This is a genomic window from Pantoea ananatis LMG 2665 (assembly GCF_000710035.2).
Classification (GTDB): Bacteria; Pseudomonadota; Gammaproteobacteria; order Enterobacterales; family Enterobacteriaceae; genus Pantoea; species Pantoea ananatis.
The window spans coordinates 1-57,671 of record NZ_JMJJ01000009.1; the positions used below are offsets into that span (position 1 = coordinate 1).

Genomic DNA, 57,671 nt, shown 5'->3' on the forward strand with positions numbered 1-57,671 from the left:
GAGGCGCATTATAGGGAGTTCTTTCTGAGTGACAAGCATTAATTATAAAAAAATGACTGAGCGGTTTATTTTTAAACGAACGAGGTAAAAAGCACCACTTCCTGCCTAAACAACGCACGGAAATCACCACGTAGTCTTTGAAAGAGGCGTATTGTGCATTTCTGCCAATGCTATTCTTCTTCATTATCTTTGCTGAAAACATTACGAAGGACGCTCAATGATTAAATCCGCGCGCAGTATGGCTGGTCTGCCATGGATTGCCGCTATGGCATTCTTTATGCAGTCACTGGATGCCACGATATTGAACACAGCCCTGCCCGCGATCGCCACCAGTCTTGACCGTTCCCCGCTTGCCATGCAGTCCGCCGTCATCAGCTACACCTTAACCGTTGCCATGCTTATCCCCGTCAGCGGCTGGCTTGCAGATCGTTACGGCACACGCAAAATCTTCATGATTGCCGTTTCGCTCTTTACCCTTGGCTCGTTAGCCTGCGCCTTGTCGCCTTCTTTATCTGTTCTGGTTACCTCCCGTGTCATTCAGGGCGTTGGTGGTGCCATGATGATGCCGGTAGCGCGCCTGGCACTCTTGCGCGCCTATCCGCGCAGTGAACTCTTACCCATCCTTAACTTTGTGACGATGCCGGGGTTAGTGGGGCCGATCCTGGGGCCGCTGTTGGGCGGTGTAATGGTGACGTATGCCACCTGGCACTGGATATTCCTGATTAACATCCCTATTGGCATACTGGGCATATTCTATGCGCGTAAATATATGCCTGACTTTACTACGCCTAAACGCCGCTTCGACTTTCTGGGCTTTTTACTCTTCGGCATCGGGTTGGTGATGATCTCCACCGGGATAGAGCTGTTTGGTGAGCGTATCGTCTCGCCCTGGATTGCGGCCGGGGTATTGTGTGGCGGTGTTGTGTTATTGCTTCTTTATATTGCGCACGCCCGACGTCACCCCTCTCCCCTTATTAATCTGCCAATGTTTAAGACCCGCACCTTCTCGGTAGGTATCATTGGCAACATCGCCTCGCGGCTTGGTACAGGCTGTGTGCCGTTTTTGATGCCGCTGATGCTTCAGGTGGGTTTCGGTTACTCGGCTATTCTGGCGGGATGCATGATGGCGCCCACGGCCGTAGGATCTATTCTGGCAAAACAAAGCGTGACGCAGCTGCTGCGCTGGTTTGGTTATCGCCGCTTGCTGGTCAGCATTACGGTGATTATCGGGTTCATGATTGCCAGCTTTTCACTGCAGTCACCTTCTGAAAGCATCGCATTATTATTGATACCGCTCTTTCTGCTGGGTATGGCGATGTCCACCCAGTTTACGGCGATGAATACTATTACGCTGGCTGATTTAGATGACGACAACGCCAGTGGCGGCAATAGCGTGCTAGCCGTGACACAACAACTGGCGATCAGTTTCGGTGTAGCGGTCAGCGCTGCTGTACTGCGTTTTTATCAGGAGTTTGATAGCACGACGGTAGAACAGTTCCATTCCACCTTCCTGACGATGGGCATCGTAACCGTGCTGTCGGCGCTAACATTTATGATGTTGCGCAATGGTGATGGACGTAACCTGATCAGCAATCGCGATAAAAAGAAAAAGGCTTAAACCGAGCCTCGCGGTACCAGCTCCGGCGTCAGTACCAGCGTTTGCTGGCTGACGTCGGGATTGCTCAGGCGGTGAATCAGCGTATCTATCGCCAGTTCGCCCAGTTCATCTTTAGGTTGATGAATAGTACTCAGCGGCGGTGACATATAGCGAGCCAGTTCAATATCGTCATATCCCATCACCGCCATATCCTGTGGAATCTGCAGTCCGGCCTGATGCAATGCGTGATAAACGCCAACCGCCATCGCGTCGTTGCTGGTAAAAACAGCATGCGGCGGCGTTTCCAGCGCCAGCAATTCAAACATTGCGTTGTAGCCGCCTGAAAACTCAAAGTCGCCACTGACAACATATTCTGGCGGAACATGCAGACCGCTTTTCTGCATCGCCTGGTAATAACCTTCCAGTCGCATGCGTGCAGGTGTTTTATCAAGCGGCCCAGAAATACAGGCAATACGCGAGTAGCCACTGTCAATTAGGTGCTGCGTGGCCAGCTCTCCCCCTAACAACGCGTTATCCTGAATAATATCGCCATGGCCTTCAAAAGGTGCCCAGTCCATCATCACCGTTGGGATAGAAGGATAACGATTAAGGATTTCGGCCGAAGGCAGATGACTCTCGGTACACATGATAAGCAAGCCATCAACGCGCTTTTGCAGCAGCGTTTCCAGGCTACGATTCATGCGCGCTTCGTCGCCAGCGGTATTACAAAGAATCAGACTGTATCCCCGCTCATAGCAACTGTCTTCCACCCCGCGCACGACTTCTGCATAAAAAGGGTTGCTACTGGCAGTCAGCAGCATGCCGATGGTATTGGTTTGGTTAAGCTTGAGGCTACGCGCTAATGCCGACGGCGCGTAGTTGAGTTCGCGGATCGCCTGTTCAATTTTTTCACGCACGCCGTCACTGACAAAACGGTTCTTGTTGATGACGTGTGAAACCGTTGAAGTTGAGACACCCGCCAGTCGGGCGACATCTTTCATCGTAGCCAAGCGCTTAACCCTGCTGCTGTAAAAAGTCGTCGATTTCCGCACGCCACGGTACAGAAGGCTGCGCACCTGAACGGGTTACCGCAATTGCCGCGGCGGCATGGGCAAAACGAACGGCATCATGCATGGCCTTACCTTCAAGGCGCGCAGTGATAAACGCACCGTTAAAGGTATCGCCAGCAGCAATGGTGTCGACCGCGTTGACCTCAAAGCCGGCAATACGTTGTCCCTTCCCATTTTCACTGAGCCAGACGCCACGGCGTCCCAGGGTAATCAAAACGGTAGCAATACCTTTTTCATGCAATGCGGCGGCGGCACGTGCTGCATCATCATCATTATTTACCGCAATACCGGTCAGAATTTCAGCTTCAGTTTCATTCGGCGTAATGATGTCGATAAGCGCTAACAAATCATCAGACAGTTTCGTTGCCGGAGCAGGATTTAAAATCACGCGGGTCTGATGCTGTCTGGCCAACGTCGCCGCAGCCAAAACGCTGTCCAGGGGCGATTCCAACTGCATCAGTAAGGCATCCGCCTGGGCAATGACCTGCTGGTGACGTTCAACATACTGCGGCGTCAATGCCGCGTTGGCGCCGGAATAGATGCCAATGTTATTTTCGCCTTCGCCATTCACGAAAATCATCGCCACACCCGTAGATTCACCCTCGACGGCTTCTACTGGATGCGTATCAATATTGTCCTGCGCGAGCTGCTGGCAAATACGTTCGCCAATGTCATCAGCGCCAACACAGGCTATAAAAGCGATATTCGCACCCGCACGACCCGCGGCAACCGCCTGATTCGCGCCTTTACCGCCAAACGCAATCTGGTATTTCTGCCCGATCACCGTTTCGCCAGGGCGGGGAAAATGAGCCAGATTAAGGATGTGGTCAGCATTAATGCTACCGAGAACGGCCAGTTTTGCGTTTTTGCTCATTGGAGGAGTCCGAAATAAGTGCGCCACCGACGGGTGGCGCAATGCCCTGCTTTTCTTTGATTTATTTGGTAACCAGTTTCAGATCGACCGGATTGACCGCCTGCACTTTTTCACCTTTCAGCACTTTATCAGCAGTCTGAACGCCGATCATGCCAATTTTCTCTGGCATCTGAGCCACGGTTGCGGCCAGCTTGCCACCTTCAACGGCTTTCACGCCATCAGGTGTGCCATCGAAACCGACGACCATCACATCGGTTTTGCCTGCAGTTTGCAGTGCACGCAGCGCGCCCAGTGCCATTTCGTCATTCTGTGCAAACACCGCCTGAACATCCGGGTGCGCCTGCAGCAGGTTCTGCATAACGTTCAAACCCTTGGTACGATCAAAGTCTGCCGGCTGGCTGGCCAGGATCTGGAATTTATGTGCGTCAGCAGCCTGTTTAAAACCTTCGCCACGTTCACGCGCAGCAGAGGTCCCTGCGATGCCTTCTAACTCGATCACTTTCGCGTTATCACCCAGTTTACGTGCGATGTAGTCACCCGCCATCTTGCCGCCAAAGCGGTTGTCAGATGCAACGTGACTGACTACCGTACCCTGTGCAGCTACGCGGTCCAGGGTGATCACCGGGATCTTCGCCTGGTTAGCCATTTTGATGGCGTTGCCGACAGCGTCAGAATCGGTCGGGTTAATCAACAGCACTTTCGTCCCGCGCACGGTTAAGTCCTGAACGTTAGCCAGTTCTTTTGCCGGGTTGTTCTGTGAATCCAGCACGACCAGGTTGTAGCCCAGTTTATCGGCTTCTTTCTGTGCGCCGTCTTTCAGTGAAACGAAGAACGGGTTGTTCAGCGTAGAGATAACTAAGGCAATGGTATCTTTAGCCATTGCGCTGGCGCTGAGCGTTGCACCAAGGATCACAGCTAATGCAGTTAACTTTTTCATCATTTTATCCTGTATTAAGGTCTGAGTTATTTGCTGCTTTTATTGTCCACCAGCACCGCCAGCAGAATGACTACCGCTTTTACGATCATCTGGTAATACGACGATACACCCATCAGATTTAAACCATTGTTCAAAAAGCCAAGGATTAATGCGCCAATTAAGGTGCCAACAATCCGGCCCTTACCTCCGGCCAGGCTGGTACCGCCTAATACAACGGCGGCAATCGCATCCAGTTCATAGCCTGTTCCGGCTGTCGGCTGCGCGGACGAAAGACGGGCGACTTCGATAGAACCCGCCAGCGCCGCCAGCATGCCAGACAGTGAATAAACAATGACTTTGACCCGATTGACGTTGATACCGGAGAGACGTGTTGCGGCTTCATTCCCCCCCAGTGCATAGATGTAGCGGCCCAACCGCGTGTGGTGCAGCATGTACCAGGCCGCCACGAACACCAGCACCATCAGCCATACGGGTGTAGGAATCCCCAACGGACGACCAATACCAAACCAGCCGAACAGATCGGCATTGTCATTAAAGCCGGTATTCACAGGGCTGCCGTTGGTATAAACCATGGTGACACCGCGCAGTAACAGCATCATCACCAGCGTGGCGATAAAAGCCTGCACCTTACCGCGCGCGACAATGGTACCGGTCACCGCGCCAATGGCTGCGCCCAGCGCCAGCGAGGCCGCAACCGCAACAAAGGCATTCACCTCCATTCCCACCAGCGATGCCGCCACCGCACCTGTGAGCGCCAGTAGCGATCCCACAGAGAGATCGATACCTGACGTCAGAATAACCAGCGTCATGCCCACCGCCATAATGGCGTTGACCGATGTCTGCTGCAAAATGTTGAACAGGTTTGCCACGGTAAAGAAATTAGGGCTCTGGCTGGCGACCACGGCAATCAACACAATCAGCGCAATCAGCGACTTTTGCTCAAGCAGCCAGGCTTTGCTGAACCAGCGACGGTTAGACGGAACGGTTTGGGTGGTCATACAACTAAATCCTCACTGTGTTGCTTACCAACGGCTGCGGCCATCAGGCTTTCCTGGGTAGCGTCTTCACGGGTAAATTCGCCGCTTAAACGGCCTTCATGCATCACGACAATACGGTCACTCATGCCCAGAACTTCTGGCATTTCCGACGACACCAAAATAATGCTCAGCCCTTCTGCCTTAAACTGGTTAATGAGCTGATAGATCTCTTTTTTTGCCCCCACGTCAACACCGCGCGTCGGTTCATCGAGAATCAACACGTTGGGGCGCGTCATTAATCCGCGGGCAATCGCGACTTTCTGTTGATTACCGCCGGATAGCAGGCCAATCGGCTGCTCCATTGACGGGGTTTTAACGTTAAACAGACGGATAAAATCGCTGACGGCGAGCTGCTCTTCAGCGTGCCTGAGCCTGCCGCCCAGGTGACTGAAGTAGCGCAGTGCGGTCAAAGACATGTTCTCTTTGACTGACATGCCCAGCACCAGGCCATCGCGCTTACGGTCTTCCGAGATATACACGATGCCATTGGCAAGGCCATCCTGCGGTGAGCGGGTCACCACTTCACGTCCACTCAGCCAGATCTGCCCGGCGCTGCGGGGCGCAGCACCGTAGAGGATTTTCATCAGTTCGGTGCGCCCAGCGCCCATCAGGCCAGACACGCCAAGAATTTCACCTTTGCGCAGGGTAAACGAGACGTTATCGACGCCAGGCCCGCTGAGGTTTTCGACTTTAAGGCGCACGTCGCCGGGCGCCTCGTCCAGATGGGGATATTGATCTTCCAGCTTACGACCCACCATCATCTCAATGAGGCTTTCTTCACTCAGATCGCTGACGGCACGCTCAGCAATAAACTGACCATCACGGAACACCGTGACATCATCGCAAATCTCAAAAATCTCTTTCATGCGATGGGAGATATAGACGATGCCGCATCCCTGTGCTTTGAGCTCGTTGATAACGCGGAATAACGACAGGGTTTCGGTATCGGTCAGCGCGTCGGTCGGCTCATCCATAATGATGACTTTCGACTCAAAGCTCAGCACTTTAGCGATCTCGACCATTTGCTGATCGCCGATGGATAAATCGCCCACCAGTTTGTGGCTGTTAAAACGTAAATTCAGGCGCTTTAGCAGCGCGTCAGCTTCGGCATACATCCGTTTCCAGTTGATGCAGCCCAGGCCATTAACGAATTCGCGGCCAAGAAAAATGTTTTCCGCGACGGTTAACTGGGGGATCAGGTTAAGTTCCTGATGGATAATACCAATGCCCGCTTCCTGAGAAGCCTTGGGTCCGCTGAACGTCGTTTCTTCACCCAGCCACAACAGTGAACCGGCATCACGACTGTAAATGCCGGTAAGCACTTTCATCATGGTCGATTTGCCCGCGCCGTTTTCCCCCACCAGCGCCATGACGCGTCCCGGCCAGACTGACAACGATGCGCCATTCAGTGCTTTGACGCCCGGAAATGATTTTTCGATGCCTTTAAGCTGCAGTAACGGTTGCATAATGGCCTCAGAAGGTCACACCTGCGCTCAGGATGACATTCGCAAACGGAGAACACTCTCCGCTGCGAATGACCGCCTGACTACGCTGTGTTTGTTGTTTGAACTGTTCGTGACTGATGTAGTGGATACTAATGGTATTTCCCTGGTGCTGTTGCAATGCGTCGAGCACGGCGATCAGTTCGCTGTGGAGCTGCGGATTATGCTGCTTAATTTCTTCCGCGATAAAGGCGCTTTCCACCTGCATCTCATGCGTTACCGCTTCAACCACCTGCATAAATCCTGGCGTACCCGGTATCAGTGCCAGATCGATACGCTGCGTTTCTGCCGGAATCGGCAACCCCGCATCGGCGATCGTCAATGTATCCGTATGGCCCAGGCGGGCGATGACGTAAGAGAGTTCAGCGTTTAACAGGCGACCTTTTTTCATTTTTCCACTCCAGAGCGAAACGTTTCGCTTTCAGGAGTGTATAAAATGAAGGTTACAATTCAACCACTGAATAAGAAATTTGTGATCGCTATCGAAACGTTTCGCTGTTGCAGACCAGAATTTGAGTTAGGGGGCAGTCAGAAGGGAAAAATGGACCGCCTGGGCGGTCCATTGGGGCAGAATCAGGGCAACTTTTTGACCTGCTTGACGTCCAGCTCGATGCTGTTGAAATCTTTGTCCAGTTCCCCGGTCAGTTCAACACGGTCTTTGGGTGAAACAGTCAGCCCATTCCAGCGCTTATGATCGATTTCTACTTTCATCGTGCCGGTCTGATCACGGAACACGTAGTCTTCGTCACCAATCTGCTTTTCAAGCTGGCCACGAACGGTAATCCAGCTATCATCTTTCATCTCTTCAGCCTGTTTCACCGTTACAACACTGCTTTGATCGGTTTTGAAACCGCCCTGCTGCTGATGTGCGGCCGGCGCTGGCGCATTTGGATCAACAAATCCGCCTTGTTGTGCAGCAAAGACCGGCGCGGAAGCCAGCATGGTTACGGCTAATAGTGCAGCATACTTTTTCATTTTGTCACCTCTTGTCCATGAAGCAGTTAGGGTAGTGACTGTAGTAAAACATAGAGTTCTTAACAGGATCTTAAGGCAAAAATAAACGCAGTTTTTAGCCAAACTCACTGTACAACCCCCATTCGCCTTCGTATAAATCGCTTACTAAAAGGGAGAAGCGATGCGAATTTTACTGATTGAAGACGACCGCCTGATTGGAGACGGCATTAAAGCGGGACTCAGTAAGCTGGGATTCAGCGTTGACTGGTTTGTCTCTGGCGAGGCCGGTTTTCAGGCATTAACGGCGGCGCCGTGGGATGCGGTCGTACTCGATTTATCACTGCCTGAGCGTGACGGGCTGGACATATTGCGTCAATGGCGTCAGCAGGGGCACGATGTCCCGGTTCTTATCCTTACCGCCCGCGATGCGCTTGATCAACGCGTTGAAGGATTACAGATGGGGGCTGACGATTACCTGTGCAAACCCTTTGCCCTTACAGAAGTTGCCGCACGCTTACAGGCACTGATTCGCCGCCGCCACGGGCAATTCCAGCCCGAACTGCGTCATGGCGATGTAGTGTTGATTCCCGGTAATCTCAGCGTGGAAAGAAACGGCGAAAATATCGCGTTAAAAAGCCGTGAGCTGGCCCTGCTTGAGCTGTTTATGCGAAATCCGGATCGGGTACTGACGCGAAGCCAGCTCGAAGAAAAGCTCTATACCTGGGATACCGAAGTGTCGAGCAATGCGGTAGAAGTGCATATCCATCATCTGCGTAAAAAACTCGGTAACCGCTTTATCCGCACCATCCACGGCGTGGGCTATACGCTGGGGGAAAGCGAATGCGATCGATGAGTTTGTTTTTACGCCTTGGCATTGGCCTGGTGCTGATACTGGGCATTTGTTGGGGAACGGCCACGCTCAGCGCCTGGTATAAAACACGTGACACCGTTAACGAGCTGTTTGATACGCAACAGATGCTGCTTGCTAAGCGCCTGCTGACCCTGGACTTCACGACGCTGAACGGCACGTCGCTGCCAAAAACGAAAAAGTTGCTGGATCACAATCGTGGCGAACAGGACGATGACGCGCTGGCTTTCGCGGTATTTGACCGGGAGGGAAAACAGGTCCTCAACGACGGTGATAATGGCAAAGATCTGCCCTTTAATGCGGATCATCAAGGTTTCCAGGATGGCCAGCTTAACGGGGATGACGATCTCTGGCGTTTTGTCTGGCTGACTACGCCCGATCAACGTTACCGCGTCGTGGTGGGTCAGGAATGGGAATACCGTGACGATATGGCAAAAGATCTGGTCGATGCCAGCATGTTGCCCTGGCTGATCTCATTACCTTTTATGCTGCTGATGTTAACGGGCCTGGTGTGGTATGAACTTCGTCCGCTGAAGAAACTCAGCCACCAGCTTGCCGGGCGGGCACCTGACGATGATGCGCCCTTGCAGGCCGATCGCGTTCCCAAAGAGGTAAGACCGTTAATTGACGCCCTGAACGGCCTGTTCAGCCGCATTCATACCATGATGCAGCGGGAACGCCGTTTTACGTCGGATGCCGCACACGAATTACGCAGCCCGCTCGCCGCACTGCGGGTGCAAAGCGAGGTCATTCAACTGGCCGCCGATGACGAGGCGATGCGCACTCACGCGCTGCAACAGCTGGATGCGGGTATTACCCGCGCCACTCGTCTGGTTGATCAGCTGCTTACCCTTTCCCGCATTGAAGCCGAGGATGTTCGCAATACGTTCCAGCCCGTCATGTTAAAAAAGGTGGCACAGGACACGCTGGCTTCACAGCTGCCACTGGCAGATAAGGCTGACATTACGTTGCGCCTTAACGCTGAAGCCGATCCGGTTATTTCTGGACACGCGTTGCTGCTGTCACTGCTGATCAGAAATCTGTTGGATAACGCTATCCGCTATACACCGCCGGGCAGCCGCGTTGACATCGTGCTCAGCCCGAATACGTTGCGGGTGGAGGATAACGGAAACAGTTTATCGGCAGCGGAGTTGCAGCGTTTAGGCGAACGTTTCTGGCGTCCGCCGGGGCAGGAGAAAAGCGGCAGTGGGCTGGGTTTATCGATCGTACGCAATATTGCCCAGTTGCACGGTATGTCGCTGCACTTCAGTCAACATCCCGGCGGCGGATTGTGTGTCACGCTGCACTGGTGAAACGCTGTGCCTGACAGGCAGGCACAGCCGTTTAAATCTCGACCTGCGTTCCCAGCTCGATGACCCGATTCGGCGGGATCTCAAACTGATCGGGCGCACGCAGCGCATTGCGTTGTAACGTCATAAACAGCTTGCCGCGCAGACGCAAATACCAGGGGCGTTTTCCAATGATCAGCGACTCATGGGACATAAAGAAAGAGGTCTCCATCATGCGGCAGTTAAGTCCTTCCAGGCCACAGCGGTGGAAAATCTCTTCAACGTTCGGCGTTTCACGCCAGCCGTAACTGGCTACCACGCGCCAGAAGGTGGGCGACAACTGCTCAATGGTGACGCGCCTGACGTTGTGTACGTATGGCGCATCTTCGGTACGCAGCGTTAACAGCACGACGCGCTCATGCAGCACCTTGTTATGCTTAAGGTTATGCAACATGGCAAAAGGAATCACGTTCAGCGCGCGAGACATGTAAACCGCAGTGCCGGGTACGCGAACAGGCGGTGACTTTTCCAGAGAAGCAATCATTGCTTCCAGGGAATTGCCGTGCTCATGCATGCGGCGCAGCAACCGAAAGCGTTCACTCTTCCAGGTTGTCATCACAATAAACATCATCAGCGCCAGCGTCAGGGGCAGCCAGCCGCCGGAGAAAATTTTAATCAGGTTGGCCGAGAACAGCGACACATCAATGCACAGCATCGCCACTAAAATCAGCCCCACCAGATAACGATTCCAGTGCCAGTTCAGTATCGCAACGGTCGCACACAGAATGGATGTCAGCACCATGGTGCCCGTGACCGCAATCCCGTAAGCCGCAGCCAGGTTACTCGAATGCTCAAAGCCGATGATGACAATCACGACAGAGAAATAAAGCAGCCAGTTAATCACGGGGATGTAGATCTGCCCCGACTCTTTTTCCGATGTATGGACGATGCGCATTGGCGGCAAATAACCCAGACGTACCGCCTGTCGGGTTAATGAGAAGACCCCGGAAATCACCGCCTGTGAAGCAATAACGGTGGCTAAGGTCGCCAGAATCAGCATGGGGATTAGCGCCCAGTCAGGGGCCAACAGGAAGAACGGGTTTTTAATCGCTTCCGGCTGCTTCAGTAACAGCGCGCCCTGACCGAAGTAGTTGAGCACCAGCGAAGGCAGCACCACCACAAACCATGCCAGCCGGATAGGGAATTTACCAAAGTGCCCCATGTCCGCATACAGCGCTTCGACGCCTGTAATTGCGAGCACCACCGCGCCGAGCGCAAAGAAGGAGACAGACTTGTATTCGACAAAAAAGTGCAGCGCCCAGTAAGGATTGAGCGCCTGCAATACTTCGGGATTATTGAGAATGCTGCGCGCACCCAACACGGCCAGGACAATAAACCACAACAGCATGACGGGCGCGAAGAGTTTACCCACGATGCCGGTCCCGTGTTTTTGAATGACAAACAACAGTGTCAGGACGGCGATGGCCATGGGCACGATGTAGCTATCGAGACTTGGCGCCGCAATTTCCAGACCTTCAATCGCCGACAGGACAGAAACCGCCGGGGTGATCACCACCTCGCCGTAGAAAAAACTGCCGCCAATCAGCCCCATAATCACCAGAATTGCGGTGGCTCGCCCGCCCGTATGTCGCCCCGCCAGGGACATCAGCGTCAAGATGCCGCCTTCTCCGGCATTGTCTGCGCGCATGACGTAGCTGATATATTTCAGCGATACCACCAGCACCAGCAGCCAGAAAATCAGCGAAAGAAAGCCAAAGACCGCATCCCGCTCCACGCCAAAGCCAAACTGCCCCGAAAGACATTCGCGTAAGGTATAAAGCGGGCTGGTGCCGATATCCCCGTAGACGACACCAATGGCAGCCAGCGTTAATCCGCCTAGTGAGTGCTTATTATCCGAGCTCATAAAATTATCTTTTGTTGGAGTCTGAGAGGCGCACAAGCCATCAAAAAGCGCACAGTATGCACGTATTCACAAAAATTCCTACACCGCCGTCCGGGTAACCGATGGTCATTCACTGTTTTTTGGTGCTGCATTAACATTTAAAGTCGCGGTGTCGAACCTTCTGAAACAAAAAAGCTGACATCGATTAACGCTTTCGCGCATCATACCCTATAGAGTATTGCGTTCGCTAAAACGCGGCGGCTCGACGATCGTAAGGACATTGATGTGATTATGGCTCAACCCCATCTTTTGGCAGAAAGAATTTCTCGTCTCAGCAATGCGTTAGAAAAAGGTTTGTATGAGCGACATCATGCCATTCGCCTTTGCCTGCTCGCCGCACTCAGCGGCGAAAGCGTATTTTTGCTGGGTCCGCCAGGCATAGCAAAAAGCCTGATTGCCCGTCGCCTGAAATGCGCCTTCCAGCATGCCCGCGCTTTCGAATATCTGATGACCCGCTTTTCTACCCCGGAAGAAGTCTTTGGTCCGCTGTCTATCCAGGCTTTAAAAGATGAAGGACGCTATCAGCGGCTGACCAAAGGCTATCTCCCCGATGCCGAAATCGTTTTTCTGGATGAGATCTGGAAAGCCGGCCCGGCAATCCTTAACACGCTGCTTACCGCCATCAACGAACGCCGTTTCCGAAATGGCGATAGCGAAGAAAAAATTCCGATGCGCCTGCTGGTCACGGCCTCCAATGAGTTGCCGGAAGCCGATAGCGGGCTCGAAGCCCTGTATGACCGCATGTTAATTCGCCTGTGGCTGGATAACGTGCATGAAAAGCAGAACTTCCGCAGCATGCTGACCCATCATCAGGATGAAAATGACAACCCGGTCGCCGAATCGCTGCGCATCAGCGACGAAGAGTATGTGCGATGGCAGCAAGGCATCAGCCAGGTCACCCTGCCCGATAACGTGTTTGAACTGATCTATCAGTTACGCCAGCAGCTGGAAAAGCTACCCGAGGCGCCTTACATCTCCGATCGCCGCTGGAAAAAGGCCATACATCTGTTGCAGGCCAGCGCCTTTTACAGTGGGCGAAACACCATTGCGCCACTGGATCTGATCTTATTGAAAGACTGTTTGTGGCATGACGTTGCATCCATGCAGCTTCTGGATCGTGAAATCGATCAGCTCATGACTCAACATGCCTGGCAACAGCAGGCGATGTTGCTCAGGTTGCAGCAACTGAAAGCCCGACGTCTGGCCCTGCAACAGCAGCAAAGCGTGGCTGCCGCCATTACGCTTGAGAAGCACAGCGGCATGTTCAGCCGTAAACCGCATTACGACATGCCCGAAAGCTTTACCGACGCGCAGTTAACGCTGATGCTGCAAAAGCCGCTCATGCTGCATGATATGCAGGTCACGCATCTGGTTATTGAGCGTGAAGCACTGAACCACTGGTTACAGAAAGGCGGCGATATTCGCGGCAAATTAAACGGTATTGGATTTGCTCAAACGGTGGATATGCTGGTGGATGCGCAGCATTGCCTGGCGGTTCGCGATGTCAGCTTACAAACGGCAAGACTGACACTGCCCGGCAGCAGCAGCAGTGAGGCGTTGCCGGAAGAAATCAGTGAAGCGCTGGATGAACTCGACAACCAGCTGCGTCAACAACGCCACCTGTTCAGTCAGCAACAGCGTTGCCTGTTTATCAGTGATGACTGGCTGGCTCGCGTCGAAACCAGCCTGCAGGACGTTGCGGAACAACTTAAACAGGCGCGTAAATGATCTCACTGGAGACGCTGAGTACCCTGCTGTCAATCGGCGAGACCGAGCTGATTGAAGAGTTAATTCTGGTACTCCTCGCGTCTCCACAGCTGGCCCTGTTCTTTGAAAAATTTCCCGGCATGAAAAAGGCGCTGTTACGGGATGTTCCTCGCTGGAAGGCAGAAATTGATGCCGAACTCAAAGCCACGCCGGTCCCGGAAGCACTGGCGGAAGAGTTTCAGTTATTCCAGCGTATTCAGTTACTCAGCGATCGTGAATTCAGCCAGCAGCTTGATGAAACCCTTTCTCACCTTGAACGCCTGGCATCCCCCTTCCAGGAAGAAGCAAAACGACTGCTTCTTCATAACGATCCCGGCCATCTCAGCACTGCCCAGCATACGCTGTTCCTGCAACGCTGGCGGCTCAGCCTTACGCTGCAAACGTTAACGCTTAATGAGCAACTTCTTGAGCAGCAGCGCGAACGTCTGATGGCGGAGTTACAGCAACGTATGGCCCTGAGCGGGCAACTGGCACCTGTGCTGGCAGACGATGACGAAGCGGCAGCCGGACGGTTATGGGATATGGGCAAAGCGCCGCTTCAGCATGGCGATTACCAGTTGATGCTGCAATACGGCGAGTTCCTTGCACAGCAGCCCGAATTAATGAAGCTGGCCCAGCAACTGGGGCGGAGTCGTGAGGCAAAATCGGTTCCCTCCCAGGATGCGCCGATGGAAGCCTTTCATCATCTGGTGCGCGAACCGGATGCCGTACCGGAAGAAGTCAGCGGTATTCATCAAAGTGATGACGTATTACGCTTGCTGCCACCTGAACTGGCAGCATTGAGCGTCAGCGAGCTTGAACTTGAGTTTTACCGCAGGCTGGTAGAGAAGCGACTGCTTACTTACAAACTTCAGGGCGATGCCTGGCATGAAAAAATCACTCAACGTCCCGTCAGCCACCAGCAGCATGAAGAACAGCCTCGTGGCCCGTTTATCGTTTGTGTCGATACCTCAGGGTCAATGGGAGGGTTCAATGAACGTTGTGCAAAAGCCTTTTGTCTGGCCCTTCTCAAAGTGGCACTGGCCGATCGCCGTCGCTGTTACATCATGTTATTCGCTCATGACGTAATTGGTTACGAATTAACGGGCGATGACGGGCTGGAGCAGGCCATCCGTTTTCTCAGCCAACGTTTTCGTGGCGGAACCGACCTCGCAGCCTGTCTTTCCGCGGTGGTCAAACGGATGGAAGGCCCGTTGTGGCAGGATGCCGATGCCGTCATCGTGTCAGACTTTATTGCGCAGCGCCTGCCGGAAGAGGTGGTACGCAGCGTTAAACATCGCCAGCAGCAACAGCAGCAGCGCTTCCACGCCGTCGCCATGTCCACGCACGGTAAACCCGGCATAATGCGCATCTTCGATCATATCTGGCGTTTCGATACCGGCTTAAAAAGCCGCATTTTACGTCACTGGCGGCGCTAAGCGAGACAGCAGAAATTCCATTTTGCTTTATAGTAAATATCTGCAATTACTTATTCAGCAATCAGGAGTGTCCTGTGAACACCGTTCAACCCCATCGCGATTTACCTGCGCCAACCCGGACGCTGATGCTCTCTGGCCAAAATGTCGAACAAAAACGTGCCGAGCTGCTGGCTTACTTTAGTCAGACATGGGCGCTGTACGAAGATCTCTTTACCTGCCTCAACGATCAGCGCGCATGGTTTACGAAAGCGATTCCCCTGCGCCATCCGCTGATCTTCTACTTTGGCCACACCGCCACGTTCTACATTAACAAGTTAATGGCTGGACGTTACATCGATGACCGCATTGACGATCGCATCGAAGCCATGCTGGCTATTGGCGTGGACGAAATGAGCTGGGATGATCTCAACGACAACCACTACGACTGGCCTTCTGTAGAAGCCGTTCGCGACTATCGCGGTAGCGTAAAAGCCTTAGTGACACAATTTATTCAGGAGATGCCGCTTGAACTGCCCATCACATGGGACAGCCCGGCTTGGGTGATCCTGATGGGGATTGAGCATGAACGAATTCACCTGGAAACCTCCAGCGTGCTGATCCGTCAGCTGCCGGTCGAATGGGTGAAACCTCAACCGCAGTGGCCAGCCTGCGCGGAAGCGCGCCGCGATCGTCAGTTGGTGCCCACCAACGCACTGGTCTCCCTGCCCGGTGGCCACATCACGCTTGGTAAAACCGATGATACCTATGGCTGGGACAACGAGTACGGTACTCAGCAGGTTGAGCTAAAGCCTTTCAAGGCCAGCAAAATGCTGGTCAGTAACGCAGAGTTTTATGAATTTGTGCAGGCTGGTGGCTATCAGGAATCCCGCTGGTGGGATGAAGAAGGCCTGGGCTGGCGCCAGTTTGCTCAGGCAGAAATGCCCACCTTCTGGGTGGGTAACGCTGCGATGCCCGATCAGCTGAAACTCCGACTGATGTGTGAAGAAGTACCCATGCCGTGGGACTGGCCAGCTGAGGTCAATCAGTTGGAGGCCGCGGCCTTCTGTCGCTGGAAAGCGGAAGAAACCGGTAAGTCAGTCCAGCTACCCTGTGAGGCGGAATGGTATCAACTGCGCGAACAGGTCGAAGGCGATCAGCCAGACTGGCAGCAGGCGCCAGGCAATATTAATCTGGCTTACTGGGCCTCTTCCTGCCCGGTCGATCGGTTCCCGCAGGGGGAGTTCTACGACATCGTGGGCAACGTCTGGCAATGGACAACCACCCCAACCAATGGCTTTGAAGGCTTTAAAGTCCATCCGCTCTATGACGATTTCTCAACGCCCACTTTTGACGGTAAGCACTCACTTATAAAAGGTGGAAGCTGGATTTCCACCGGCAATGAGGCGATCAAATCATCGCGTTATGCCTTCCGCCGTCACTTTTTTCAGCATGCGGGTTTTCGCTATGTGATTTCTTCCCACCAGGAAACCATGGCCTTAAACCCCTATGAAACCGACAACATGGTTTCTCAGTACCTCGATTTCCAGTATGGGCCTCGCTATTTCGGCGTCGATAACTATGCAGAAGCCTTGGTCAAACTGGCGCTGTCGCACAGCCAGAATCGGGGAGAGGCGCTGGATATTGGTTGCGCCACGGGCCGGGCAAGCTTCGAACTGGCCCGCCACTTTGAGCATGTCACCGGCATGGATTATTCGGCCCGTTTTATTGATGTGGCGCTCCAGCTCACCACTGGCGAAGATTTCCGCTACGTGGTGCCTGAAGAAGGCGATCTGGTGGAATACCGTCAGGTACGACTTAAGGACTTTGCTATCACCAATGAGCAGGCGAAGCGCATTCAGTTTGTTCAGGGCGATGCCTGTAACATGAAACCTCAGCCAGCACGTTACGATCTGGTCCTGGCCTCGAACCTGATCGATCGCCTGCGTCAGCCGGCACGTTTTCTTCAGGACGTCACGCCCATGTTGCGTTCTGGTGGGATCTTAGTGCTGTCGTCACCTTACACGTGGCTTGAAGCCTTTACCCCGAAGGAAAACTGGCTGGGCGGCGTACGTGAAAATGGAGAAGCCCTGACCACCCTGCAGGCACTGCAACGGTTGCTGGCCGCCGACTTTGAGCAGATAGGTTCACCACAGGATATGCCATTCGTCATCCGTGAAACGGCGCGTAAATTCCAGCATACGCTCGCGCAGGTCACTCTGTGGCGTAAACGTTAAGGCAACCGGCAGCGGCTTATGCCGCTGCCGGTGTGTTGCCAGTTACGTTATTTTGCTGCACATTCTCCTCAGTTCATTGAAGAAAAAAACGATAACGAGGACGATCATGCCCGAACATCTGCAACTGGATAACCTTGACCGGGGGATCCTGAATGCACTACTGGAAAATGCACGCACCGCGTATGCCGAACTGGCAAAACAGTTCAACGTCAGCCCGGGTACCATTCATGTCCGTGTCGAAAAAATGAAGCAGGCAGGCATTATTCTGGGAACGCGGGTTGAGATCGATCCCCGCCAGCTGGGCTTTGATGTCTGTTGTTTTATCGGCATTATTCTCAAAAGCGCCCGTGATTACCCGGCGGCGCTGAGTAAACTGGACGCGCTGGATGAAGTCGTTGAAGCCTGGTATACCACCGGGCATTACAGTATTTTTATTAAAGTCATGTGTCGATCTATCGATGCTCTCCAGCAGGTATTAATTAACAAGATCCAGACAATTGATGAAATCCAGTCAACAGAAACCCTGATCTCCCTGCAGAACCCCATCATGCGAACCATCAAGCCCTGATCTTTCCACCCGCTTGTGCACAATTTTATCCTTTAACGATCGGCCGCCTGACAACGGCTGTATCGCCCTTGTCAAAACTAATAACCTTGTTTTCCACAGGTGGATCACCGCTTGATCACAGCGTACAATGCTCACCTTGATCTCAGGAGAGCACGATGGCCGACATTACGTTAATCAGTGGCAGCACCTTAGGCAGCGCCGAATATGTTGCTGAACATCTCGAAGAAAAACTGCAGGAAGCGGGCTTCTCAACGCAGATGCTACATGGTCCTGAGCTTCATGATGTGCCCCTGCAGGGGATCTGGCTGGTCGTGAGTTCTACCCACGGAGCCGGAGAGTTGCCTGATAATCTGCAACCTTTTTATGACGCCATTGAGGAAAGCCGTCCCGATCTGTCAGCCGTGCGTTTTGGCGCAGTCGGCATCGGCAACCATGAATACGATCTGTTTTGTGGTGCGATACGCAATCTTGACGCTCTGTTAATTACCTGTGGCGCACAGCGCATCGGCGAAAGACTGGAAATTGATATTCTGCAACATGAGATCCCCGAAGATCCGGCTGAAGAGTGGGTGATGACCTGGAAAGACGCGATCTGAGCCGGTCAGGGATCGGGAAATCACGACGATCCCCAGCAGAAGATACTGTTTTTCCCCAGATCTGGTCTTTTATTTTGTGGATAACTACCCTGTTTAGTTGCGTATAACCGGTAGTTATCCAAAGAACAACTGGAGTTTACTTTATGAGCTGTGGATAAAGTCCTCTTTTGATCCCAGCTTATACGGATCAGGATCACCGATCATTAACAGGTAACGATCCTCTCTACTCACTTGTTTATCCTGTGCTTTTCGCAGATATCCACAAGAGATGGCGATCCTAATAAGAGATCTAACAGAAAGATCATACAAAGAATTAAGATCTTTTCTTTTAATACCTGTCGATCCCGCTGCTTTCACCTCAGCCATAATTTCAGTAGAATCCACGGCCCAGAGAGAACGATCTCTGACTATTCATCAACGAGGTACCACTTCATGTTTTATCAAGATCCTTTTGACGTCATCGTTATTGGTGGTGGTCATGCGGGCACGGAAGCTGCCATGGCAGCAGCCCGAATGGGTCAGCAAACCCTGTTACTGACCCATAACATCGATACGCTGGGACAAATGTCCTGCAACCCGGCCATCGGTGGCATCGGTAAGGGACATTTGGTAAAGGAAGTGGATGCCTTAGGCGGTTTGATGGCCGGTGCAATCGATCGGGCGGGTATTCAGTTTAGGATACTAAACGCAAGTAAAGGTCCTGCCGTAAGGGCGACCCGTGCTCAGGCGGACCGCGTACTCTATCGTCAGGCGGTACGTACTGCGCTGGAGAACCAGCCAAACCTGATGATCTTCCAGCAGGCCGTTGACGATCTTATCGTCGAGAACGATCGCGTTGTCGGTGCGGTAACCCAAATGGGCCTGAAATTTCGTGCCAAAACGGTCGTGCTTACCGTGGGTACCTTCCTCGACGGAAAAATTCATATCGGGCTGGATAACTACAGCGGAGGTCGTGCAGGCGATCCGCCGTCGATCCCTCTGGCAAAACGCCTGCGTGCTTTGCCACTGCGCGTTGACCGCCTGAAAACCGGTACACCGCCACGCATTGATGCACGCAGCATCGATTTTAGCGTACTTGCCCCGCAGCATGGCGATAACCCGATGCCGGTGTTCTCTTTCATGGGCAATGCCGGACAGCACCCACAGCAGGTGCCGTGCTGGATGACCTATACCAATGAAAAAACACATGATGTGATCCGTAATAACCTCGATCGTAGCCCCATGTATGCGGGGATCATCGAAGGGATCGGGCCACGTTATTGTCCATCGATCGAAGACAAAGTCATGCGCTTCGCCGATCGCAACTCGCATCAGATCTTCCTTGAGCCTGAAGGACTGACCAGCAATGAGATCTACCCCAACGGTATCTCAACCAGCCTGCCATTCGACGTACAGATGCAGATCGTTCGTTCAATGCAGGGCATGGAAAATGCGAAGATCGTGCGCCCGGGTTATGCCATTGAGTATGACTTCTTTGATCCACGCGATTTAAAACTCACGCTGGAAAGCAAATTTATCGACGGCCTGTTTTTTGCCGGGCAGATTAACGGCACCACAGGCTACGAAGAAGCGGCAGCACAGGGATTGCTGGCGGGGCTTAACGCCGCGCGTCAGTCTGCTGACAAAGAGGGCTGGGCACCGCGTCGCGATCAGGCTTACCTCGGGGTACTGGTCGACGATCTTTGCACTCTCGGCACTAAAGAACCTTACCGCATGTTTACCTCACGTGCCGAATATCGCCTGATGCTGCGTGAAGACAATGCAGATTTACGTTTAACGGAAACCGGGCGTGAACTCGGCCTGGTGGATGATGCGCGCTGGGCGCGCTTCAACCAGAAGCTTGAAGCGATCGAGCAGGAACGCCAGCGACTGCGCGATATCTGGGTGCACCCTAAGTCCGAACATGTTGAGGCGGTGAATACCATCACCAGCTCTCCATTAACGAAGGAAGCCAGTGCTGAAGATCTGTTACGCCGCCCTGAAATGACCTATCTGAAGCTGATGGCACTTGATGCTTTTGGCCCGGCTTTGGCGGATGAACAGGCTGCTGAACAGGTTGAGATCCAGGTAAAATACGAAGGCTATATTGCGCGTCAGCAGGAAGAGATCGATCGTCAGTTGCGTAATGAGAATACGCTGCTGCCAGCCACGCTTGATTATCGTCAGGTCAGTGGCCTTTCTAATGAAGTTATCGCCAAGCTTAACGATCATAAACCGGTTTCAATCGGCCAGGCATCACGCATCTCAGGCGTCACGCCTGCGGCCATCTCAATTTTACTGATTTACCTGAAAAAACAAGGTCTGCTGCGCAAAAGCGCCTGATCTGAACCGGGGCGGGATTTTCCGCCCCCGCTGACTGGACTGATGCTGTGATCAACAAACTCACTTCGCTGCTGCAAGCGGCCAAAATTTCCCTTTCCGATCAACAAAAACAGCAACTGGTGGCCTATGTAGGGCTACTGGATAAATGGAATAAAGCTTATAACCTGACTTCGGTGCGCGATCCTCAGCAGATGCTGGTTCGCCATATCCTCGACAGCATCGTGGTGGCGCCACATCTTCAGGGTTCACGTTTTATTGATGTCGGCACCGGGCCCGGTTTACCTGGCATTCCGCTGGCCATTGTGATGCCGGAGGCACATTTCACTTTGCTGGACAGCTTGGGTAAACGCGTACGTTTTTTACGGCAGGTGCAGCATGAACTGGGACTTACAAATATCGAGCCGGTCCAGAGCAGGGTCGAAGCCTTTCCTTCCGAACCGCCATTTGATGGGGTGATCAGCCGCGCCTTTGCGTCGCTGGAGGATATGGTGAGCTGGTGTCATCACTTACCCGCGGAAAATGGCCGTTTTTATGCGCTTAAAGGCGTGCGGCCGGATGAGGAAATCGCCAGCCTGCCTGCGGGCTATGCGCTGGACAAGGTGATTTCACTTCAGGTTCCCCAACTGGAAGGCGAACGTCATCTGGTTATCGTTGCCAGGAACAGTACGCCATAGCGCATTCAGGCACCGTAAAGCGTATCAACGCGCGGTGCCATGTAACCAAAGATGCGATGGTCTTTGGGTCATCTACTCTGCTTTTCCGGCTCACGTTGTTAAATCCTGACGCGGAAATTATCTGAAAAACTTTTTCACATTTAACTTTTATTTCACAAAGTTTTATCAAAATAATCACGAGTTTTTGGCGTTTTATCGGTGCGCACCGCGATTAATCATATTTAAGGCCACCCGCCTTTCGGCAAGAGTAATAGGCTTTTTACGATTCTGAAGGAGACTTCGATGTCAATAGACCATTTTCATCGGGAACAAAAAAACGTTACGGTATATTGCTTTTTAACTGATTGATAATAAGGTTTTTTATCCCTTATTTTGCGTTCGGATAATTGGGTCTTAATAAAACATAACGCGGTGCGAATGCTTATTATGTGATCTAAAGCACGCTTTAAAACTGAGTTGCTGCGGAACTTTTTACGGCTTTATCCGAAACGGGCTGCTCAGTATCTTTTGAAAAATAGTCATTCGGAAAGAAATTTAGATAATTGTTCACCTTTTCGTTACTTAACGATTGAAATCACAGGTACGGCCCGTATAATTTGCACGGCTTTTGCTACTTGACTCAAATGCACAAAGGCAGTCTTATACGACACGCGACATACCCCTAAAGGGGCAGGAGAGTATCAGCGTCATGTCAGTGTCTCTTTACAGTGTGAAATACGCCCGAACGGTGCTGGTGATTCAGCTAGTGACCATCGTCATCGTCGGTGCACTCTTTGCCCTGAAAGATGTCACCTGGGGCGGCTCTGCTCTTGCTGGCGGAATGGCAGCCTGGCTGCCAAACGTGTTGTTCTTGTTTATAGCCTGGCGCCTGCAAGGGCAAACTCCGGCTTCGGGGCGCGTCGCGTGGAGCTTCGCTTTGGGGGAAATAGCCAAAGTGTTCGCGACCATTATTTTGCTCATTGTGGCGTTGGGTGTATTCGATGCGGTCTTCTGGCCGGTCGGGATCACCTGGTTATCGGTGCTGGTCGTTCAGATGTTGGCACCGGCGGTAATTAACAACAAAGGGTAAGAGGCATCATGGCTGCAGGAGAAATCTCTACTCCGCAAGAGTACATTGGTCACCACCTGACTCATCTTCAGTTGGACCTGCGTACCTTCGAGTTAGTGAATGCTCACGACGCTCCCGCGACGTTCTGGGTATTAAATATCGATTCCATGTTTTTCTCTCTGGTGCTGGGAGTTATCTTCCTGGTGTTGTTCCGTAGCGTGGCGAAAAGCGTCACCAGCGGTGTGCCAGGGAAAATGCAGGCGGCTATCGAACTGGTTGTCGGTTTCGTTGATAGCAACGTGCGCGACATGTATCACGGTAAGAGCAAACTTATCGCCCCGCTGGCTCTGACGATTTTTGTCTGGGTCTTCTTGATGAACTTCATGGATCTGCTGCCAATCGATTTGCTGCCCTATATTGGTGAGCACTGGTTGGGGTTACCGGCGCTGCGCGTGGTACCTTCTGCAGACGTGAACATCACGCTATCCATGGCGTTGGGCGTATTTATTTTGATTCTGTTCTACAGCATCAAAATGAAAGGCATTGGCGGCTTCACGAAAGAGCTGACGCTGCAGCCTTTTAATCACCCGATCTTTATCCCCATCAACCTTATTCTGGAAGGTGTTAGCCTGCTGTCCAAACCGGTTTCACTCGGTCTGCGACTGTTCGGTAACATGTATGCGGGTGAACTGATCTTTATCCTTATTGCCGGTCTGTTGCCGTGGTGGTCACAGTGGATTCTGAATGTGCCTTGGGCCATTTTCCACATCCTGATCATTTCGCTACAGGCTTTCATCTTCATGGTCCTCACGATTGTCTATCTGTCGATGGCATCTGAAGAACATTGATTTTTTTCTCAACAATACGCGTTTAACTGAAACAAACTGGAGACTGTCATGGAAAACCTGAATATGGATCTGCTGTACATGGCTGCCGCTGTGATGATGGGCCTGGCGGCAATCGGTGCTGCGATCGGTATCGGCATCCTCGGAGGAAAATTCCTGGAAGGCGCTGCTCGTCAGCCTGACCTGATTCCTCTGCTGCGTACGCAGTTCTTTGTTGTAATGGGTCTGGTGGATGCAATCCCAATGATCGCTGTTGGTCTGGGCCTCTACGTGATGTTTGCTGTCGCCTAAAGCCCCTGTGTTCACTCCGTACCTGGTGCGAGAGTGAACGGATTCTGCCGTTTATCGTTGATAGCGGCAGAAAAGTTAAATACTTAATTAGAGGCATTGTGCTGTGAACATTAATGCAACAATCCTCGGCCAGGCCATCGCGTTCATCCTGTTTGTCGCGTTCTGCATGAAGTACGTATGGCCACCGATTATGGCTGCCATCGAAAAGCGCCAGAAAGAAATTGCTGAAGGCCTTGCTTCTGCTGAACGCGCGAAGAAAGATTTGGATCTCGCGCAGGCTAATGCGACCGACCAGCTGAAAAAAGCGAAAGAGGAAGCTCAGGTCATTATCGAGCAGGCGAACAAGCGTCGCACGCAGATTCTGGACGAAGCCAAGACTGAAGCTGATAACGAACGTACTCGCATTGTTGCACAAGCGCAGGCTGAAATTGACGCCGAACGCAAGCGTGCACGTGAAGAACTGCGTAAGCAAGTCGCGTTGCTGGCAATGGCTGGCGCCGAGAAGATCATCGAACGTTCCGTGGATGAAGCTGCTAACAGCGACATCGTTGATAAACTGGTCGCTGAACTGTAAGGAGGGAGGGGCTGATGTCTGATCTGATTACTGTAGCTCGCCCCTACGCCAAAGCAGCTTTTGACTTTGCTGTTGAGCATCAAAGTATTGAACGCTGGCAAAAGATGCTGGCGTTTGCCGCAGAAGTGGCTGCCAATGAACAGATGGCCGACCTGCTTTCAGGTGCATTAGCACCCGAAGCGCTGGCTGCCTCGTTTAATGCAGTCTGTGGTGATCAACTGGATGAACCCGCACAGAACCTGATTAAGGTGATGGCGGAAAACGGACGTTTGACAGCGCTTCCGGCTGTACTGGCGCAATTCATTCAACTGCGAGACGCTTATGAAGCGACTGCCGAAGTGGATGTTATTTCTGCCAGCACGCTGAGTGACGACCAGCTGACTAAAATCAGCGCCGCGATGGAAAAACGTCTGTCACGCAAAGTTAAGCTGAATTGCAAAATTGATAAGTCTGTGATGGCAGGCGTGATCATCCGTTCGGGTGATCTGGTTATTGATGGCAGCGTACGCGGCCGTCTTGACCGTCTGGCTGACGTCTTGCAGTCTTAAGGGGACTGGAGCATATGCAACTGAATTCCACCGAAATCAGCGAACTGATCAAGCAGCGCATTGCTCAGTTCAATGTCGTGAGTGAAGCTCACAACGAAGGTACTATTGTTTCTGTAAGTGACGGTATCATCCGCGTACACGGCCTGGCCGATGTTATGCAGGGTGAGATGATTTCCCTGCCGGGAAACCGTTACGCTATCGCCCTGAACCTCGAGCGTGACTCTGTAGGTGCGGTGGTGATGGGTCCGTATGCTGACCTGGCCGAAGGCATGAAGGTCAAGTGTACTGGCCGTATTCTTGAAGTACCGGTTGGCCGTGGCCTGCTGGGCCGTGTGGTGAACACCCTGGGTGCACCTATCGACGGTAAAGGCGCGATCGACAACGACGGCTTCTCGCCAGTCGAAGTGATTGCACCAGGTGTTATCGACCGTCAGTCCGTAGACCAGCCTGTTCAGACCGGTTACAAATCTGTCGATGCGATGATTCCAATCGGCCGTGGCCAGCGTGAGCTGATCATCGGTGACCGTCAGACCGGTAAAACCGCAATGGCTATCGACGCCATCATCAACCAGCGCGATTCAGGCATCAAGTGTGTCTACGTTGCGATTGGTCAGAAAGCGTCAACCATTTCTAACGTGGTACGTAAACTGGAAGAGCACGGCGCGCTGGCTAACACCATCGTTGTTGTTGCCTCTGCGTCTGAGTCTGCTGCACTGCAGTATCTGGCTCCGTATGCAGGTTGCGCCATGGGCGAATACTTCCGTGACCGCGGTGAAGATGCGCTGATCGTTTACGATGACCTGTCTAAGCAGGCTGTTGCTTACCGTCAGATTTCTCTGCTGCTGCGCCGTCCACCAGGCCGTGAAGCATTCCCAGGCGACGTGTTCTATCTCCACTCTCGTCTGCTGGAGCGTGCATCACGCGTGAGCGCTGACTACGTTGAGCGCTTCACCAATGGTGAAGTGAAAGGCCAGACCGGTTCTTTGACCGCGCTGCCAATCATCGAAACTCAGGCGGGTGACGTTTCTGCGTTCGTTCCGACCAACGTAATCTCGATTACTGATGGTCAGATCTTCCTGGAATCTAACCTGTTCAACTCCGGTATCCGTCCTGCTGTTAACCCGGGTATCTCTGTATCCCGTGTGGGTGGTGCTGCTCAGACTAAGATCATCAAGAAACTGTCCGGTGGTATTCGTACCGCGCTGGCGCAGTATCGTGAACTGGCGGCCTTCTCCCAGTTTGCATCTGATCTGGACGATGCAACCCGTAAACAGCTGAGCCACGGTCAGAAAGTGACCGAGCTGCTGAAGCAGAAACAGTATGCGCCGATGTCGGTTGCGCAGCAGGGTCTGGTGCTTTTCGCAGCGGAACGCGGCTATCTGAACGACGTTGAGCTGGCAAAAATTGGTAGCTTTGAAGCTGCTCTGCTGGCGTTCGCAGATCGCGATCACGCCGAGCTGATGGCTGAAATCAACCAGTCTGGTAACTTCAATAACGATATCGAAGAGAAGCTGAAAGGCCTCCTCGAAACGTTTAAAGCAACCCAGTCCTGGTAATGTCTGGCGGCTTGTCTGAAAGGGCAAGCCGCAAGGCTTTGAGGAGAAGCTAATGGCCGGCGCAAAAGAAATACGTACCAAGATCGGAAGCGTAAAAAATACGCAGAAGATCACCAAAGCGATGGAAATGGTCGCCGCCTCCAAAATGCGTAAAACGCAGGAACGCATGGCGGCCAGCCGTCCGTATGCAGATACCATGCGCAAAGTGATTGGTCACCTTGCACTGGGGAATCTGGAATACAAGCACCCTTACCTGGATGAGCGCGACGTTAAGCGCGTCGGCTACCTGGTCGTTTCGACTGACCGCGGGCTTTGTGGTGGTTTGAACGTTAACCTGTTCAAAAAATTGCTGGCAGAGATGAAGGCCTGGTCCGACAAAGGCGTACAGAGCGATCTGGCCATTGTGGGATCGAAAGGCGTGTCATTCTTCGGCGCTGTTGGTGGCAATGTTGTGGCACAGGTCACTGGCATGGGCGATAAGCCTGCGCTGTCTGATCTTATCGGCCCGGTAAAAGTGATGTTGCAGGCCTACGATGAAGGCCGCATCGACAAGCTGTACATTGTTAACAACAAGTTCAACAACACCATGTCTCAGACTCCGACCATTACCCAACTGCTGCCGTTACCGCCAGCGGAAGGTGAAGAAGAGATGAAGGCGAAGACCTGGGATTACCTGTACGAGCCCGATCCGAAAGCGCTGCTGGATACGCTGCTGCGTCGCTATGTCGAATCGCAGGTTTATCAGGGTGTGGTGGAAAACCTGGCCAGTGAGCAGGCCGCACGTATGGTAGCAATGAAAGCTGCAACCGATAACGGCGGAAATCTGATCAAAGAGCTGCAGTTGGTTTACAACAAAGCTCGTCAGGCCAGCATCACCCAGGAACTTACCGAGATCGTCTCGGGAGCCTCCGCGGTTTAACCAGGTTTGGAATTAGGTAGAGGATTCAAGATGGCAGCTGGAAAGATTGTCCAGATTATCGGCGCCGTAGTTGACGTCGAATTCCCTCAGGATGCAGTACCGCAAGTGTACAGCGCTCTTGAGGTTAAGAATGGTGATGCTCGTCTGGTGCTGGAAGTTCAGCAGCAGCTGGGTGGTGGCGTGGTTCGTACTATCGCCATGGGTACTTCTGACGGCCTGAAGCGCGGTCTGGAAGTCACCGACCTGAAAAAACCGATCCAGGTACCGGTTGGTAAAGCAACCCTCGGCCGTATCATGAACGTGCTGGGCGAGCCTATCGACATGAAAGGCGACCTGACAGAAGAAGACGGCAGCGCAGTAGAGGTTTCCTCTATTCACCGCCCTGCGCCTTCTTATGAAGATCAGTCTAACTCGCAGGAACTGCTGGAAACCGGCATCAAGGTTATCGACCTGATGTGTCCGTTCGCTAAGGGCGGTAAAGTCGGTCTGTTCGGTGGTGCGGGTGTAGGTAAAACCGTAAACATGATGGAGCTGATCCGTAACATTGCGGCTGAGCACTCAGGTTACTCGGTATTTGCCGGCGTGGGTGAGCGTACTCGTGAGGGTAACGACTTCTACCACGAAATGACTGACTCCAACGTTATCGATAAAGTTGCGCTGGTGTATGGCCAGATGAACGAGCCGCCGGGTAACCGTCTGCGCGTGGCACTGACCGGTCTGACCATGGCGGAGAAATTCCGTGATGAAGGCCGCGACGTTCTGCTGTTCATCGACAACATCTACCGTTATACCCTGGCCGGTACGGAAGTATCCGCGCTGCTGGGTCGTATGCCATCTGCGGTAGGTTATCAGCCAACGCTGGCAGAAGAGATGGGTGTGTTGCAGGAGCGTATTACCTCCACCAAGACAGGTTCAATCACCTCCGTACAGGCCGTATACGTGCCAGCGGATGACTTGACTGACCCGTCACCAGCAACCACCTTTGCTCACTTAGACTCAACAGTTACCCTGAGCCGTCAGATCGCCTCGCTGGGTATCTACCCGGCCGTTGACCCGCTGGACTCCACCAGCCGTCAGCTGGATCCACTGGTTGTGGGTCAGGAGCACTACGACGTTGCACGTGGCGTACAGTCACTGCTGCAGCGTTATCAGGAACTGAAAGACATCATCGCCATCCTGGGTATGGACGAGCTGTCTGAAGAAGACAAACTGCTGGTGGCACGTGCGCGTAAGATTCAGCGCTTCCTGTCTCAGCCGTTCTTCGTAGCAGAAGTGTTCACCGGTTCTCCAGGTAAATACGTAACGCTGAAAGACACCATCCGTGGCTTTAAAGGCATCATGGAAGGTGAATTTGACCACCTGCCAGAGCAGGCCTTCTACATGGTTGGCGCCATCGAAGAAGCGGTCGAAAAAGCGAAGAAACTGTAATAACGGTTTCCCAGGAGGAAAATTATGGCTATGACTTATCACCTGGATGTTGTCAGCGCAGAGAGCCAACTGTTCTCTGGTCTGGTACAGAAAATTCAGGTGTCAGGTAGCGAAGGTGAACTGGGGATTTTCCCTGGCCATGCCCCGTTGCTGACTGCCATTAAGCCTGGAATGATCCGTATCGTGAAACAGCACGGCGAAGAGGAGTTTATTTACCTCTCTGGCGGCGTGCTGGAAGTGCAGCCTGGCAGCACCACCGTTCTGGCCGATACCGCGATTCGCGGTACCGATCTGGACGAAGCGCGTGCGCTGGAAGCAAAACGTAAAGCAGAAGAGCATATGAACAGCAGCCACGGCGACGTGGACTACGCTCAGGCCTCTGCGGAACTGGCAAAAGCCATTGCGAAACTGCGCGTGATCGAGCTGACCAAAAAAGCGATGTAATCCGGCTTTGTGCGTCACGAAATGCCAGCCCATTGGGTTGGCATTTTTTTTGCGTGGCGGTAAAGCAAAAGGATGCTGGCTAATTTCGGGCCGAGAAAAATGTAGTAATCTCAGCGCTAAATCGTTTAACTTTCTTCAGTCTACAATCAGTCAGGATAGATATGTCTAACAGTGCGATGAGTGTGGTGATTCTTGCGGCTGGCAAGGGCACCCGTATGTATTCCGATCTGCCGAAAGTGTTGCATACGCTGGCAGGAAAACCGATGGTTCAGCACGTCATTGATGCCGCAAAGGGCCTTGGCGCAAAGCATGTGCATTTGGTATACGGGCACGGTGGTGACCAACTCAAAGCAACGTTAAACGACAGCACAGTAAACTGGGTGCTACAGGCAGAGCAGCTGGGTACGGGCCACGCTATGCAGCAGGCGGCCCCTCACTTCTCCGATGACGAAGACATCATGATGCTCTATGGTGATGTCCCGCTGATTTCTGAAGCTACCTTACAGCGTCTGCGCGAAGCAAAACCCGCGGGCGGTATCGGTTTATTAACGGTCGTCCTGGATAATCCCACCGGTTACGGTCGCATCGTACGCGACAATGACACCATCGTAGGCATTGTTGAACAAAAAGATGCCACGCCTTCTCAACTGACCATTAACGAAATCAATACCGGTATCCTGATCGCCAATGGCGGCGATCTTAAGCGCTGGCTGTCCCAGTTGAATAACAATAATGCTCAGGGCGAATTCTACATTACCGATATTATTGCCCTGGCGCATGAAGAAGGTCGGGTGATTAATGCAGTGCATCCGGCCCGCAATAGCGAAACTGACGGTGTCAATAATCGCCTGCAACTGGCCACGCTTGAGCGGACTTACCAAAGCGAGCAGGCTGAAAAACTGCTGTTGGCAGGCGTCATGCTCCGCGATCCTGCGCGTTTCGATCTGCGTGGCACCCTGCAGCATGGCCGTGATGTTGAAATTGACACCAACGTTATCATTGAAGGCCAGGTGACGCTGGGCAACCGGGTCAAAATTGGTGCTGGCTGCGTCATCAAAAACAGCGTTATCGGGGATGACTGTGATATCAGCCCCTATTCGGTGATCGAGGATGCAAATCTGGCTGCAGACTGTACCGTAGGGCCATTTGCGCGTCTGCGCCCGGGAAGTGAGCTGGCTCAGGCCGCGCACGTAGGTAATTTTGTCGAGATGAAGAAAGCCCGACTGGGTAAAGGGTCCAAAGCGGGTCACCTCTCTTACCTGGGCGATGCCGAGATTGGTGCCAATGTGAATATTGGGGCGGGAACGATCACCTGTAATTACGATGGCGCGAATAAATTCAAAACGATCATTGGCGATAACGTCTTTGTAGGATCGGACACGCAGCTGGTCGCGCCGGTCAATGTGGCGGCAGGCGCGACTATCGCAGCGGGCACCACGGTAATGAAAGATGTCTCTGCAGCCGATCTGGTCTATAACCGTAAAGAACAGAACCATAAAGCCGGTTGGCAACGTCCGCAGAAGAAAAAATAATTTTACGGCCCGTGGTACACGGGCCGCTTGCAGTGCCAAAACTATAATCCCCACTCTCTACAAGGCTCGGGGAACCGGCAAAGCCGGACTATCAGGTCATATGACAACGCAATGGCGAACAGCCATGAAGTCAGGAAATAACTATGTGTGGAATTGTTGGCGCAGTAGCACAACGTGATATCGCTGAAATTTTGTTAGAAGGGTTACGCCGCCTGGAGTACCGCGGTTATGACTCAGCCGGTCTTGCCGTCGTCGATCAGCAGGGGCACGTAACGCGCCTGCGTCGTCTGGGAAAGGTTCAGATGCTGGCTGCCGCCGCAGAAGAACAGCCCCTAGTCGGCGGAACAGGTATTGCTCACACCCGCTGGGCAACTCATGGCGAGCCCTCAGAAGCCAACGCGCATCCGCACGTTTCTGAGCACATCGTTATCGTCCATAACGGCATTATTGAAAACCATGAGCCCCTGCGTGAAGCGCTGATGGCGAAGGGTTATCACTTCGCCTCAGAAACCGATACCGAAGTGGTGGCGCATCTGGTCCATCTGGAACAGAAACAGGGCGGCTCGCTGCGTGAAGTTGTACAGCGCGTGATCCCTCAGCTGCGCGGCGCCTATGGCATGGTGATTATGGACAGCCGCGATCCGTCGCTGCTGGTGGCGGCTCGTTCCGGAAGTCCGCTGGTCATTGGCCGTGGTGTGGGTGAAAACTTTATCGCTTCTGACCAACTGGCGCTGCTACCGGTCACTCGCCGCTTCATTTATCTGGAAGAGGGCGATATCGCTGAAATTAGCCGTCGTGATGTCACCATCATTGATGGCAACGGCAATAACGTCCGTCGTGAAGAGATCGAGTCCAGCGTGCAGTATGATGCGGGCGACAAAGGCCAATATCGTCACTACATGCAGAAAGAGATCTATGAGCAACCGAATGCGATTAAAAACACCTTAACAGGGCGTTTTAACCACGGTGAAGTGGATCTCAGTGAACTGGGGCCAAATGCAGAAGCCCTGCTCAGCAAGGTTGAGCATGTTCAGATCATTGCCTGCGGCACCTCATATAACTCCGGTATGGTTTCGCGTTACTGGTTCGAGGCGCTGGCAAACGTCCCTTGCGACGTCGAAATCGCGTCTGAATTCCGCTATCGCAAATCTGCTGTGCGTAAAAACAGCCTGCTGATTACCCTCTCTCAGTCGGGTGAAACCGCTGATACGCTGGCTGCGCTGCGCCTGTCCAAAGAGCTGGGTTATCTGGGTTCGCTGGCTATCTGTAACGTCGCGGGTTCGTCGCTGGTGCGCGAATCCGATCTGGCGCTGATGACCAAAGCGGGCACTGAGATTGGTGTGGCCTCCACAAAGGCCTTTACCACCCAACTCACCGTGCTGCTGATGCTGGTGGCAAAACTCGGCCGCCTCAACGGCATGTCCGCAGAAAAAGAGCATGAGATTGTTCATGGTCTGCAGGCGTTGCCAAGCCGCATTGAGCAAATGCTGGCGCAGGATAAGCTGATTGAAAACCTGGCTGAAGATTTCTCTGATAAGCACCATGCGCTGTTCCTGGGTCGTGGCGATCAATATCCGATCGCCATGGAAGGGGCGCTGAAGCTGAAGGAAATTTCGTATATTCATGCGGAAGCCTATGCTGCGGGTGAACTCAAGCACGGTCCGCTGGCGCTAATCGATGCTGACATGCCGGTCATCGTGGTGGCACCGAACAACGAGCTGTTAGAGAAGCTGAAATCGAATATCGAAGAGGTGCGCGCGCGCGGCGGTCTGCTGTACGTGTTTGCCGATCAGGATGCCGGTTTCAGTGACAGCGAGGGAATGAAGATCATTCCCTTGCCGCACGTTGAAGAGGCCATTGCGCCTATCTTCTATACCGTGCCGCTCCAGCTACTCTCCTATCATGTCGCCCTGATTAAAGGCACCGATGTGGATCAGCCGCGTAATCTGGCGAAATCGGTTACGGTCGAGTAAAGCCTCTCACGCGTGAATCCCACCAGGGATTCACGCGTTCCATTTATTTGATTTTGCTGCTGACTTGCTCAATTACGCGCTGCTGATCGCTGATTTTACGGTTAGCCTCATCGAGTGAGCGTTGCAGGTTATTGATCGTATCTTCATTTTTACTGAGCTTTTGTGTGAGCTGGTTGAGGGTATCAGTCTGGTTTTCTTGCGTTTTTAATAATTTCTCTACATTCTCCTTCGTTTTACTCACATCCTCAGCATTGACAGAAGCTTGTCTGACCGCGCCACCACTATCAATTGTAGCCAGAGTGCCTCTGTTATCTGTCATTGCAAAAGATTCATCCGAATGAATCTGCGGTACGTCGTACGCCTGGGCGCTGGCCAGCGTACAGAGGACGACGATATTGCCTACCAGAAGCTTCTTCATAAATTTCATCGAACATGTCCTTTTCAATAGTGGGCTTGTAAAAATTAGCAATAATTGTGTCTGTCATATAACTGTAATATTAACTACATTTTTCTGTCACTAAACTGTCCTATTTTCCCTCCTGCAGCAATCACTGACTCTTACTAAAAAGGCACTTAGCCTGACTTTTCTCCCCTGGAGGGAACATGACACTGATGCGTAGCACCGTAGCCCGAATCCTCGCCGCCTCTCTTGCCGTTAGTGCGGTTTCTGCCTTTGCAGCCACCGATCTGACTGGTGCTGGCGGTACATTCCCGGCGCCGGTTTATGCCAAGTGGGCAGCAGAGTATCAGCAAGCCACCGGTAGCAAAATTAACTATCAGGGCATTGGTTCATCTGGCGGTGTAAAACAAATTATCGCCAAAACCGTTGATTTCGGTGCGTCCGATGCGCCTATGAAAGACGAAGATCTGCAGAAGAATGGGCTGTTCCAGTTCCCTACCGTGATCGGTGGTGTGGTGCTGGCGGTTAACCTGCCAGGCGTAAAATCTGGCCAACTGACGCTGGACGGAAAAACCGTAGGTGATATCTATCTCGGCAATATCAAGAAGTGGAACGATCCAGCGATCGTTAAACTGAACCCGGGCGTGAAACTGCCAGACACCAACATCAACGTGGTGCGCCGCGCGGATGGTTCAGGTACCTCTTTCGTTTTCACCAGCTACCTGGCGAAAGTCAATGAAGAGTGGAACAGCAAAATTGGTAAAGGAAACACCGTTAACTGGCCAACCGGTCTGGGCGGTAAAGGTAACGACGGCGTTGCGGCGTTCGTTCAGCGTCTGCCAGGCTCCATTGGTTACGTTGAGTACGCGTATGCCAAACAGAATAACCTGACCTACACCAAGCTGATGGATGCAGACGGTAAGGCCGTTGCGCCAAGCGAAATCAGCTTCTCTAATGCCGCAAAAGGCGCAGACTGGAGCAAATCGTTTGCCCAGGATCTGACCTTCCAGAAAGGCAATGATGCATGGCCGATCACCTCAACCACCTTTATCCTGATTTACAAAGACCAGGCTAATGCGGCGAAAGGTGCAGAAGTACTGAAATTCTTCGACTGGGCTTATAAAGACGGCGGCAAAACGGCTAACGCCCTGGATTATGCCACCCTGCCTGAGAGCGTAGTTCAGCAGATCCGTGCCGCATGGAAAGCCAATATCAAAGACAGTTCAGGTAAAGCGCTTTACAAGTAAGTGAATGACCCTGGCCGGACATCAGTCTGGTCAGCCTTCAGGGGCGGCGTCTGCCGCCCTGATAACTTCTGAGGACTGAGACTTCTATGGCTGCAACGAAGTCGGCATTCAAAGCCCCAGGCAAGCAAGGTGACAGAGTTTTCGGTGCACTGGTAAAACTCTCTGCGCTGATCGTCTTGTTACTGATGGGCGGCATCATTGTCTCCCTGATCTTCTCTTCCTGGCCGAGCATACAGAAATTTGGTTTCGCGTTTTTGTGGACCAAAACCTGGGACGCCCCTAACGAACAATTTGGTGCGCTGGTACCGATTTACGGTACGCTCGTCACCTCAATCATTGCCCTGATTATTGCGGTACCGGTCAGTTTCGGTATTGCGCTTTTCCTTACTGAACTCGCACCAGGCTGGTTACGTCGTCCACTGGGGACCGCCATTGAGCTGTTAGCGGCGATCCCCAGCATTGTTTACGGCATGTGGGGCTTATTTGTTTTTGCGCCACTGTTCGCACAGTACTTCCAGACGCCGGTTGGCGATGTGATGTCGGGCATTCCTATCATTGGCGAGCTGTTTTCTGGCCCCGCATTTGGTATCGGTATCCTGGCCGCAGGCGTTATCCTGGCCATCATGATCATCCCCTACATTGCCTCGGTAATGCGCGACGTGTTCGAACAGACGCCGGTGATGATGAAAGAGTCGGCTTACGGCATTGGCTGTACGACCTGGGAAGTGATTTGGCGTATTGTTCTGCCCTTCACCAAAAATGGGGTGATCGGCGGTGTCATGCTCGGTCTGGGACGTGCACTGGGTGAAACCATGGCCGTGACCTTTATTATCGGTAATACCTACCAGTTAGACAGCGCCTCGCTGTTTATGCCCGGCAACAGTATCACCTCCGCGCTGGCGAACGAATTCGCTGAAGCAGAATCAGGCGTACACGTTGCGGCCCTGATGGAGCTGGGCCTGATTCTGTTTGTGATTACCTTTATCGTGCTGGCGATTTCAAAGTTAATGATTATGCGGCTGGCCAAAAGTGAAGGAGCGCGATCATGACAACAATGGAAGTACAGGCTCGCGCTGAGCTGGAAGCGTCACGTCGTAAGATGCAGTCGTGGCGCAGTACCAAAAACAAAATTGCGCTGACAATGTCGTTACTGACCATGGCTTTTGGCCTGTTCTGGTTAGTGTGGATTCTGTTTACTACGGTAAGCCGTGGCATTGATGGTTTGTCATGGTCGCTGTTTACGGAGTCCACTCCGCCGCCAAACACCGCGGGTGGTGGCTTAGCCAATGCCCTGGCGGGAAGCGGTTTACTGATTTTCTGGTCTACCTTCTTCGGTACGCCGTTGGGCATCATGGCCGGCGTTTATCTGGCAGAGTACGGACGCAAATCAGCACTGGCAGAAGTGATTCGTTTTATTAATGACATTCTGCTGTCAGCGCCATCGATTGTGGTTGGCCTGTTTGTCTACACCATCGTCGTGGCGCAGATGCACCACTTCTCCGGCTGGGCCGGCGTGATTGCGCTGGCGCTGCTGCAGGTTCCGATAGTGATTCGAACCACGGAAAACATGTTGCGACTGGTACCAGACAGCATGCGCGAAGCCGCCTATGCGTTGGGTACGCCGAAATGGAAGATGATCTCGGCGATTACGCTCAAGGCGTCGGTTTCCGGCATCATCACCGGTGTGCTGTTAGCGATTGCCCGTATCGCCGGTGAAACCGCGCCGCTGCTGTTTACTGCGCTGTCGAATCAGTTCTGGAGCACCGACATGATGCAGCCCGTGGCTAACCTTCCGGTCACCATATTTAAATTCGCCATGAGCCCGTTTGCCGAGTGGCAGAGCCTGGCCTGGGCTGGCGTATTGATTATTACCCTGTGCGTGCTGCTGCTGAATATCGTAGCAAGAGTGGTTTTCGCCAAGGGTAAACACGGTTAACTACCGACACTGCCCTGTGCGGTGTCGATTAAGAGAGAAAAACAATGAGTACTGCGACTGCGTCAGCCGGAAAAATCGAGGTTCGTAACCTGAATTTCTATTACGGCAAGTTTCACGCTCTGAAAAACATTAATCTGGATATTGCTAAAAACCAGGTTACGGCGTTTATTGGGCCATCAGGCTGTGGTAAGTCCACCCTGCTGCGCACTTTCAACAAAATGTATTCGCTCTATCCGGATCAGCGTGCCGAAGGTGATATTCTGCTGGATGGTGACAATATTCTGGCGTCGCATCAGGATATCGCGCTGTTGCGGGCGCGCGTTGGCATGGTGTTTCAGAAGCCAACGCCTTTCCCAATGTCAATTTATGACAACATCGCTTTCGGCGTGCGCCTGTTCGAGAAGCTGTCTCGTGCCGACATGGATGAGCGCGTGCAGTGGGCCCTGACCAAAGCGGCCCTGTGGAACGAAACCAAAGACAAGCTGCACCAGAGTGGCTACAGCCTGTCGGGTGGACAGCAGCAGCGTTTATGCATTGCCCGCGGCATCGCTATCCGTCCGGAAGTGCTGCTGCTGGATGAGCCATGCTCAGCCCTGGATCCGATTTCCACCGGCCGTATCGAAGAATTAATTACCGAACTGAAGCAGGATTATACGGTTGTGATCGTGACCCATAACATGCAGCAGGCTGCACGGTGTTCCGACCACACGGCATTTATGTATCTGGGCGAACTGATTGAGTTCAGCGACACCGACACGCTGTTCACCAAGCCGGCACAGAAACAAACAGAAGACTACATCACAGGTCGCTACGGCTGATTTGACAGGAGATCGCCATGGACAGTTTAAATCTGAATAAACACATCTCCGGTCAGTTCAACGCTGAACTGGAGCACATCCGCACTCAGGTGATGATTATGGGCGGGCTGGTCGAGCAACAGCTGACCGATGCGATTACCGCCATGCATAACCTGGACGGTGAGCTGGCCCAGCGCGTCATCGATGGCGACCAGAAGGTCAACATGATGGAAGTGGAGATTGATGAGGCTTGCGTGCGCATCATTGCCAAACGCCAGCCTACTGCGATTGACCTGCGTCTGGTTATGGCAATTATTAAGACCATTTCCGAGCTGGAACGTATCGGCGACGTGGCCGAGAAAATCAGCCGTACCGCACTGGAGAAGTTTGGTCAGCAACATCTGCCTCTGCTGGTCAGCCTGGAATCCCTGGGCCGCCACACCGTACAGATGCTGCATGACGTACTGGACGCGTTTGCACGTATGGATCTTAACGAAGCCGTTCAGATCTACCGCGAAGATAAAAAAGTGGATAAAGAGTACGAGGGGATTGTGCGTCAGCTGATGACTTACATGATGGAAGATCCCCGTACGATTCCCAGCGTGTTAACTGCACTGTTCTGCGCCCGCGCCATCGAGCGTATTGGTGACCGCTGCCAGAACATCTGCGAAATTATTTTCTACTTCGTCAAAGGTCAGGATTTCCGTCACGTCGGCGGAGACAAGCTTGATGAGCTCTTATCCGGCGACGACGGCAGTAATAAACCTTCTTGATTCTGCACAACCGTGTGCTATTCAGGCGCACGGTTGCGGCTATTCTGCATAGACCTCATCAGCATCGCTCTTTATACTTGCGCCAGTTTTTTAACCAACGGGTGCTGACTCATGTCCTCTTCTTCCTCTTCTAAGCAGAGCGTTACGCCTGCCAAAGCGATGCTGGCTGCCGTCAGCGGTTATGCCATGGATGGATTCGACCTGCTGATTCTGGGATTTATGCTGCCTGCCATTAGCCTGTCGCTGGCGCTTGATCCTTCACAGGCGGGCTCGCTGGTGACCTGGACGCTGATTGGTGCCGTGATTGGCGGCATCGTGTTTGGCCATCTCAGCGATCGCTACGGGCGTATTCGTGTCTTAACCATTACGATACTGATGTTCTCCGTTTTTACCGGCCTGTGCGCGGTGGCTCAGGGTTACTGGGATCTGCTGGCGTACCGCACGCTGGCTGGAATGGGGCTCGGCGGCGAGTTTGGTATCGGCATGGCGCTGATTGCGGAAGCCTGGCCGGCAGAGAAGCGCAACCGCGCATCGGCGTGGGTCGGGATCGGCTGGCAACTGGGGGTTCTGCTGGCGGCGTTTATCACGCCGCCGTTGCTGAGTGTTATTGGCTGGCGCGGGATGTTCCTTGTGGGGCTGCTGCCCGCGCTGGTGTCGTTTATCATTCGCCGCAGCATGGGCGAACCTGAGAGCTTTACCCGTCAGATCAAACATGTTCCCTCGCTGTCTTTTCCCGCCCGACTGAAATTACTGGTTAAAGACCGCGCCACCAGCAAGGCCAGTCTGGGGATCTTTATTCTCTGCTCCGTCCAGAACTTTGGTTATTACGGCCTGATGATCTGGATGCCGAGCTACCTCTCATCAAACTTCGGTTTCAGCCTGACAAAATCCGGCCTCTGGACGGCAGTAACCGTGGTCGGCATGACTTTTGGCATCTGGTTGTTTGGCGTGCTGGCGGACCGCTTTGCACGTTGGAAAATTTTCCTGCTTTATCAGTTCGGCGCAGTCGTGATGGTTGTGGTTTATGCGCAACTGCGCGATCCCACCGTTATGCTGTTTACGGGCGCCCTGATGGGGCTGTTTGTTAATGGCATGATCGGCGGATACGGTGCACTAATCTCGGATACCTTCCCACCGCAGGTGCGCGCGACCGCGCAAAATGTGTTGTTTAACCTGGGACGTGGCGTCGGTGGATTCGGCCCGCTGGTGATCGGCCTGCTGGCAGGCAAGTTTTCTTTCGTGGCGGCCATTACCTTACTGGCGCTCATCTATCTGCTGGATATTGTGGCAACGCTGTTCCTGCTGCCGAAGAAGCAGAGTCAGGACGATGCGCTGGGGGCAATTGGCTAAGTAACCTGACTGATGTAAACCGGCCTCACAAAGAAGCCGGTTTACGTGGTGAGCCAGGGCAGTATCAGATGCACCTCTACCATTTCAAATTTCAGGCTAATTTTTCGCATGAATCGCGCGATTTGCATCGTTGGTCGCGCAGGGTCAGGTTCTGCCGCTGCAACCTTTATGAACCCTGAGGAAATGATGAGGGCAAGATAGCCCGACAGTGCCACGGTGGCAGATTGTTGTGAGCATGATGAGAGACATCGCTCAGATAAAAGGGCAACATTGTTGCCCTCGGGTTGGATTACTGCTGCATCAACGGCAGCAGCTGCTGATACAGCCGGCTGAACGTCTCACGTCTCGGCTGATAGTGCGCATGACGCGCCGGGTCCGGCTGGTGGCGCTGCACCTGCTTCAAGGCAGGCACGGTCAGATTCTCATCCAGCGCCATTTGCGCCAGACGGGCTGCGCCCAGCGCGGGTCCGACATCGCCACCTTCGCAGTAATCCAGCGTCTGTCCGCTGATATCCGCCAGCATCTGGCGCCAGTAGCCGCTACGGGCGCCGCCGCCAATCAGCATGATACTGCTGGGCGTCACACCACATTCGTGTACCACATCCATGCCTTCGGCCAGTGCAAAACCAACGCCTTCCAGCACGGCTTGCGCCAGCTCTGGTCGTCCGTGCTGGTGGGTAAAGCCAAAGAAGCTGCCACAGGCGTGCGGATTATTATGCGGTGTGCGTTCCCCCGACAGATAAGGCAAAAACCACAGCGGCGGCGCATCCTGTTTTGCCCGCTCCGCCTCTGACAATAAATGGGGAACATCGTCGCAGCCGGTCAGCGCAGCCGCCCAGTCAAGGCAGGACGCAGCACTGAGCATCACGGACATCAGATGCCAGCGCTGTGGCAGGGCATGACAAAAGCTATGAACGGCACGTTGCGGATTACTGAGATAGCCGTCGCTGACCACAAAATAGACGCCGGACGTTCCCAGCGACAACATGCCTTGCCCCGGCGCAGTCATGCCGACACCCACTGCGCCGGCAGCGTTATCGCCCCCACCTGCCACCAGCGGCACCTGAGGCAGTTTCCAGCGCTGTGCGATATCCGCTGACAGCGCACCGGTAATCTGATTACCTTCGAACAGCGCAGGCATGTGGTGACGCGCCAGCCCGCAGGCCGCCAGCATCACTTCACTCCAGTCACGCTTTTCCACATCCAGCCACATTGTGCCCGCCGCATCTGACATATCGCTGGCAAATTCGCCGCTCAGTCGCCAGCGCAGGTAATCTTTGGGCAACAGCACTTTTGCGACCTGAGCAAAAACGTCAGGCTCATGCTCTTTCAGCCACAGCAGCTTTGGCGCGGTGAAGCCCGGCATCATCAGGTTTCCGGTGATCTGACGCGATTCAGGCACCCGCTGTTCCAGCTCACGGCACTGATCGCCGCTGCGTCCGTCATTCCAGAGAATGGCCGGGCGCAGCACCTGATGCTGTGCGTCAAGCAGCGTAGCGCCGTGCATCTGCCCGGTCAGGCCAATCGCTTTTACCCCACTCAGATCGTGCTGCTGGGCCAGTGCCTGTATCGCGCGGTCTGTCGCCAGCCACCAGCTTTCGGGATCTTGTTCGCTCCACAACGGCTGCGGGCGGGAAACCGTCAAGGGTGAGGTTTCCACCGCAACAACCACGCCTTGCTCATCCAGCAGCACAGCCTTAACGCCGGATGTGCCGATATCGATCCCGATTACCATGTCGCGCTCCTTACGGATTAAAAATCATAGAGATAGTGATTCACCAGGTTTTCCAGCTGCTCCTGACGTCCACTGTTGTGCTGCGGGTTAAACTGCTGCTGATGCGCATGGGCCGCCAGCGCGTCCAGAGAGAACTCGCCTTTCAAAATCTGCTGGCCGAACTCACCGTTCCAGCCGCTGTAGCGCTGCGCAACGCGTTTATCCAGCTCACCGTCAGACAGCATGCGCGCCGCGACTTTCAACGCCAGTGCCATGGTGTCCATCGCGCCAATATGACCATAGAACAGGTCATACTTATCGGTGCTCTGACGGCGCACTTTGGCATCAAAGTTTAGGCCGCCGGTCGTGAAACCGCCTGCTTTGATGATTTCGTACATCACCAGCGCGTTTTCTTCCACGCTGACCGGGAACTGGTCCGTATCCCAGCCGCACTGCGGATCACCACGGTTAGCATCCACCGAACCAAACACGCCAAGGGCAATGGCCGTTGCAATTTCATGATGGAAAGCGTGGCCGGCCAGCGTCGCATGGTTCGCTTCGACGTTCACCTTAATCTCTTTTTCCAGACCAAACTGCTTCAGGAAGCCATAAACCGTGGCGACATCATAATCATACTGATGCTTGGTGGGTTCCTGCGGCTTAGGTTCGATCAGCAGCGTGCCCTGGAAGCCGATTTTGTGCTTGTGCTCCACCACCATTTGCATAAAGCGGCCGATCTGCTCGCGCTCCTGGCGCAGGTCGGTATTTAACAGGGTTTCGTATCCTTCGCGACCGCCCCACAGCACATAGTTTTCGCCGCCCAGCGTCTGGGTGGCTTTCATGGCACTGCATACCTGGCTGGCTGCCCAGGAAAACACCTCCGGATCGGGACTGGTTGCAGCGCCTGCACCATAACGCGGATGGGTGAAACAGTTCGCTGTGCCCCACAGCAGCTTAAGCCCGGTTTCCTGCTGCTTTTCCAGCAGTTTATCGGTCATGACGGCCAGGTTTTCGCGATAGCTTTTCAGCGAATCCCCTTCCGGTGACACGTCCACATCGTGGAAGCAGTAATAGGGCACGTTCAGCTTGTGAAAAAACTCAAACGCCACGTCCGCTTTGAGTTTGGCCAGATCCAGCGCCTCGCCCGCTTTCTGCCACGGACGATCAAACGCACCCGCGCCAAACATATCGGCACCGTTCCAGCAGAACGTATGCCAGTAACAGGCGGCGAAGCGCAGATGCTCGGCCATGGTTTTACCCATGATCACTTCATCCGGATTGTAGTGACGGAACGCCAGAGGATTGGTGGTTTTTGTTCCTTCGTAGCGAACGCGATCAAGCTGGTCAAAATAAGCGTGCATGGTTTGCTCCTTAGCATCGGCCCCGAATGGGTTACCCAGAAGCGTTATTGTGCGTACCCGCTCTCAGCGCGCTCAATTACGATATTTCACACAGCCGGTAAGATAATTATTTATTGTGCACTTGCTCGCAAAAAAATATGAAGGCTTTATGACGCCCGACAGGTCCTATCTCGCAATCGGTGAGTCTGAAAATGTAAAATTTTCGATCGCGCTCATAAATACAGAAATAAACCAAAAAACGTAATAGCGGGATAAAAATCAGTAATTGCTGGCAGCAGAAAATAAGGTGAACAATTCATCCGCCTGGTTCATAGCCTTACAACGACAATAACCGTACCCTACAGGATGACCATGATGAAAATGAAACCTGCATTACTCGCTGCCCTTGCAGCGCTGGCCCTGTTCAGCCAGGCCAGTCTGGCAAAAGAAGTCAAAATTGGCATGGCAATCGACGATTTGCGCCTGGAGCGCTGGCAAAAAGACCGTGACATCTTTGTCAAACAGGCTGAGGCGCAGGGCGCAAAAGTCTTCGTGCAGTCAGCCAATGGCAACGAAGAAACTCAGATGTCGCAAATTGAAAATATGATCAACCGTGGCGTTGATGTTCTGGTTATCATTCCCTACAACGGTCAGGTATTGAGTAACGTAGTGGCAGAAGCCAAACGTGAAGGGATTAAAGTGCTTGCCTATGACCGCATGATAAATAACGCCGACATCGATTTTTATATTTCCTTTGATAATGAAAAAGTGGGTGAAATGCAGGCGGAAAGCCTGGTGAAAAAGGTACCAAAAGGAAATTACTTCCTGATGGGCGGCTCACCTGTAGATAATAACGCCCGCCTGTTCCGCGCAGGACAAATGAAGGTGTTAAAACCTTACATCGATAACGGCAGTATTAAAATTGTTGGCGACCAGTGGGTGGATGCCTGGCTGCCGGAAAACGCGCTGAAAATTATGGAAAATGCCCTGACCGCCAATAAAAACAATATTGACGCAGTTGTCGCCTCGAACGATGCCACTGCGGGCGGTGCCATTCAGGCGCTAAGCGCTCAGGGGCTGGCCGGTAAAGTGGCCATTTCCGGGCAGGATGCGGATTTGGCTGCCATCAAACGCATTATGAACGGCACCCAGACCATGACCGTGTACAAACCCATCAAAGAGCTGGCTACCGAAGCCGCGAAGATTGCCATCGAGCTGGGCAACGGTCAGACGCCAGCCAGCAACGCCACGCTCAATAACGGCCTGAAAGACGTGCCAGCGCGCCTGTTGACACCGATTGAGGTCAACAAAGACAACATCGACAGCACCGTGGTGAAAGACGGTTTCCACAAGAAAAGCGAACTCTAATCGCGCTACGCGAAGGAGAGTAAACGATGTTGCTGGAAATGAAGAACATCACTAAGCGCTTTGGCGCGGTGAAGGCGCTGGATAACGTCAGCCTGCAGCTGGATGCCGGTGAAGTGCTGTCGCTGTGCGGTGAAAACGGCTCTGGCAAATCGACGCTGATGAAAATCCTGTGCGGGCTCTATCCGCACGGGGATTTCGACGGGCAGATTCGCTTTGCCGGGGAGGATATTCAGGCGCAAACCATCCGCGATACCGAACGCAAAGGCATTGTCATCATCCATCAGGAGCTGGCGCTGGTGCGGCAGCTCACGGTGATGGAGAACATCTTTCTCGGCGCAGAGCTGGGGCGCTTCGGCATGGTAGATGATGAAACCATGACGCTGCGCTGCCAGCAGCTGCTGGAGCGCGTCAAACTCAACGTCTCGCCGGATACGCGCGTGGGTGAGCTTGGCCTGGGGCAACAACAGCTGGTGGAGATTGCCCGTGCCCTTAACAAACAGGTGCGCTTACTGATCCTGGATGAACCCACCTCATCGCTGACCGAGCAGGAGACGACAGTGCTGCTCAGCATCATCCAGAACCTGCGCGGACACGGCATTGCCTGCGTGTACATCTCGCACAAGCTCAATGAAGTGAAGGCTATCTCGGACACGATCTGTGTCATCCGCGATGGTCAGCACATCGCCACCCGGCCAGCGGCAGGCCTGAGCGAAGATGACATCATCACCATGATGGTCGGACGCGAACTCACGGCGCTTTATCCTCATTCGCCTCACGACATTGGCGACACGGTATTGCAGGTCGATAACCTGACAGCCTGGCATCCGGTTAACCGTCACGTGAAGCGGGTGAATAACGTCTCCTTCACCCTGCGAAAGGGCGAAATTCTCGGCATCGCCGGATTAGTCGGTGCAGGCAGAACCGAAACCGTGCAGTGCCTGTTTGGCGTCTGGCCGGGACGCTGGCAGGGCGACATCGCGATCAATGGCCAAAAAGTCACGATTCGCGACTGTCAGCACGCTATCGCACACGGCATTGCCATGGTGCCGGAAGATCGTAAAAAAGACGGCATCGTGCCGCTGATGGGCGTAGGCAAAAACATCACGCTGGCCGCGCTGGACCAGTTCAGTCATCGGCTTTCCACCCTTGATGAGGCCGAAGAGCTGCGCGCCATCAACGCCGCCATTGCACGACTGCGGGTGAAAACCTCTTCGCCTGAGCTGCCGATTGGTCGCCTCAGCGGCGGTAATCAGCAAAAAGCGATTCTGGCGAAGTGCCTGCTGCTCAACCCGAAAATCCTGATTCTGGACGAGCCGACGCGCGGCATTGATGTTGGGGCGCGCCAGGAGATCTATGTGCTGATCAACGCCCTGGTAAAGCAGGGCATCTCGGTGATTGTGATTTCGTCTGAGCTGCCTGAAGTGCTGGGCCTGAGCGATCGCATTCTGGTTATGCATGAAGGGCAAATCAAAGCCGATCTGATTAACGACAATCTGACTCAGGAGCAGGTGATGGAAGCCGCCCTGCGGAGTGAACATTATGCTTAACAGCGAGAGTAAACCTGCCGTAGCGGCACCGGCTAACAAGCACGTATCCAGCAAGCTCGGCCTGCGTAACCTGCAGGTGCTGGTGATGCTGGGGGCGATTGTCTTGATTGCCCTGTTCTTTACCTGGACCACCGACGGCGCCTGGCTCAGTCCGCGCAACGTCTCTAACCTGCTGCGCCAGACGGCGATCACCGGCATTTTGGCCGTTGGCATGGTGTTTGTGATTATTTCCGCCGAGATCGATCTGTCTGTTGGATCCATGATGGGCCTGCTGGGCGGCGCGGCGGCAATCTTCGATGTCTGGCTGGGCTGGCCGCTGCCGCTGACTATCGTGGTCACGCTGGTGCTGGGGCTGTTGCTCGGCACCTGGAACGGTTGGTGGATAGCTTATCGCAAGGTCCCTTCATTTATCGTTACCCTGGCCGGTATGCTGGCGTTTCGCGGCATTCTGGTGGGCATCACCGATGGCACTACCGTGGCACCGACAAGCCCGGCGATGTCGCAGATCGGTCAAAGCTATCTGCCCGGCGGTATCGGTTTTGGCTTTGGCTTTGCGGGCCTGGCGCTGTTTATTCTGTGGCAGTGGCGCCTGCGGCTGCGCCGTCAGCAACTGGGTCTGGCTCAGCCAGCCGCCACCGGCACCGTAGCACGGCAGGCCATTACCGCCGTTCTGGTTCTGGGCGCGATCTGGCTGCTGAATGATTATCGCGGCGTACCGACACCGGTCCTGCTGCTGGCATTGCTCATGCTGGTGGGGATGTTTATGGCCACCCGCACCGCCTTCGGGCGGCGTATCTATGCTATTGGCGGCAACATTGATGCCGCGCGGCTCTCCGGCATCAACGTGGCGCGCACCAAGCTGGCGGTATTTGCCATCAACGGCCTGATGGTGGCGATTGCCGGGCTAATCCTCAGTTCGCGCCTGGGGGCCGGTTCGCCTTCCGCCGGGAATATCGCCGAGCTGGATGCGATCGCGGCCTGCGTTATTGGTGGTACCAGCCTGGCCGGCGGTGTCGGTTCCGTCGCGGGCGCGGTGATGGGCGCGTTTATTATGGCCTCGCTGGATAACGGCATGAGTATGATGGATGTGCCGACTTTCTGGCAGTACATCGTTAAAGGTGCGATTTTGCTGCTGGCCGTGTGGATGGACACTGCAACGCGCCGCCGCCTGTAATCGTGTGAACGATCACACTGTGGCGCAAACCATTTCTGTGGCGCATCCGGCTGTGCTATGCAATGCGCTGGGAGTTAAAGGGATGTGCCACTATGCATGAAAAACGATACCGCATTACCCTGCTGTTTAACGCCAACAAGGTTTACGATCGTCAGGTGGTAGAAGGCGTTGGCGAGTATTTACAGGCTTCGCAGACCAACTGGGATATTTTCATTGAGGAGGACTTCCGCTGCCGCATTGAGAATATCCATGAATGGCTGGGCGACGGCGTCATCGCAGATTATGACGACAGTGCCATTGAGCGTTCGCTGGCGGACGTGGCAGTGCCGATTGTCGGCGTAGGCGGCTCCTATCACCGTGAAGAGGATTATCCGCCAGTACACTACATCGCCACCGACAACAGTGCGCTGGTGGAAAGTGCCTTTCTGCACCTGAAAGCGCGCGGCATCAACCGTTTCGCCTTTTACGGTTTACCGGCTTCCAGCGGCAAACGCTGGGCGCAGGAGCGCGAACTGGCGTTTCGTAAAATGGTGATGCGCGAACGTTACATGGGCGTCGTCTATCAGGGCATGGAGACTGCCTCTGAGAACTGGCAGCATGCACAAAACCGCCTGGCCGACTGGCTGCAAACGCTTCCTCCCCATACCGGCATTATTGCCGTCACCGACGCCCGCGCGCGTCATCTGCTGCAGGCCTGCGAATACCTGAAGATTCCGGTGCCGGAGAAGCTGTGCGTGATTGGTATTGATAACGAAGAGCTGACGCGTTACCTGTCGCGGGTAGCGCTGTCCTCCGTGGTTCAGGGCTCGCGCCAGATGGGTTACCAGGCCGCCAAACTGCTGCATCGCCTGCTGGATAAGCAAACCCTGCCTCTGCAGCGTATCTTAGTACCGCCGGTAAAAGTCATTGCCCGCCGCTCTACGGACTTTCGCTCACTGCACGATCCCGCCGTGATCCAGGCGATGCACTTTATCCGCTTCAACGCCTGCAAGGGCATTAAGGTAGAGCAGGTGCTGGATGCGATTGGCATGTCGCGCTCAAACCTGGAGAAGCGTTTCCGGGATGAAACCGGCGACACGATTCATGCCATGATCCACCGTGAGAAGCTGGAGAAGGCTAGGGAGCTGCTGGCGGGCTCGTCGCTGAGCATCAATGAGATCTCCCAGATGTGCGGTTACCCGTCGCTCCAGTATTTCTACTCCGTGTTTAAAAAAAGCTATGCCACCACGCCGAAGGAGTACCGGCAGGAGAATGGTGAGGTGATGTAGATGCTTAACGCTTGCCTGGATCGCTGCATGAGGCAATAAGGTTAACCGCATCATTCGACCTTTTCACGAGCAACACTCGCGTATTCTGCTGAAGCTGGATGGCAAGAAACGGACAAAGGCACAGTAAAAAAACGCTCACCAAGGGTGCCAGCTGACTCCCTTTCAAAAGGACAGGAAAACCGCCAGCGCGAAAATATCGTCTTAGTTTTTTGGTCACACCGTCTCACTTCTGCGCATCGGCTTGACGATGCTCTTAGTGAAGATGCCCTGCTGATCGCACCTGTCGTTATCATTACTGATAGTGCACCAATGTGCCTGCAAGAGTCGGGTAAAGCTCACCCGCATTGTCATCGCTTAGTTGTTGTTTTAACCAAAAGGAATTTCCAATGCTCAAGGTCCGCAAAGCCATACCAGAGGATTACTCTGCCTGGCTAACCCTCTGGAAAGGTTATCTGCATTTTTACGGACAGAACCTGGACGATGCCGTCACGTTATCTACCTGGCAGAGAATACAGTCGCCCGAATCAGCGTTAATGTGTTGGCTGGCCGAATTTGATGGCAAGGTGACGGGCTTCGTGGTCTGCGTGATACATGAAGGCACATGGTTTACACAGCCCGTATGCTATCTGGAAGATCTCTTCGTTGAAGAAAATGCGCGTGGCGTGGGAGCGGGAAAAGCGCTCATCACGCGGGTCTGCGATGAAGCCCGTGAGGCGGGCTGGGCAAAGGTGTACTGGGTGACAAATGAAAATAACCCCGCGCGTAAACTCTACGACAAGCTAGCCCAGGTTGATGATGTTGTTCGCTACAACATCAGATTCTGAAAACCGACCTCTCAGCACCTTCCCAATCGCACAGGAGACTGCCCTTATTAAAATAATAAGGGCAGAGATTAATAACCCCTCTCCCCTTATTATTGGCATCTGCCAATAATAAAAATAATCTGTGATAAATATCTCAATATTATAGTATTAAGATTCATTACGACCCTTATTCATTTTCCCTCTGTTTTCAACGGCGCAGGAAGGCTTCTCCAGAGGCTGACATTCCGAAAATAGAAAAACCCCCATTGAAATAAACTGTGCGCGATCACAAGATGGATGGGTTTACTAAAAAAAATAATCAGTAAATTTTGAGGCCAGTTATGCAACACACACTGTTACCGACCACCTTCCAGCTCCAGAAGGCATTTTTCCATACCCAACCCATAGAGATCGTCAAGGCAGCGGGGTGCAGCGCGACGTTATTTACCTATGAATCAGGAATCGAAGCCGTGCGGCTGAAAAACGCCCGAGGTCATCTGGTGGTGCTTCCTTATTTTGGTCAGATGATCTGGCAGGCCATGTTTGATGGCGTTGACCTGACAATGCAAAGCCGTTTTACCGAGCCACGTCCTGCCAGCGATATTGTCGGCACCTACGGCTGCTTTATGTATCACTCAGGGCTGCTGCGCAACGGTAACCCCACAGCGGAAGACACGCACGCTCTGCACGGTGAAATGCCTGTTGCACCTATGCAGCGGGCACGTATTGAAACGGGCGAGGATGCGCAGGGGCCGTGGCTGGCGCTGGTGAGTGAGCGTGAATACCTGATGGGATTTGGTGACCATTATCTGGCCCAGCCGCGGGTGGTTATCCGTCCGGACAGCGCGACCTTTGAAGTGTGCATGGAGGTAGAGAACCTGTCGCGCAATCCCATGGATCTGATGTACATGTGCCATGCTAACTTTGCCTATGTCGAAGGCGCTCGCATCATTCAGCCTGCGGCCTTTACGGCGGCCGACACGGTGATCCGTTCGTCAGTACCGGCCATCGTGAAAGCGAATGATGCCTATCTGGCAAGGCTTGAGCAGCTCAGGCACGATCCCGCCAGCACAGAAGTGCTTAACGCTGAGTTGCAGCCCGATCCTGAACTGGTTTTCTACATCAAAAATCTGCGTAAAGCCGAGGATGGTCAGGTCCATGTCATGCTCAGGCGGCCGGAAGGTGATGCCTTTACGGTGAACTATAACCCGGAACACTTTCCGTTTCTGACGCGCTGGATTCTGGCGAATAACATGCAGAAGGTGTGCGCCTTCGCGATGCCGGCGACCTGCGGCGTTGAAGGTTATCTGGCAGAAAAGCGTGCCGGGAATGTGCGGTCACTGGCCGGAGGGGAACGGGCCTGCTTCAGCATCACGCTCGGTTACCTTAACGCGCAGGAAAGCCAGCATGAAGAAGCCCTGATCCACGATTCAGTTTGATCGCTGCCGCGATTTTGTTAATGAAATGTGTGAGCTTTATCAAAGAAGGAATCTTTATTAGTGGCAGGTAATTTACTTTGATATTAATTTAAGTAAATTCTTGAGTGTACCAGGACAATTATGCGGTTTGTTTTGGAAAACGGGAAAAACCCTTAACCGGTAGAACGGTTTATTTTCTCTTTTTATTACTACGAATACCCACTTTTCAGGGTTGATTATTTATTTGCTGTCGTCATTGCTGGCAGCTGACGCTTTATATCAATTTCTGACAAGAGATGATTTCATCATGTTAATGATAACCAGGGGTAGCAAAATGAATCGCCGCAATATAATTAAACTGTTAAGCATCTCTACGCTGTTATCCGTCTCAGTAAGTTTAGCCTTTCCCATGTCCGCACTGGCCTCCGAAACCAAAACCATGGTGACCGTGGTGAAAGAAGCCGGTGTGCCCTGGTTCAATATCCTTAATCAGGGATTAAAAGAGGGCGGCGAAAAAAACAATCTTAAAACCTCAATGGTGGGACCTACGCGAGCCGATCCTGCGCAGCAGGTGAAGCTGATTGAAGATTTGATTGCCAAAAAAGTTGATGTGATTGGTTTGGTTCCGCTGGATACCAAAGTCACCGCGCAGGTCGTGAAGCGTGCGCGTGATGCGGGCATCATGGTGATCACTCAGGAAGGTCCAAACCAGGAAGGCAAAACCTGGGATGTGGAGCTCATGAGCGCGAAAGCTTACGGCGAAGCACAGATGAAAGCCCTGGCGCGCGAGATGGGTGAAAAAGGGGAATATGTCGTGCTGGTCGGCACATTGACGACCACGGGTCACAATCAGTGGGCCGATGCCGCTATCGCCTACCAAAAAGAGCACTACCCGAATATGAAACTGGCCGCCGACCGTTTTCCTGGTGCGGACTTTATCGATGAATCCGAGCGGGTTACGCAGGATATTCTGAAAGCACATCCGAACGTGACGGGCATTATGTCGATGGGCTCGAACGGTCCGATCGGTGCAGGTAACGTGCTGAAAAAACGTCATCTGGAGAAAAAAATCGCCCTGGTGGGGACCACTATTCCCTCCCAGGCGCGGGCATACATTATGTCTGGTGTGATTCGTGAAGGTTTCTTGTGGAGTCCGAAAGAAGCCGGACTGGCCATGACGGATGTGGCCCGCCTCGCGCTGGATAATGCGGAATTCAAAACCGGCATGACCATTCCGGGTTTGGGGGAAGCCACTGTGGATAACGAAAACAAGGTGATCATGGTGGACCGCATCCTTCAGATCACCAAAGCCAACGTTAACGATCTCGTCAAACTCGGTCTGTAATTCTCACCATCAATGCTGCTGCTGGCCAGGTTCAACAGAACCCGGCCAGTTCCCCGTATTCTGATTAGGTAAGGGATAGTGCTATGCCTGCATTTTTACAACTCGATGGCATATCGAAAATATTCGGCGGCGTGCATGCACTTTCAGATGTCAGCCTCACGCTTGAAGAGGGCGAGGTACATTGTCTGTGCGGACAGAATGGCTGCGGTAAGTCGACGTTGATCAAAGTGATGTCTGGCGTACATCAGCCCGAGCCGGGTGGCCGTATTACGATTAGCGGAAATGAGGTTTCGCCGCTAACGCCAGTAGAAAGCACCCGTCTGGGCGTGCAGGTGATCTATCAGGACCTGCCTCTGTTCCCTAATTTAACCGTGGCGGAGAACATTGCCATCGGTCAGCATACCGGCCGCTTTAAACGGGTTAACTGGAAAAAGATTTATGAGATAGCGGCCGAAGCGGTTGCGCGCATTGGCGTTTCGCTCGACCTGAATGACAAAGTGGCTGATATCTCTATTGCTCAGCGTCAGCTGGTGGCAATTTGCCGGGCGATGGCGGCGAATGCCCGGCTGGTGATTATGGATGAACCCACCTCCTCCCTGACGCGCCATGAAGTGGACGCCTTACTGAAGCTCACCCTGCAGCTTAAACAGCGCGGCATCACGATTGTTTTTGTCAGCCATCGTCTGGATGAAGTACTGGAAATTGCCGATCGCGTGACCGTGATGCGCGATGGCGTGAAGCTGGGCACCTTTGATGCCCGCGAGATGTCAGACCGTAAACTGGCCACGCTGATGACGGGTAAAGAGTTCCATTATGAATCCGTTGCCAAAGACAGACCGCAAACCGAAACGGTGCTCGAAGTCAGCAACTTGTCCCGTAAAGGTGAGTATCGGGATATTTCGTTTGATATCCGGCGTGGCGAAATTCTCGGTCTCACCGGCCTGTTGGGGTCGGGACGCACCGAATTAGCGCTGAGCCTGTTTGGTCTGACGCGCCCACATCAGGGCGAAATAAAACTCCACGGTCATGCCGTACAAATGCGATCTAACCGCGATGCTATTGAACACGGCATTGCCTATCTGTCAGAAGATCGTCTGGGACTGGGCCTGGTACTGGAGCAGTCCATTAGCGCTAACATTACGCTTTCTGTAGTGGAGAAGCTGGTGAACAAAGCCGGACTCATTCGTGACGACCTGTATGAGCAAACGGTCAACGACGCGATTGCCTCCCTGTCTATCAAAGCCGGTAATCCCGACAACAAAGTCAAAACCCTGTCAGGCGGCAACCAGCAGCGGGTGGTGCTGGCAAAATGGCTGGCGACGCAACCCAAACTGCTGATCCTGGACAGCCCCACCGTGGGCGTCGATATTCATGCCAAAGACGGTATTTACGCCATCGTGCGGAAACTCGCCGCCAGCGGTATCGCCATCATTATGATTTCCGATGAGATTCCCGAGATTTATTATCACAGCGATCGGGTGTTAGTGATGCGCGGCGGCAGGCTTAATGGGGAATACTTCCCTGGCCGCTGCAGCGAAGAAGAATTAAAGGAGGCAGTAAATGCGTGATTTCCTCCCGCGTTTTATTCACACCCACGAATGCCGCCTGCTGGCGGTAATGACCCTGATGATTGTGTTCCTGACCGTATTCACCACGGAGTTCGCAACCTTACAAAACCTCCTGGACGTTTCAGGCGCAACAGCCTTTATTGGCATCATGGCTGCGGGCCTGCTGGTGGTGATTATTACCGGCGGCATCGATCTCTCTTTTGCGGCCACCGCCTCCATTACCCAGTATGTCGCCCTGACCTTAGCGAACAATATGGGGCTGGGCTGGGTGGGCATTTTTGCCGTTGCTATCGGCCTGGGCATCGTACTGGGTTTTATCAATGGCGTGCTGGTTAACGTGCTGCGGACCTCCGCGCTGATTATCACCATTGCAACGCTAAACGTTTTCTTCGGCATTCTGCTGACGGTGACCAGCGGCCAGGACATTTTCATGCTGCCGGACTGGTTTAACGCCGGGTTTGAACTGGTGTTCTATACCGATGCGCAAGGGGCTACCTATGCGCTGAACTTCCAGATTATCGCTCTGGTTCTGGCGTTTGTGTTGACGTGGCTGCTGCTCAACCGAAGTAACACCGGCCGACAAATCTATGCCACCGGTGGCAACCCGGATGCCGCGCAACGCGTAGGCTTCAACGTGTTCAAACTGAATATGCTGGTTTATGGCTACATGGGGGCGCTGGCTGGTCTGGCGTCGCTGGTTCAGGCACAACTTGCCCAGTCGGTTTCCCCGACGGCACTGGTTGGCAGGGAACTGGACGTGGTGGCGGCGGTGGTCATCGGCGGTGCCAGCCTGACCGGCGGTAAGGGAACCGTTCTGGGCACCGTCCTGGGCGTGGTGCTGATTGCAGTGATGCAGAATGGCCTGATCCTGCTGGGTGTTTCATCTTACTGGTCGTTGTTCAGCACCGGTCTGGTGATCATCGCCGCTATGATCATGATGGCCAGAGAAACCCGCAAACAGAACAAGCTCGTCGATGAAGGAGCAATATCATGAAGCAGACTGGCAACGTGTTGGAGCAGGTGGAAAAACGGCTGGGAACCACCAACGTCCGGCTGCTGTTTATTCTGATAGTTATGGTGATCGGTCTTGGGCTGCTTGAAGGCGACAAACTGTTTGCGGCGGCAGGTTTGCGATCGATGGGCTTCCAGCTGCCGGAACTGGGATTTCTTGCACTCGCCATGATGATTCCTATGCTTTCCGGCGGTATCGATCTTTCGATCATCGCCACCGCCAACTTGTGCGCGTTAACGGTCGCCTACACCTTGACCACCTTCATGCCTGAAATGCAGGGAGCATCAGGGGATCTGCTACAAATTGGCGCACTGCTGCTGGGCCTGGTGTTGTCAGCGCTGGTGGGTTTGCTGAATGGCGTGCTGGTGGCCTACCTGCGCGTGCCGCCGATGCTGGCGACGCTGGGCACGATGACGGCGGTGAAGGGTATTGCCATCGGATTCAGCCATGGCGATGTGATTTCCGGCTTTCCGGCGCCGATTGTGTTTATCGGGAACGGTACGGTGTTTGGCATCCCTTTTGCACTCATCATTTTTGCACTGGCGATTATTCCGTTAAGCATTTTCGTCAATAAAACCCCACTGGGCAAATCGATTGCCATGATCGGCTCCAATGAAAGAGCGGCCCATTATTCCGGCATTAACACGCGCAAAAGCCTGGTATGGGTTTATCTGATCTCGGGTTTATTTGCCGGTATCGCGGGCATTATCATGATGGCGCGTTTCGATTCGGCGAATGCGGCCTACGGTGAAAGCTACCTGCTGGTCGCTATTCTGGCTGCGGTGCTGGGCGGGGTCGATCCGCTGGGTGGATTTGGCCGGGTCAGCGGCGTGATTCTGTCGCTGCTGATTCTGCAGTTGGTGTCTACCGCCTCGATTCTGCTCGATCTTAGCCAGTTCATCACGCTCGCGTTGTGGGGCGCGATTTTGATAGTGGCATCGGGCGGTGTTGTGCTTAAAGAGTGGCACTCTGAGCGGCGGAAGCTCCGCAATAAAGCGCCTGCTGTCACACGAAAGGCGTAAGTTTTGTAAACCCTGTTGATGCATCGCCATGCCGACCATGGGGCGGCGTGGCGATCGGACCTCATGACATGATAGATTTAAAAAATAATCATCCAACAAGGTATGTCATGAGTAATCGAGCTGATGATGTCAGTGCTATAGGTCCCCGGTTACGACTAATGATCGCCTCATTAACTTCTCTTGAAGCCCGGTTGGTTCACGCCGTGTTATCAAGCGATTTTGATGAGAATGTCTCTATCAAAGCCATTGCCAGCCGTTGCGAAATGTCAGAGGCGATGGTGGTGAAGACAGCAAAGAAGCTGGGTTTCAAGGGTTTCAAAGAGTTACGCATAAAAGCAGCCCTGTATAACCGCCTGCCCATCACCGAAATGCATCAGGAGCTTTCTCCCAGCGATACCACGCGTGAGATCGTCAGTAAGGTCTTTCGCACCTCTGTTCAGGCTATTGAAGAAACACTGGCTATCCTGGATATGGCGGCCTTTGAAAAAGCCGCAGATCTGCTGGCAAACGCCCGCCAGCGAGACTTCTACGGCTTCGGCGGCTCGGCGCAAATCGCGCGGGATGCGGTGCATAAGTTTTTGCGTATCGGCACGCGGTCGGCCGCCTACGACGATCCGCATATGATGTTGATGTCGGCTGCCTTACTGAACGAACAGGATGTGGTTGTCGCCATTTCACATTCCGGCCGCACTAAAGACATTATCGAAGCGGTGAAGGCCGCGCAGCTGCAAGGCGTCCCGGTCATTGCCATTACTAATTCCATTGGTTCACCACTGGCTAACCTTGCCGATACCGTTATCTGCTCGACCGCCCAGGGCTCGCCGCTGACCGGTGAAAACGCGGCTGCGCGCATCGCGCAGTTAAATATCCTGGACGCGCTGTTCGTTGTCGTCGCGCAGCGTGACTATGCCCAGGCCGAACGCCAACTGGGCCGCACGATGCTGGCCGTTGCCCATAAACGCAAATAGCGATAACCACTTTTCACAGGAGCCTCGAATGGCAACACGGGAGCATCATTATCAGGTCAACGTGCGCTGGACGGGTAATCGCGGCGCCGGGACGCAGTCTTACACGGCCTATGACCGAAACGGCGAACTGTCCGGTGAAGGTAAAGCCACGGTCGCACTTAGTGCCGATCCGGCATTTCGTGGTGATGCCGCGCGCTGGAATCCAGAGGAGCTCTTGCTGGCGTCAGTATCGGCCTGCCATAAGCTGTGGTATCTGCATCTTTGCGCCGATGCCGGCATTATTATTGACGCTTATGAGGATTCAGCTGAAGGCACCATGGTCGAAGGGGATCGTGGCCATTTTACCCGCATTACGCTAAAACCCAGAGTGGCGCTGCGTAATAAAGATGATGTAGCCCGAGCCGAAGCACTGCATCATCACGCCCACGAAGCCTGTTTTATCGCAAATTCACTGAATTTTCCGGTGAGTTTTGAACCGATGTTTGTTTAAGAATACAGGGCAACGTCTCAGTTAAAACAGATACTGATTCAACGCTTTTGTCAGCCATGGTTGCGCGCCATGCCAGAGCAGGCGATTGGCGCTTAACGCCTTGATGTGATCAGGCTTCGGCACCGATCTCCGTTTTCCTTTAGCGCCCATTTTCTGTTGCATTACTCACGGCGATCGTTGATGTCGGAACCCGTCGTACCGCTGTAATCAGCATCAGAACCACGATATTAAGACCAATGACACTTTCCCAGGCCAGCCAGAATCCCAGTCGATCGGCCATAAAGCTTAATCCCAAGCCTAATACCGTTGAGAGACAGATAAATACAATCTCGTTAAAGGAGAGGATACGAGCCAGCGCCTGGCTGTCTGACTGGGTCATGATCAGTGTGTTTCGTCTTACCCTGATGTGGCAATGGCAGAAGGCGATAAGGAAAAGGCACGCATATACGGCGCTGAGGGTTTTAAAGAGTAAAGGAAGCAGTAAACCCAGGGTAAACACCGTGCCAAAAAGCAGATATACAGATTTCAGGGTCGGCAGATAGCGCTGAGAATTTAACATGCTACCCGCAATTGCGCCCAGCCCGTAAGGAACCACCAGAATCGCGTATGCGCTCACTGGGGCACCGATCTGTGTAAACAGCGCAGGATATAAGGCATTTAGAAACACCACACAGATATATGGAAACAAAGAAAGCAGTTCTACAACGCGTTTTTGTTCCCCCAGAAAGAAATCATAACCTTTAACATACATGCCACCTTTTAACGTTTTATGGCTTTCAGGTTCAGCGCCGCTGACATTATCCACCGGAATAAAAACGTTAATCAGTAATGACAGCGTGAAGCAGAGAAGCATAACCAAGCACACGTTGTGAATAGATTTGTCCTGAAGGATAAAAAACGCCACGCCCCCTGAAAGAAACGTTATTCCCTGCCTGACCATTTCCAACAATCGGTTCGCGTGGTAAAGCTTTTGCTCAGGCAACACCTTTTTCATATAGGTGGCGCGAATGACCTGATCAGAGGCGCGAATCAACGTAAATACGGATGTGGATAACAAAATGACCGTAAACGAAAGGAGGGCACTGAGCTCGCCTGGATTGATTAAAAAAAAGGCCAGAGCGTTGATGGCGCCCAGGACATACATAATCGTCAGCATCCGCTTACATGTCGTTTTATCCGTTATATGTCCAATGAAGGGCAGAGCAAAGAACGTGATGATGTAGCCCGATGACAAGACCGTTGAGACCAGCAAACTCGACCCGAATGTACTCTCAATAAACCAGGCGATGGCAGTAAAAAACACTGCCATTGAAACACCTGACGT

At 53.3% G+C, this 57,671-nt stretch carries 52 protein-coding genes; 39 read left to right on the forward strand and 13 right to left on the reverse strand.

Annotated features, from left to right (window positions below):
- Positions 1-184, reverse strand: a 184-nt coding sequence (locus EL29_RS22990) for a hypothetical protein (RefSeq protein WP_207234765.1), incomplete at its 3' end; no start/stop codon positions are given.
- Between the two features lie 33 nt (positions 185-217).
- Here EL29_RS22990 and EL29_RS17985 point away from each other — a divergent pair.
- Entirely contained in the window at positions 218-1,618 is a 1,401-nt protein-coding gene (locus EL29_RS17985) for a multidrug transporter subunit MdtD (RefSeq protein ID WP_013023912.1), read from the forward strand.
- Here EL29_RS17985 and rbsR read toward each other — a convergent pair.
- The 7 genes from rbsR to EL29_RS18020 form a co-directional block, all read right to left on the reverse strand.
- Positions 1,615-2,598, reverse strand: a complete 984-nt coding sequence (gene rbsR / locus EL29_RS17990) for a ribose operon transcriptional repressor RbsR (protein ID WP_014604728.1) — start codon at positions 2,596-2,598, stop codon at positions 1,615-1,617. The two genes, EL29_RS17985 and rbsR, sit on opposite strands and share 4 nt — an antisense overlap.
- Positions 2,599-2,611: 13 nt before the next feature.
- Positions 2,612-3,541 (reverse strand): ribokinase, encoded by a 930-nt coding sequence (gene rbsK, locus EL29_RS17995; protein WP_014594922.1) that lies wholly within the window; start codon positions 3,539-3,541, stop codon positions 2,612-2,614.
- A gap of 61 nt (positions 3,542-3,602) precedes the next feature.
- Positions 3,603-4,478 (reverse strand): ribose ABC transporter substrate-binding protein RbsB, encoded by an 876-nt coding sequence (rbsB, locus tag EL29_RS18000; RefSeq protein WP_026020887.1) that lies wholly within the window; start codon positions 4,476-4,478, stop codon positions 3,603-3,605.
- 26 nt (positions 4,479-4,504) lie between these two features.
- Positions 4,505-5,476 carry a ribose ABC transporter permease gene (gene rbsC / locus EL29_RS18005; RefSeq protein WP_013023916.1) on the reverse strand — a complete coding sequence of 324 codons (972 nt, stop codon included), beginning with the start codon at positions 5,474-5,476 and terminating at the stop codon, positions 4,505-4,507.
- A complete protein-coding gene (rbsA, locus tag EL29_RS18010; protein WP_013023917.1) occupies positions 5,473-6,981 on the reverse strand; it encodes a ribose ABC transporter ATP-binding protein RbsA in 1,509 nt (502 codons plus the stop codon). The genes rbsC and rbsA overlap by 4 nt, the downstream gene beginning before the upstream one ends.
- 7 nt (positions 6,982-6,988) lie before the next feature.
- Positions 6,989-7,408, reverse strand: a complete 420-nt coding sequence (rbsD, locus tag EL29_RS18015) for a D-ribose pyranase (RefSeq protein ID WP_014594925.1) — start codon at positions 7,406-7,408, stop codon at positions 6,989-6,991.
- Positions 7,409-7,590: 182 nt separating this feature from the next.
- Entirely contained in the window at positions 7,591-7,992 is a 402-nt protein-coding gene (locus EL29_RS18020) for a YgiW/YdeI family stress tolerance OB fold protein (protein WP_019104646.1), read from the reverse strand.
- Positions 7,993-8,152: 160 nt separating this feature from the next.
- Here EL29_RS18020 and qseB point away from each other — a divergent pair, with 160 nt between their 5' ends.
- Positions 8,153-8,824, forward strand: a complete 672-nt coding sequence (qseB, locus tag EL29_RS18025; RefSeq protein WP_028716096.1) for a quorum sensing response regulator transcription factor QseB — start codon at positions 8,153-8,155, stop codon at positions 8,822-8,824.
- The gene (qseC, locus tag EL29_RS18030) at positions 8,812-10,152 is read left to right on the forward strand and encodes a quorum sensing histidine kinase QseC (protein ID WP_028716097.1); all 1,341 of its coding nucleotides are present in this window, start codon (positions 8,812-8,814) and stop codon (positions 10,150-10,152) included. The genes qseB and qseC overlap by 13 nt, the downstream gene beginning before the upstream one ends.
- Positions 10,153-10,183: 31 nt before the next feature.
- Here qseC and kup read toward each other — a convergent pair whose 3' ends face one another.
- Positions 10,184-12,052: a low affinity potassium transporter Kup gene (gene kup, locus EL29_RS18035; protein WP_014332974.1), complete on the reverse strand. Its 1,869-nt coding sequence runs from the start codon at positions 12,050-12,052 to the stop codon at positions 10,184-10,186.
- A 270-nt stretch (positions 12,053-12,322) separates the two neighbouring features.
- On the opposite strand from kup, the gene ravA reads away from it, so the two are divergent.
- The 18 genes from ravA to glmS all read left to right on the forward strand — a co-directional run bounded on the left by ravA (position 12,323) and on the right by glmS (position 32,807).
- Positions 12,323-13,819 carry an ATPase RavA gene (gene ravA / locus EL29_RS18040; RefSeq protein WP_028716098.1) on the forward strand — a complete coding sequence of 499 codons (1,497 nt, stop codon included), beginning with the start codon at positions 12,323-12,325 and terminating at the stop codon, positions 13,817-13,819.
- Positions 13,816-15,276: an ATPase RavA stimulator ViaA gene (gene viaA / locus EL29_RS18045; RefSeq protein ID WP_014594929.1), complete on the forward strand. Its 1,461-nt coding sequence runs from the start codon at positions 13,816-13,818 to the stop codon at positions 15,274-15,276. Before ravA ends, viaA begins: the two co-directional genes overlap by 4 nt.
- Positions 15,277-15,350: 74 nt before the next feature.
- On the forward strand, positions 15,351-17,489 hold the full coding sequence (ovoA, locus tag EL29_RS18050; RefSeq protein WP_028716099.1) for a 5-histidylcysteine sulfoxide synthase: 2,139 nt from the start codon (positions 15,351-15,353) through the stop codon (positions 17,487-17,489).
- 106 nt (positions 17,490-17,595) lie between these two features.
- The gene (gene asnC / locus EL29_RS18055; protein WP_013023927.1) at positions 17,596-18,057 is read left to right on the forward strand and encodes a transcriptional regulator AsnC; all 462 of its coding nucleotides are present in this window, start codon (positions 17,596-17,598) and stop codon (positions 18,055-18,057) included.
- Positions 18,058-18,212: 155 nt separating this feature from the next.
- Positions 18,213-18,653: an FMN-binding protein MioC gene (gene mioC, locus EL29_RS18060; RefSeq protein ID WP_013023928.1), complete on the forward strand. Its 441-nt coding sequence runs from the start codon at positions 18,213-18,215 to the stop codon at positions 18,651-18,653.
- A gap of 432 nt (positions 18,654-19,085) precedes the next feature.
- Complete coding sequence (mnmG, locus tag EL29_RS18065; RefSeq protein ID WP_014332971.1) at positions 19,086-20,975, forward strand: tRNA uridine-5-carboxymethylaminomethyl(34) synthesis enzyme MnmG; 1,890 nt, start codon at positions 19,086-19,088, stop codon at positions 20,973-20,975.
- A 47-nt stretch (positions 20,976-21,022) separates the two neighbouring features.
- The gene (rsmG, locus tag EL29_RS18070; RefSeq protein ID WP_014332970.1) at positions 21,023-21,649 is read left to right on the forward strand and encodes a 16S rRNA (guanine(527)-N(7))-methyltransferase RsmG; all 627 of its coding nucleotides are present in this window, start codon (positions 21,023-21,025) and stop codon (positions 21,647-21,649) included.
- 688 nt (positions 21,650-22,337) lie between these two features.
- Positions 22,338-22,718, forward strand: coding sequence for a F0F1 ATP synthase subunit I (atpI, locus tag EL29_RS18075; protein WP_014332968.1), 381 nt, complete (start codon positions 22,338-22,340; stop codon positions 22,716-22,718).
- Positions 22,719-22,726: 8 nt separating this feature from the next.
- Positions 22,727-23,545, forward strand: coding sequence for a F0F1 ATP synthase subunit A (gene atpB, locus EL29_RS18080; protein WP_013023932.1), 819 nt, complete (start codon positions 22,727-22,729; stop codon positions 23,543-23,545).
- 48 nt (positions 23,546-23,593) lie between these two features.
- On the forward strand, positions 23,594-23,833 hold the full coding sequence (gene atpE / locus EL29_RS18085; RefSeq protein ID WP_003849523.1) for a F0F1 ATP synthase subunit C: 240 nt from the start codon (positions 23,594-23,596) through the stop codon (positions 23,831-23,833).
- A gap of 103 nt (positions 23,834-23,936) precedes the next feature.
- On the forward strand, positions 23,937-24,407 hold the full coding sequence (atpF, locus tag EL29_RS18090; RefSeq protein ID WP_013023933.1) for a F0F1 ATP synthase subunit B: 471 nt from the start codon (positions 23,937-23,939) through the stop codon (positions 24,405-24,407).
- A gap of 14 nt (positions 24,408-24,421) precedes the next feature.
- Positions 24,422-24,955 carry a F0F1 ATP synthase subunit delta gene (gene atpH, locus EL29_RS18095; RefSeq protein WP_006121199.1) on the forward strand — a complete coding sequence of 178 codons (534 nt, stop codon included), beginning with the start codon at positions 24,422-24,424 and terminating at the stop codon, positions 24,953-24,955.
- A 14-nt stretch (positions 24,956-24,969) separates the two neighbouring features.
- Positions 24,970-26,511, forward strand: a complete 1,542-nt coding sequence (atpA, locus tag EL29_RS18100; RefSeq protein ID WP_013023934.1) for a F0F1 ATP synthase subunit alpha — start codon at positions 24,970-24,972, stop codon at positions 26,509-26,511.
- Positions 26,512-26,563: 52 nt separating this feature from the next.
- The gene (atpG, locus tag EL29_RS18105; protein ID WP_006121201.1) at positions 26,564-27,430 is read left to right on the forward strand and encodes a F0F1 ATP synthase subunit gamma; all 867 of its coding nucleotides are present in this window, start codon (positions 26,564-26,566) and stop codon (positions 27,428-27,430) included.
- Between the two features lie 30 nt (positions 27,431-27,460).
- Positions 27,461-28,858 (forward strand): F0F1 ATP synthase subunit beta, encoded by a 1,398-nt coding sequence (gene atpD, locus EL29_RS18110; protein ID WP_014332967.1) that lies wholly within the window; start codon positions 27,461-27,463, stop codon positions 28,856-28,858.
- Between the two features lie 24 nt (positions 28,859-28,882).
- Positions 28,883-29,302 carry a F0F1 ATP synthase subunit epsilon gene (locus tag EL29_RS18115; protein WP_013023936.1) on the forward strand — a complete coding sequence of 140 codons (420 nt, stop codon included), beginning with the start codon at positions 28,883-28,885 and terminating at the stop codon, positions 29,300-29,302.
- A gap of 161 nt (positions 29,303-29,463) precedes the next feature.
- Positions 29,464-30,834, forward strand: coding sequence for a bifunctional UDP-N-acetylglucosamine diphosphorylase/glucosamine-1-phosphate N-acetyltransferase GlmU (gene glmU / locus EL29_RS18120; protein ID WP_013023937.1), 1,371 nt, complete (start codon positions 29,464-29,466; stop codon positions 30,832-30,834).
- Positions 30,835-30,977: 143 nt separating this feature from the next.
- Complete coding sequence (gene glmS, locus EL29_RS18125; RefSeq protein ID WP_013023938.1) at positions 30,978-32,807, forward strand: glutamine--fructose-6-phosphate transaminase (isomerizing); 1,830 nt, start codon at positions 30,978-30,980, stop codon at positions 32,805-32,807.
- Positions 32,808-32,850: 43 nt separating this feature from the next.
- Here the strand turns inward: glmS and EL29_RS18130 are convergent, their stop codons facing one another.
- Positions 32,851-33,234, reverse strand: a complete 384-nt coding sequence (locus EL29_RS18130; RefSeq protein ID WP_014332964.1) for a DUF4349 domain-containing protein — start codon at positions 33,232-33,234, stop codon at positions 32,851-32,853.
- 176 nt (positions 33,235-33,410) lie between these two features.
- Between EL29_RS18130 and pstS the strand changes: the two genes are divergently transcribed.
- From pstS to EL29_RS18160, 6 genes are all read left to right on the forward strand, one after another.
- Positions 33,411-34,454, forward strand: a complete 1,044-nt coding sequence (gene pstS, locus EL29_RS18135; RefSeq protein WP_014332963.1) for a phosphate ABC transporter substrate-binding protein PstS — start codon at positions 33,411-33,413, stop codon at positions 34,452-34,454.
- A gap of 86 nt (positions 34,455-34,540) precedes the next feature.
- Entirely contained in the window at positions 34,541-35,503 is a 963-nt protein-coding gene (gene pstC, locus EL29_RS18140; protein ID WP_013023941.1) for a phosphate ABC transporter permease PstC, read from the forward strand.
- Positions 35,500-36,390 carry a phosphate ABC transporter permease PstA gene (gene pstA, locus EL29_RS18145; RefSeq protein ID WP_013023942.1) on the forward strand — a complete coding sequence of 297 codons (891 nt, stop codon included), beginning with the start codon at positions 35,500-35,502 and terminating at the stop codon, positions 36,388-36,390. Before pstC ends, pstA begins: the two co-directional genes overlap by 4 nt.
- 44 nt (positions 36,391-36,434) lie before the next feature.
- Complete coding sequence (gene pstB, locus EL29_RS18150; RefSeq protein WP_013023943.1) at positions 36,435-37,208, forward strand: phosphate ABC transporter ATP-binding protein PstB; 774 nt, start codon at positions 36,435-36,437, stop codon at positions 37,206-37,208.
- Between the two features lie 17 nt (positions 37,209-37,225).
- Positions 37,226-37,960, forward strand: a complete 735-nt coding sequence (gene phoU / locus EL29_RS18155) for a phosphate signaling complex protein PhoU (protein ID WP_013023944.1) — start codon at positions 37,226-37,228, stop codon at positions 37,958-37,960.
- A 111-nt stretch (positions 37,961-38,071) separates the two neighbouring features.
- A complete protein-coding gene (locus EL29_RS18160) occupies positions 38,072-39,310 on the forward strand; it encodes an MFS transporter (protein WP_013023945.1) in 1,239 nt (412 codons plus the stop codon).
- A 289-nt stretch (positions 39,311-39,599) separates the two neighbouring features.
- Here the strand turns inward: EL29_RS18160 and xylB are convergent, their stop codons facing one another.
- Positions 39,600-41,045: a xylulokinase gene (gene xylB / locus EL29_RS18165; protein WP_019104651.1), complete on the reverse strand. Its 1,446-nt coding sequence runs from the start codon at positions 41,043-41,045 to the stop codon at positions 39,600-39,602.
- Between the two features lie 17 nt (positions 41,046-41,062).
- Positions 41,063-42,385, reverse strand: coding sequence for a xylose isomerase (xylA, locus tag EL29_RS18170; RefSeq protein WP_014332960.1), 1,323 nt, complete (start codon positions 42,383-42,385; stop codon positions 41,063-41,065).
- A 354-nt stretch (positions 42,386-42,739) separates the two neighbouring features.
- Between xylA and xylF the strand changes: the two genes are divergently transcribed.
- From xylF to EL29_RS18230, 12 genes are all read left to right on the forward strand, one after another.
- The gene (xylF, locus tag EL29_RS18175) at positions 42,740-43,732 is read left to right on the forward strand and encodes a D-xylose ABC transporter substrate-binding protein (RefSeq protein WP_019104653.1); all 993 of its coding nucleotides are present in this window, start codon (positions 42,740-42,742) and stop codon (positions 43,730-43,732) included.
- Positions 43,733-43,758: 26 nt separating this feature from the next.
- Complete coding sequence (locus tag EL29_RS18180; RefSeq protein WP_019104654.1) at positions 43,759-45,279, forward strand: xylose ABC transporter ATP-binding protein; 1,521 nt, start codon at positions 43,759-43,761, stop codon at positions 45,277-45,279.
- Entirely contained in the window at positions 45,272-46,453 is a 1,182-nt protein-coding gene (gene xylH, locus EL29_RS18185) for a xylose ABC transporter permease XylH (RefSeq protein ID WP_014332957.1), read from the forward strand. The genes EL29_RS18180 and xylH overlap by 8 nt, the downstream gene beginning before the upstream one ends.
- Before the next feature lie 92 nt (positions 46,454-46,545).
- Positions 46,546-47,721, forward strand: coding sequence for a D-xylose utilization transcriptional activator XylR (gene xylR, locus EL29_RS18190; RefSeq protein WP_014332956.1), 1,176 nt, complete (start codon positions 46,546-46,548; stop codon positions 47,719-47,721).
- A 386-nt stretch (positions 47,722-48,107) separates the two neighbouring features.
- Positions 48,108-48,545 (forward strand): GNAT family N-acetyltransferase, encoded by a 438-nt coding sequence (locus EL29_RS18195; protein ID WP_014332955.1) that lies wholly within the window; start codon positions 48,108-48,110, stop codon positions 48,543-48,545.
- Positions 48,546-48,865: 320 nt separating this feature from the next.
- Positions 48,866-49,963, forward strand: coding sequence for an aldose 1-epimerase family protein (locus EL29_RS18200; protein ID WP_028716100.1), 1,098 nt, complete (start codon positions 48,866-48,868; stop codon positions 49,961-49,963).
- 313 nt (positions 49,964-50,276) lie between these two features.
- A complete protein-coding gene (locus tag EL29_RS18205) occupies positions 50,277-51,287 on the forward strand; it encodes an autoinducer 2 ABC transporter substrate-binding protein (RefSeq protein WP_014332953.1) in 1,011 nt (336 codons plus the stop codon).
- 83 nt (positions 51,288-51,370) lie between these two features.
- Complete coding sequence (locus EL29_RS18210) at positions 51,371-52,855, forward strand: sugar ABC transporter ATP-binding protein (protein WP_028716101.1); 1,485 nt, start codon at positions 51,371-51,373, stop codon at positions 52,853-52,855.
- Positions 52,848-53,849, forward strand: a complete 1,002-nt coding sequence (locus tag EL29_RS18215) for an ABC transporter permease (RefSeq protein ID WP_014332951.1) — start codon at positions 52,848-52,850, stop codon at positions 53,847-53,849. Before EL29_RS18210 ends, EL29_RS18215 begins: the two co-directional genes overlap by 8 nt.
- Positions 53,846-54,889, forward strand: coding sequence for an ABC transporter permease (locus tag EL29_RS18220; protein ID WP_028716102.1), 1,044 nt, complete (start codon positions 53,846-53,848; stop codon positions 54,887-54,889). Before EL29_RS18215 ends, EL29_RS18220 begins: the two co-directional genes overlap by 4 nt.
- A 68-nt stretch (positions 54,890-54,957) precedes the next feature.
- Complete coding sequence (locus tag EL29_RS18225; RefSeq protein ID WP_014594942.1) at positions 54,958-55,857, forward strand: MurR/RpiR family transcriptional regulator; 900 nt, start codon at positions 54,958-54,960, stop codon at positions 55,855-55,857.
- A gap of 28 nt (positions 55,858-55,885) precedes the next feature.
- Positions 55,886-56,347, forward strand: a complete 462-nt coding sequence (locus tag EL29_RS18230; protein WP_014332948.1) for an OsmC family protein — start codon at positions 55,886-55,888, stop codon at positions 56,345-56,347.
- Between the two features lie 139 nt (positions 56,348-56,486).
- Here the strand turns inward: EL29_RS18230 and EL29_RS18235 are convergent, their stop codons facing one another.
- A complete protein-coding gene (locus EL29_RS18235) occupies positions 56,487-57,656 on the reverse strand; it encodes an MFS transporter (RefSeq protein ID WP_022623740.1) in 1,170 nt (389 codons plus the stop codon).
- Between the last annotated feature and the right edge of the window lie 15 nt (positions 57,657-57,671).

What these genes read in the sequence shown, in the direction of transcription:
- EL29_RS17985 (WP_013023912.1), top strand. Translation starts at nt 218, where the DNA reads ATGATTAAATCCGCGCGCAGTATGGCTGGTCTGCCATGGATTGCCGCT.
- rbsR (WP_014604728.1), bottom strand. Translation starts at nt 2,598, where the DNA reads ATGAAAGATGTCGCCCGACTGGCGGGTGTCTCAACTTCAACGGTTTCA.
- rbsK (WP_014594922.1), bottom strand. Translation starts at nt 3,541, where the DNA reads ATGAGCAAAAACGCAAAACTGGCCGTTCTCGGTAGCATTAATGCTGAC.
- rbsB (WP_026020887.1), bottom strand. Translation starts at nt 4,478, where the DNA reads ATGAAAAAGTTAACTGCATTAGCTGTGATCCTTGGTGCAACGCTCAGC.
- rbsC (WP_013023916.1), bottom strand. Translation starts at nt 5,476, where the DNA reads ATGACCACCCAAACCGTTCCGTCTAACCGTCGCTGGTTCAGCAAAGCC.
- rbsA (WP_013023917.1), bottom strand. Translation starts at nt 6,981, where the DNA reads ATGCAACCGTTACTGCAGCTTAAAGGCATCGAAAAATCATTTCCGGGC.
- rbsD (WP_014594925.1), bottom strand. Translation starts at nt 7,408, where the DNA reads ATGAAAAAAGGTCGCCTGTTAAACGCTGAACTCTCTTACGTCATCGCC.
- EL29_RS18020 (WP_019104646.1), bottom strand. Translation starts at nt 7,992, where the DNA reads ATGAAAAAGTATGCTGCACTATTAGCCGTAACCATGCTGGCTTCCGCG.
- qseB (WP_028716096.1), top strand. Translation starts at nt 8,153, where the DNA reads ATGCGAATTTTACTGATTGAAGACGACCGCCTGATTGGAGACGGCATT.
- qseC (WP_028716097.1), top strand. Translation starts at nt 8,812, where the DNA reads ATGCGATCGATGAGTTTGTTTTTACGCCTTGGCATTGGCCTGGTGCTG.
- kup (WP_014332974.1), bottom strand. Translation starts at nt 12,052, where the DNA reads ATGAGCTCGGATAATAAGCACTCACTAGGCGGATTAACGCTGGCTGCC.
- ravA (WP_028716098.1), top strand. Translation starts at nt 12,323, where the DNA reads ATGGCTCAACCCCATCTTTTGGCAGAAAGAATTTCTCGTCTCAGCAAT.
- viaA (WP_014594929.1), top strand. Translation starts at nt 13,816, where the DNA reads ATGATCTCACTGGAGACGCTGAGTACCCTGCTGTCAATCGGCGAGACC.
- asnC (WP_013023927.1), top strand. Translation starts at nt 17,596, where the DNA reads ATGCCCGAACATCTGCAACTGGATAACCTTGACCGGGGGATCCTGAAT.
- mioC (WP_013023928.1), top strand. Translation starts at nt 18,213, where the DNA reads ATGGCCGACATTACGTTAATCAGTGGCAGCACCTTAGGCAGCGCCGAA.
- mnmG (WP_014332971.1), top strand. Translation starts at nt 19,086, where the DNA reads ATGTTTTATCAAGATCCTTTTGACGTCATCGTTATTGGTGGTGGTCAT.
- atpI (WP_014332968.1), top strand. Translation starts at nt 22,338, where the DNA reads ATGTCAGTGTCTCTTTACAGTGTGAAATACGCCCGAACGGTGCTGGTG.
- atpB (WP_013023932.1), top strand. Translation starts at nt 22,727, where the DNA reads ATGGCTGCAGGAGAAATCTCTACTCCGCAAGAGTACATTGGTCACCAC.
- atpE (WP_003849523.1), top strand. Translation starts at nt 23,594, where the DNA reads ATGGAAAACCTGAATATGGATCTGCTGTACATGGCTGCCGCTGTGATG.
- atpH (WP_006121199.1), top strand. Translation starts at nt 24,422, where the DNA reads ATGTCTGATCTGATTACTGTAGCTCGCCCCTACGCCAAAGCAGCTTTT.
- atpA (WP_013023934.1), top strand. Translation starts at nt 24,970, where the DNA reads ATGCAACTGAATTCCACCGAAATCAGCGAACTGATCAAGCAGCGCATT.
- atpG (WP_006121201.1), top strand. Translation starts at nt 26,564, where the DNA reads ATGGCCGGCGCAAAAGAAATACGTACCAAGATCGGAAGCGTAAAAAAT.
- atpD (WP_014332967.1), top strand. Translation starts at nt 27,461, where the DNA reads ATGGCAGCTGGAAAGATTGTCCAGATTATCGGCGCCGTAGTTGACGTC.
- EL29_RS18115 (WP_013023936.1), top strand. Translation starts at nt 28,883, where the DNA reads ATGGCTATGACTTATCACCTGGATGTTGTCAGCGCAGAGAGCCAACTG.
- glmU (WP_013023937.1), top strand. Translation starts at nt 29,464, where the DNA reads ATGTCTAACAGTGCGATGAGTGTGGTGATTCTTGCGGCTGGCAAGGGC.
- glmS (WP_013023938.1), top strand. Translation starts at nt 30,978, where the DNA reads ATGTGTGGAATTGTTGGCGCAGTAGCACAACGTGATATCGCTGAAATT.
- EL29_RS18130 (WP_014332964.1), bottom strand. Translation starts at nt 33,234, where the DNA reads ATGAAATTTATGAAGAAGCTTCTGGTAGGCAATATCGTCGTCCTCTGT.
- pstS (WP_014332963.1), top strand. Translation starts at nt 33,411, where the DNA reads ATGACACTGATGCGTAGCACCGTAGCCCGAATCCTCGCCGCCTCTCTT.
- pstC (WP_013023941.1), top strand. Translation starts at nt 34,541, where the DNA reads ATGGCTGCAACGAAGTCGGCATTCAAAGCCCCAGGCAAGCAAGGTGAC.
- pstA (WP_013023942.1), top strand. Translation starts at nt 35,500, where the DNA reads ATGACAACAATGGAAGTACAGGCTCGCGCTGAGCTGGAAGCGTCACGT.
- pstB (WP_013023943.1), top strand. Translation starts at nt 36,435, where the DNA reads ATGAGTACTGCGACTGCGTCAGCCGGAAAAATCGAGGTTCGTAACCTG.
- phoU (WP_013023944.1), top strand. Translation starts at nt 37,226, where the DNA reads ATGGACAGTTTAAATCTGAATAAACACATCTCCGGTCAGTTCAACGCT.
- EL29_RS18160 (WP_013023945.1), top strand. Translation starts at nt 38,072, where the DNA reads ATGTCCTCTTCTTCCTCTTCTAAGCAGAGCGTTACGCCTGCCAAAGCG.
- xylB (WP_019104651.1), bottom strand. Translation starts at nt 41,045, where the DNA reads ATGGTAATCGGGATCGATATCGGCACATCCGGCGTTAAGGCTGTGCTG.
- xylA (WP_014332960.1), bottom strand. Translation starts at nt 42,385, where the DNA reads ATGCACGCTTATTTTGACCAGCTTGATCGCGTTCGCTACGAAGGAACA.
- xylF (WP_019104653.1), top strand. Translation starts at nt 42,740, where the DNA reads ATGAAAATGAAACCTGCATTACTCGCTGCCCTTGCAGCGCTGGCCCTG.
- EL29_RS18180 (WP_019104654.1), top strand. Translation starts at nt 43,759, where the DNA reads ATGTTGCTGGAAATGAAGAACATCACTAAGCGCTTTGGCGCGGTGAAG.
- xylH (WP_014332957.1), top strand. Translation starts at nt 45,272, where the DNA reads ATGCTTAACAGCGAGAGTAAACCTGCCGTAGCGGCACCGGCTAACAAG.
- xylR (WP_014332956.1), top strand. Translation starts at nt 46,546, where the DNA reads ATGCATGAAAAACGATACCGCATTACCCTGCTGTTTAACGCCAACAAG.
- EL29_RS18195 (WP_014332955.1), top strand. Translation starts at nt 48,108, where the DNA reads ATGCTCAAGGTCCGCAAAGCCATACCAGAGGATTACTCTGCCTGGCTA.
- EL29_RS18200 (WP_028716100.1), top strand. Translation starts at nt 48,866, where the DNA reads ATGCAACACACACTGTTACCGACCACCTTCCAGCTCCAGAAGGCATTT.
- EL29_RS18205 (WP_014332953.1), top strand. Translation starts at nt 50,277, where the DNA reads ATGAATCGCCGCAATATAATTAAACTGTTAAGCATCTCTACGCTGTTA.
- EL29_RS18210 (WP_028716101.1), top strand. Translation starts at nt 51,371, where the DNA reads ATGCCTGCATTTTTACAACTCGATGGCATATCGAAAATATTCGGCGGC.
- EL29_RS18215 (WP_014332951.1), top strand. Translation starts at nt 52,848, where the DNA reads ATGCGTGATTTCCTCCCGCGTTTTATTCACACCCACGAATGCCGCCTG.
- EL29_RS18220 (WP_028716102.1), top strand. Translation starts at nt 53,846, where the DNA reads ATGAAGCAGACTGGCAACGTGTTGGAGCAGGTGGAAAAACGGCTGGGA.
- EL29_RS18225 (WP_014594942.1), top strand. Translation starts at nt 54,958, where the DNA reads ATGATAGATTTAAAAAATAATCATCCAACAAGGTATGTCATGAGTAAT.
- EL29_RS18230 (WP_014332948.1), top strand. Translation starts at nt 55,886, where the DNA reads ATGGCAACACGGGAGCATCATTATCAGGTCAACGTGCGCTGGACGGGT.
- EL29_RS18235 (WP_022623740.1), bottom strand. Translation starts at nt 57,656, where the DNA reads ATGGCAGTGTTTTTTACTGCCATCGCCTGGTTTATTGAGAGTACATTC.